The 52,564-nt window shown below is 63.8% G+C and carries 53 protein-coding genes; 14 read left to right on the top strand and 39 right to left on the bottom strand.

The features are described 5' to 3' along the window. The 14 genes from K344_RS0119250 to K344_RS0119190 all read right to left on the bottom strand — a co-directional run. Nucleotides 1-763, bottom strand: a 763-nt coding sequence (locus K344_RS0119250; RefSeq protein WP_028082046.1) for an acetaldehyde dehydrogenase (acetylating), incomplete at its 3' end; no start/stop codon positions are given. Nucleotides 764-781: 18 nt separating this feature from the next. Beyond that, on the bottom strand, nt 782-1,573 hold the full coding sequence (dmpH, locus tag K344_RS0119245; protein ID WP_028082045.1) for a 2-oxo-3-hexenedioate decarboxylase: 792 nt from the start codon (nt 1,571-1,573) through the stop codon (nt 782-784). An 11-nt stretch (nt 1,574-1,584) separates the two neighbouring features. Next, complete coding sequence (gene dmpE, locus K344_RS0119240) at nt 1,585-2,367, bottom strand: 2-oxopent-4-enoate hydratase (RefSeq protein WP_028082044.1); 783 nt, start codon at nt 2,365-2,367, stop codon at nt 1,585-1,587. Beyond that, nucleotides 2,364-3,233, bottom strand: a complete 870-nt coding sequence (locus tag K344_RS0119235) for an alpha/beta fold hydrolase (RefSeq protein WP_028082043.1) — start codon at nt 3,231-3,233, stop codon at nt 2,364-2,366. The genes dmpE and K344_RS0119235 overlap by 4 nt, the downstream gene beginning before the upstream one ends. Further along, nucleotides 3,211-4,731, bottom strand: coding sequence for a 2-hydroxymuconic semialdehyde dehydrogenase (locus tag K344_RS0119230; RefSeq protein ID WP_084197638.1), 1,521 nt, complete (start codon nt 4,729-4,731; stop codon nt 3,211-3,213). The genes K344_RS0119235 and K344_RS0119230 overlap by 23 nt, the downstream gene beginning before the upstream one ends. A gap of 5 nt (nt 4,732-4,736) precedes the next feature. Next, entirely contained in the window at nt 4,737-5,177 is a 441-nt protein-coding gene (locus K344_RS0119225; protein ID WP_028082041.1) for a GlcG/HbpS family heme-binding protein, read from the bottom strand. Beyond that, nucleotides 5,177-6,109, bottom strand: coding sequence for a catechol 2,3-dioxygenase (locus tag K344_RS0119220; protein ID WP_028082040.1), 933 nt, complete (start codon nt 6,107-6,109; stop codon nt 5,177-5,179). Before K344_RS0119220 ends, K344_RS0119225 begins: the two co-directional genes overlap by 1 nt. 9 nt (nt 6,110-6,118) lie before the next feature. Continuing rightward, nucleotides 6,119-6,529: a 2Fe-2S iron-sulfur cluster binding domain-containing protein gene (locus K344_RS23725; RefSeq protein WP_084197637.1), complete on the bottom strand. Its 411-nt coding sequence runs from the start codon at nt 6,527-6,529 to the stop codon at nt 6,119-6,121. A 35-nt stretch (nt 6,530-6,564) separates the two neighbouring features. Beyond that, nucleotides 6,565-7,626, bottom strand: a complete 1,062-nt coding sequence (locus tag K344_RS0119215; protein ID WP_028082039.1) for an NADH:ubiquinone reductase (Na(+)-transporting) subunit F — start codon at nt 7,624-7,626, stop codon at nt 6,565-6,567. Nucleotides 7,627-7,635: 9 nt separating this feature from the next. Beyond that, the gene (locus tag K344_RS0119210) at nt 7,636-7,998 is read right to left on the bottom strand and encodes a phenol hydroxylase subunit P4 (protein WP_028082038.1); all 363 of its coding nucleotides are present in this window, start codon (nt 7,996-7,998) and stop codon (nt 7,636-7,638) included. Nucleotides 7,999-8,024: 26 nt separating this feature from the next. After that, entirely contained in the window at nt 8,025-9,623 is a 1,599-nt protein-coding gene (locus K344_RS0119205) for an aromatic/alkene/methane monooxygenase hydroxylase/oxygenase subunit alpha (RefSeq protein ID WP_028082037.1), read from the bottom strand. Between the two features lie 14 nt (nt 9,624-9,637). After that, a complete protein-coding gene (locus tag K344_RS0119200) occupies nt 9,638-9,943 on the bottom strand; it encodes an MmoB/DmpM family protein (protein WP_051362434.1) in 306 nt (101 codons plus the stop codon). Further along, nucleotides 9,940-10,938 carry an aromatic/alkene monooxygenase hydroxylase subunit beta gene (locus K344_RS0119195; RefSeq protein WP_028082035.1) on the bottom strand — a complete coding sequence of 333 codons (999 nt, stop codon included), beginning with the start codon at nt 10,936-10,938 and terminating at the stop codon, nt 9,940-9,942. The genes K344_RS0119200 and K344_RS0119195 overlap by 4 nt, the downstream gene beginning before the upstream one ends. Nucleotides 10,939-10,959: 21 nt before the next feature. Beyond that, nucleotides 10,960-11,229: a phenol hydroxylase subunit gene (locus tag K344_RS0119190; RefSeq protein WP_084197636.1), complete on the bottom strand. Its 270-nt coding sequence runs from the start codon at nt 11,227-11,229 to the stop codon at nt 10,960-10,962. A gap of 628 nt (nt 11,230-11,857) precedes the next feature. On the opposite strand from K344_RS0119190, the gene K344_RS0119185 reads away from it, so the two are divergent. After that, entirely contained in the window at nt 11,858-13,669 is a 1,812-nt protein-coding gene (locus K344_RS0119185) for a sigma-54-dependent Fis family transcriptional regulator (protein ID WP_084197635.1), read from the top strand. A gap of 37 nt (nt 13,670-13,706) precedes the next feature. On the opposite strand, the gene K344_RS0119180 is transcribed toward K344_RS0119185, so the two are convergent. The 4 genes from K344_RS0119180 to styA all read right to left on the bottom strand — a co-directional run bounded on the left by K344_RS0119180 (nt 13,707) and on the right by styA (nt 17,341). Next, nucleotides 13,707-14,741 (bottom strand): helix-turn-helix domain-containing protein, encoded by a 1,035-nt coding sequence (locus tag K344_RS0119180; protein ID WP_084197634.1) that lies wholly within the window; start codon nt 14,739-14,741, stop codon nt 13,707-13,709. A gap of 129 nt (nt 14,742-14,870) precedes the next feature. Continuing rightward, nucleotides 14,871-15,386 (bottom strand): styrene-oxide isomerase StyC, encoded by a 516-nt coding sequence (gene styC, locus K344_RS0119170; protein WP_028082031.1) that lies wholly within the window; start codon nt 15,384-15,386, stop codon nt 14,871-14,873. A gap of 59 nt (nt 15,387-15,445) precedes the next feature. Continuing rightward, the gene (gene styB / locus K344_RS0119165) at nt 15,446-15,961 is read right to left on the bottom strand and encodes a styrene monooxygenase NADH-dependent flavin reductase subunit StyB (protein WP_051362433.1); all 516 of its coding nucleotides are present in this window, start codon (nt 15,959-15,961) and stop codon (nt 15,446-15,448) included. Nucleotides 15,962-16,036: 75 nt separating this feature from the next. Continuing rightward, entirely contained in the window at nt 16,037-17,341 is a 1,305-nt protein-coding gene (gene styA / locus K344_RS22620; protein WP_051362432.1) for a styrene monooxygenase subunit StyA, read from the bottom strand. A gap of 115 nt (nt 17,342-17,456) precedes the next feature. Here styA and K344_RS0119155 point away from each other — a divergent pair, with 115 nt between their 5' ends. After that, on the top strand, nt 17,457-18,344 hold the full coding sequence (locus tag K344_RS0119155; RefSeq protein WP_028082029.1) for a LysR family transcriptional regulator: 888 nt from the start codon (nt 17,457-17,459) through the stop codon (nt 18,342-18,344). An 8-nt stretch (nt 18,345-18,352) separates the two neighbouring features. Here K344_RS0119155 and K344_RS0119150 read toward each other — a convergent pair whose 3' ends face one another. The 14 genes from K344_RS0119150 to paaA form a co-directional block, all read right to left on the bottom strand. Next, nucleotides 18,353-19,840 carry an aldehyde dehydrogenase family protein gene (locus K344_RS0119150; protein WP_051362431.1) on the bottom strand — a complete coding sequence of 496 codons (1,488 nt, stop codon included), beginning with the start codon at nt 19,838-19,840 and terminating at the stop codon, nt 18,353-18,355. Nucleotides 19,841-19,947: 107 nt separating this feature from the next. Continuing rightward, a complete protein-coding gene (pcaF, locus tag K344_RS0119145; protein WP_028082027.1) occupies nt 19,948-21,156 on the bottom strand; it encodes a 3-oxoadipyl-CoA thiolase in 1,209 nt (402 codons plus the stop codon). 6 nt (nt 21,157-21,162) lie between these two features. Continuing rightward, a complete protein-coding gene (gene paaK / locus K344_RS0119140) occupies nt 21,163-22,509 on the bottom strand; it encodes a phenylacetate--CoA ligase PaaK (RefSeq protein WP_028082026.1) in 1,347 nt (448 codons plus the stop codon). Nucleotides 22,510-22,646: 137 nt separating this feature from the next. Continuing rightward, on the bottom strand, nt 22,647-23,090 hold the full coding sequence (gene paaI, locus K344_RS0119135) for a hydroxyphenylacetyl-CoA thioesterase PaaI (protein WP_028082025.1): 444 nt from the start codon (nt 23,088-23,090) through the stop codon (nt 22,647-22,649). Beyond that, complete coding sequence (locus K344_RS0119130; RefSeq protein WP_028082024.1) at nt 23,087-23,575, bottom strand: acyl-CoA thioesterase; 489 nt, start codon at nt 23,573-23,575, stop codon at nt 23,087-23,089. Before K344_RS0119130 ends, paaI begins: the two co-directional genes overlap by 4 nt. Beyond that, complete coding sequence (locus tag K344_RS0119125; protein ID WP_028082023.1) at nt 23,562-25,094, bottom strand: 3-hydroxyacyl-CoA dehydrogenase; 1,533 nt, start codon at nt 25,092-25,094, stop codon at nt 23,562-23,564. The genes K344_RS0119130 and K344_RS0119125 overlap by 14 nt, the downstream gene beginning before the upstream one ends. A 7-nt stretch (nt 25,095-25,101) precedes the next feature. After that, nucleotides 25,102-25,893 (bottom strand): 2-(1,2-epoxy-1,2-dihydrophenyl)acetyl-CoA isomerase PaaG, encoded by a 792-nt coding sequence (gene paaG, locus K344_RS0119120; RefSeq protein WP_028082022.1) that lies wholly within the window; start codon nt 25,891-25,893, stop codon nt 25,102-25,104. Continuing rightward, nucleotides 25,890-27,950, bottom strand: a complete 2,061-nt coding sequence (paaZ, locus tag K344_RS0119115; protein WP_028082021.1) for a phenylacetic acid degradation bifunctional protein PaaZ — start codon at nt 27,948-27,950, stop codon at nt 25,890-25,892. The genes paaG and paaZ overlap by 4 nt, the downstream gene beginning before the upstream one ends. A 26-nt stretch (nt 27,951-27,976) precedes the next feature. Continuing rightward, nucleotides 27,977-28,753, bottom strand: a complete 777-nt coding sequence (locus K344_RS0119110; protein ID WP_028082020.1) for an enoyl-CoA hydratase-related protein — start codon at nt 28,751-28,753, stop codon at nt 27,977-27,979. A 2-nt stretch (nt 28,754-28,755) separates the two neighbouring features. Continuing rightward, nucleotides 28,756-29,832, bottom strand: a complete 1,077-nt coding sequence (gene paaE, locus K344_RS0119105; protein WP_028082019.1) for a 1,2-phenylacetyl-CoA epoxidase subunit PaaE — start codon at nt 29,830-29,832, stop codon at nt 28,756-28,758. A 13-nt stretch (nt 29,833-29,845) separates the two neighbouring features. Beyond that, a complete protein-coding gene (paaD, locus tag K344_RS0119100) occupies nt 29,846-30,391 on the bottom strand; it encodes a 1,2-phenylacetyl-CoA epoxidase subunit PaaD (protein WP_028082018.1) in 546 nt (181 codons plus the stop codon). Between the two features lie 6 nt (nt 30,392-30,397). Beyond that, entirely contained in the window at nt 30,398-31,153 is a 756-nt protein-coding gene (gene paaC / locus K344_RS0119095; RefSeq protein WP_028082017.1) for a 1,2-phenylacetyl-CoA epoxidase subunit PaaC, read from the bottom strand. Nucleotides 31,154-31,183: 30 nt separating this feature from the next. Continuing rightward, entirely contained in the window at nt 31,184-31,468 is a 285-nt protein-coding gene (gene paaB / locus K344_RS0119090; RefSeq protein WP_028082016.1) for a 1,2-phenylacetyl-CoA epoxidase subunit PaaB, read from the bottom strand. Nucleotides 31,469-31,494: 26 nt separating this feature from the next. Continuing rightward, the gene (paaA, locus tag K344_RS0119085; RefSeq protein ID WP_028082015.1) at nt 31,495-32,490 is read right to left on the bottom strand and encodes a 1,2-phenylacetyl-CoA epoxidase subunit PaaA; all 996 of its coding nucleotides are present in this window, start codon (nt 32,488-32,490) and stop codon (nt 31,495-31,497) included. A 146-nt stretch (nt 32,491-32,636) separates the two neighbouring features. Between paaA and paaX the strand changes: the two genes are divergently transcribed. Further along, entirely contained in the window at nt 32,637-33,557 is a 921-nt protein-coding gene (gene paaX, locus K344_RS0119080; protein ID WP_028082014.1) for a phenylacetic acid degradation operon negative regulatory protein PaaX, read from the top strand. A gap of 88 nt (nt 33,558-33,645) precedes the next feature. Here paaX and K344_RS0119075 read toward each other — a convergent pair whose 3' ends face one another. Further along, entirely contained in the window at nt 33,646-36,447 is a 2,802-nt protein-coding gene (locus K344_RS0119075) for a winged helix-turn-helix domain-containing protein (protein ID WP_084197633.1), read from the bottom strand. A 423-nt stretch (nt 36,448-36,870) separates the two neighbouring features. Between K344_RS0119075 and K344_RS0119070 the strand changes: the two genes are divergently transcribed. The 5 genes from K344_RS0119070 (at nt 36,871) to mddA (ending at nt 41,518) form a co-directional block, all read left to right on the top strand. After that, entirely contained in the window at nt 36,871-38,046 is a 1,176-nt protein-coding gene (locus tag K344_RS0119070) for an alkane 1-monooxygenase (RefSeq protein WP_051362430.1), read from the top strand. A 26-nt stretch (nt 38,047-38,072) separates the two neighbouring features. After that, complete coding sequence (locus K344_RS23720; protein WP_084197632.1) at nt 38,073-38,258, top strand: rubredoxin; 186 nt, start codon at nt 38,073-38,075, stop codon at nt 38,256-38,258. Nucleotides 38,259-38,378: 120 nt separating this feature from the next. After that, the gene (locus K344_RS22615; RefSeq protein ID WP_043115012.1) at nt 38,379-40,538 is read left to right on the top strand and encodes a PQQ-dependent dehydrogenase, methanol/ethanol family; all 2,160 of its coding nucleotides are present in this window, start codon (nt 38,379-38,381) and stop codon (nt 40,536-40,538) included. Between the two features lie 34 nt (nt 40,539-40,572). Continuing rightward, entirely contained in the window at nt 40,573-40,746 is a 174-nt protein-coding gene (locus tag K344_RS24730; protein WP_028082011.1) for a rubredoxin, read from the top strand. Between the two features lie 49 nt (nt 40,747-40,795). Then, nucleotides 40,796-41,518, top strand: coding sequence for a methanethiol S-methyltransferase (gene mddA / locus K344_RS0119055; RefSeq protein WP_028082010.1), 723 nt, complete (start codon nt 40,796-40,798; stop codon nt 41,516-41,518). Between the two features lie 388 nt (nt 41,519-41,906). On the opposite strand, the gene K344_RS22610 is transcribed toward mddA, so the two are convergent. The 4 genes from K344_RS22610 to K344_RS0119035 all read right to left on the bottom strand — a co-directional run bounded on the left by K344_RS22610 (nt 41,907) and on the right by K344_RS0119035 (nt 45,937). Continuing rightward, nucleotides 41,907-43,439, bottom strand: coding sequence for an NAD(P)/FAD-dependent oxidoreductase (locus K344_RS22610; protein ID WP_157623140.1), 1,533 nt, complete (start codon nt 43,437-43,439; stop codon nt 41,907-41,909). Between the two features lie 248 nt (nt 43,440-43,687). After that, nucleotides 43,688-44,035, bottom strand: a complete 348-nt coding sequence (locus tag K344_RS0119045; protein ID WP_028082009.1) for a HopJ type III effector protein — start codon at nt 44,033-44,035, stop codon at nt 43,688-43,690. A gap of 121 nt (nt 44,036-44,156) precedes the next feature. Next, on the bottom strand, nt 44,157-45,425 hold the full coding sequence (locus K344_RS0119040; protein WP_084197630.1) for an MFS transporter: 1,269 nt from the start codon (nt 45,423-45,425) through the stop codon (nt 44,157-44,159). 14 nt (nt 45,426-45,439) lie between these two features. Continuing rightward, on the bottom strand, nt 45,440-45,937 hold the full coding sequence (locus tag K344_RS0119035) for a hypothetical protein (protein WP_157623138.1): 498 nt from the start codon (nt 45,935-45,937) through the stop codon (nt 45,440-45,442). On the opposite strand from K344_RS0119035, the gene K344_RS0119030 reads away from it, so the two are divergent. The 3 genes from K344_RS0119030 (at nt 45,924) to K344_RS0119020 (ending at nt 48,694) form a co-directional block, all read left to right on the top strand. Further along, nucleotides 45,924-46,127, top strand: coding sequence for an ATP-binding protein (locus K344_RS0119030; protein WP_157623136.1), 204 nt, complete (start codon nt 45,924-45,926; stop codon nt 46,125-46,127). The genes K344_RS0119035 and K344_RS0119030 overlap by 14 nt on opposite strands. A gap of 184 nt (nt 46,128-46,311) precedes the next feature. After that, entirely contained in the window at nt 46,312-46,770 is a 459-nt protein-coding gene (locus K344_RS0119025; RefSeq protein WP_028082005.1) for a response regulator, read from the top strand. Next, entirely contained in the window at nt 46,760-48,694 is a 1,935-nt protein-coding gene (locus tag K344_RS0119020) for a hybrid sensor histidine kinase/response regulator (protein WP_051362428.1), read from the top strand. Before K344_RS0119025 ends, K344_RS0119020 begins: the two co-directional genes overlap by 11 nt. Nucleotides 48,695-48,709: 15 nt before the next feature. Here the strand turns inward: K344_RS0119020 and K344_RS0119015 are convergent, their stop codons facing one another. Continuing rightward, nucleotides 48,710-49,273 carry a hypothetical protein gene (locus tag K344_RS0119015; protein WP_157623134.1) on the bottom strand — a complete coding sequence of 188 codons (564 nt, stop codon included), beginning with the start codon at nt 49,271-49,273 and terminating at the stop codon, nt 48,710-48,712. Between the two features lie 36 nt (nt 49,274-49,309). Further along, on the bottom strand, nt 49,310-49,642 hold the full coding sequence (locus K344_RS0119010; protein WP_028082002.1) for a DUF3617 family protein: 333 nt from the start codon (nt 49,640-49,642) through the stop codon (nt 49,310-49,312). 100 nt (nt 49,643-49,742) lie between these two features. Here K344_RS0119010 and K344_RS0119005 point away from each other — a divergent pair, with 100 nt between their 5' ends. The 3 genes from K344_RS0119005 to K344_RS0118995 all read left to right on the top strand — a co-directional run bounded on the left by K344_RS0119005 (nt 49,743) and on the right by K344_RS0118995 (nt 52,456). After that, a complete protein-coding gene (locus K344_RS0119005; protein ID WP_028082001.1) occupies nt 49,743-50,555 on the top strand; it encodes an alpha/beta fold hydrolase in 813 nt (270 codons plus the stop codon). 70 nt (nt 50,556-50,625) lie between these two features. Continuing rightward, the gene (locus K344_RS0119000; protein ID WP_028082000.1) at nt 50,626-51,771 is read left to right on the top strand and encodes a CaiB/BaiF CoA transferase family protein; all 1,146 of its coding nucleotides are present in this window, start codon (nt 50,626-50,628) and stop codon (nt 51,769-51,771) included. A gap of 196 nt (nt 51,772-51,967) precedes the next feature. Beyond that, the gene (locus K344_RS0118995; protein ID WP_028081999.1) at nt 51,968-52,456 is read left to right on the top strand and encodes a hypothetical protein; all 489 of its coding nucleotides are present in this window, start codon (nt 51,968-51,970) and stop codon (nt 52,454-52,456) included. Nucleotides 52,457-52,564 lie beyond the last annotated feature (108 nt).

Below are 52,564 nucleotides of genomic sequence, written 5' to 3'. Positions count from 1 at the left end.
TCGTCACGCGCTGGCCGTCGAACACCGGGCCGTTGACGAGGCGGTAGCCCGGCACGTATTTCTGCACCTCGGCGAGCATGTCGCGCACCGATTCCTCGATCTCCTTCTGCTTCGGCGCGTCGACCGTCAGGCAGTGGATGGTGTCGCGCATGATCAGCGGCGGCTCGGCCGGATTGATGACGATGATCGCCTTGCCCTCGTCGGCGCCGCCGATCTTCGCCACCGCGCCGGCGGTGGTGCGGGTGAACTCGTCGATGTTCTTGCGCGTGCCGGGCCCGACCGACTTGCTCGACACCGTGGCGACGATCTCGGCGTACTTCACCTTCTGCACGCGCGACACCGCGTAGACCATCGGGATCGTCGCCTGGCCGCCGCAGGTGACCATGTTGACGTTCATCTCGCGTTTTCCGGCGTGCTGCTTGAGGTTGATCGGCGGTACGCAGTACGGGCCGATCGCCGCCGGCGTCAGGTCGATCATCATCACGCCGAGCGCGTTGAGCTTGTCGGAGTTGTCCTTGTGCACGTAGGCGCTGGTCGCGTCGAAGGCGATCTGCACGCCGTCGGCCTTGACGTGCGCGAGCATGCCGTCGACGCCCTGGTCCGTCGTCTTCAGGCCGTGCTCGCGCGCCCGCGCCAGACCTTCCGACGTCGGATCGACGCCGACCATCCACACCGGCTCCAGCACCTTCGAGCGCCGCAGCTTGTAGAGCAGGTCGGTGCCGATGTTGCCGGGCCCGATGATGGCGCATTTGATCTTTGCCACGTGTATTCTCTCTGATCCTTAAATGAAGCGAATGGAAAGGTTTCCGAGTTCCTGGAAACGCACATTGATCGCGTCGCCGGCGGTAACGGGAATAGCTTCCGTGATGCCGCCCGTCATGATGAAGCTGCCTGCAGGAAGCTCTTCGCCGCGAAGCGACAGATGATTCGCGAGCATCGCGACAGCCGCCGCCGGATGGCCCAGAACGGCTGCACCCGCGGCCAGTGCAACAATCTCGCCGTTCTTTTCCAGGACGATGCCCAGCGTCCGCAAATCCAGACCGGCCAGTTCGGAGATGCGCCGTCCGCCGGCAACGAAGCGCGATGCCGAGGTGTTGTCGGCGATGACGCTCTGCAGGTCGAAGCGGAAATTCTGGTAGCGCGAGTCGATCACTTCGACTGCCGGCATCACGAAATCAGTCGCAGCCAGAACACTGCCGATATGGCAGCCGGGTCCGCGCAAAGCCCGCTTGAGAACGAACGCCACCTCGGCTTCAACCTTGGGATGGATGAGCGCCCCCGTATCGACGCTGTCCCCCGCCGGCACTTTCATGTAGTCGAAGAGCAGGCCAAACACCGGCGTGCTGACACCCATCTGCTGCATCTTGGCTCTGGAGGTCAATCCAGCCTTGTAGCCGATGACGCGCTGGCCCCGCGATTCCTTGCGCTGGCGAATCCCGGCCTGAATCGCATAGGCATCATCCCAATCCAGATCGGGATATGCGTCGGTGATCTTGGTGATCGCTTGCGCGCCGAGTTCGGCGGCTTCCAACTGCTCTGCCAGGCTTGCGATGCTCGCCGTATCGAGTCTCATGCGTGCACTCTTCACTTGAACCGTACCGAGCAGCTACCCAAACCGCCGACGCTGCATACCAGACTGTCGCCCGCCACGACGGGAACCAGCGGCGACTGCGAACCGGACAGGATGACTTCTCCCGCCTTCAACGGAATTCCGTAACGCCCCAATGTGTTCGCCAGCCAGGCAACCGCGTTGGCGGGAGAGCCCTGAACCGACGCCCCCGCCGACGTGGAAACGAGCTCGCCGTTCTTCTCGAGCACCATGCCGGCGAGCGCGAGATCGAGCTCGTGCGGGCGACGCGCCTGGCCGCCCAGCACAAAAACACCGCACGAAGCGTTGTCGGCGACGGTGTCCTGGATCTTGATCTTCCAGTCCTTGATGCGCGAATCGACGATCTCGAAACAGGGCAGCACGAAATCGGTCGCGCGCAGCACGTCATCGGCGGTGATACCAGGGCCGACGAGATCGCTGTGCAGGATGAAGGCGATTTCGGCTTCGGCGCGCGGCGCGATCAGGCGGTCCACCAGCACCGGTTCGCCCTCGTTGAACACCATCGCCGACAGCAGATGGCCGAAATCGGGCTGGAACACGCCCAGCATCTGTTGCACGGCCTTGCTCGTGACGCCGATCTTTTTGCCGACGACGGATTCACCTGCCTGCAGCCGTTGCTCAATCATGCGGAGCTGGATGCCGTAGGCATCGTCGATCGTCAGCTCCGGATGCGTATCGGTGAGCGGTGCGATAGGCGTGCGCGACTCCAGCGCCTGATGAAGGAGATCACCCAGATTGCGGATGAGATCGGGCATCATGGCTTTTCGTTCTCGTTGATGAAATCGCCGACCAGACGCGTAAAGCGTGCGGCGTGCTCGATCTGCGTCCAATGTCCGCAACGTCCGAAAACGTGCAGTTGCGAACGCTCGATCCAGCGGTGCAGCAACAGCGCATTGTCGAGCGGGATGACACGGTCGTCCCGGCCGTGCACGATCAGGGTTTCGTTCGGCAGCGCACGGATGGCGGACTCCGCACTGCACAGCGCATCCACCCAACGCTGGCGCGGCGCCGGAAACATGGCGCGGTACGCTTCCTGGACGCCAGGGCGCAGGCTCGCGCGGTAACGCAGCTCGGCGAGCTGGTCGTTGACCAGACCGCGATCGTAAGCGAACAGATCCAGCAAACTGCGCATCGCGGCCAGCGAAGGCTCGTAGCCCCACACGTCGTCCAGGCCCTCGGTGATCTCGAATGGCACGCCGACGCTGCCCATCAGCACCAGACGACGCACGCGCTGAGGCGCGTGGATGGCGAGCGAGAGCGCCAGCGCTCCGCCGAAGGAATTGCCCACCACGTCGCAGCGCTCCACGCCGAGCGCATCGAGCAGGCTGAGGACGTGGCGACGCCAGTTTTCGAGATTGAATTCGAAACCCGCCGGCCGCGGTGTCAGTCCGAAGCCGACGAGATCCGGCGCAACGACGCGCGCCCGCTCGGCAAGGCCCGGCATGACCAGACGCCAGTTGGCGTAGGCGCTCACGCCGGGTCCCGATCCATGCAGCAGCAGGACCGGCGCGCCGCGCCCGAGGTCGTGAACGTTGGTCGGGATCCCGCCCGCGTCCACCAACCGTCCCGCCTCCGGATCCGCCGGGGGCTGCGCGAGCCGCTTAGTAGAGCTTGACGCAGACATTGCGCAGGTCCGTGTAGAACTCAAGGGAATGCACGCCGCCTTCGCGGCCGATGCCGGACTGCTTGCTGCCGCCGAACGGCGTGCGCAGGTCGCGCAGGAACCAGCTGTTGATCCAGCACAGGCCGACTTCGATGCGCTTGGCCAGGCGATGCGCTCGCGACAGGTTCGTGGTCCATACCGTCGTGCACAGGCCGTACTGCGTGTCATTGGCGCGCGCCACCGCCTCGTCCTCGGTATCGAACGGCGCGATGTGGCAGCACGGCCCGAAAATCTCCTCCCGGATCACTGCAGAGGTTTCGGGCAGGCCCGTCCAGATGGTCGGCTGCACCCATGAACCATTGCTCAACGCCGCCGGCATCTCCGGCACGCCGCCGCCGGTGACCACGGTCGCGCCTTCCGCACGCGCCTTCTCGTAGTACGAGAGTACCTTGCTGCGGTGTTCTAGACTGATCAACGGACCGATGCCGGTCTCCTTGTCCTGCGGAATGCCGGGCTTCATCGCTTCGGCCTTCGCCTTGAGTGCGGTGACAAAGCGCTCGAAAATCGGGCGCTCGACATACACGCGCTCCGTGCCGAGACAGACCTGGCCGCAGTTCGAGAATGCGGCGCGCGCAATGCCGTCTACCGCGGCATCGAAATCGGCATCGGCGAATACGATGCCCGCGTTCTTGCCGCCGAGCTCGAACGAAACCGGCCGCAGGCCGTTCGAGGCCGCCTTCATGATCGCGCTACCCGTCCGCGTCTCGCCGGTGAAGGTGATGGCATTAATCCCGGGATGCGAAGTGAGGAACTCGCCGGCCGAGTCGGGCCCGAATCCGTGCACGACGTTGTAGACGCCGGGGGGAATGCCGACCTTGTTCATCACCTCGCCCAGCAGTGTCGCCGTGCCAGGCGTTTCCTCCGACGGCTTGACGATGACGGTGTTGCCGCAGGCAAGCGCCGGCCCGACCTTCCAGGTCATCAGCAGCAACGGGAGGTTCCAAGGAGAAACCACCGCGACGACACCGCGCGGGACGCGCAGCGCATAGTTCAAAGCGGTGCCGCCGTCGGGCGTATTCATTTCGAACGTCTCGGCCGGCACGTTCCTGATGATGTCAGCGAAGATCTTGAAATTGGCCGCGCCACGCGGAATGTCGAGATGCGAGGCGAGGCTCACCGGCTTGCCGGTATCCGCCACTTCAGCAGAGAGGAAGTCGTCGAAACGACGATTGATCTCGTCCGCGACGGCGTAGAGCAAATCCACGCGCTGCACGACGGTCAGCTTTCCCCAGGGCCCTTCGAGCGCCGCACGCGCGGCGGCGACCGCTGCGTCCACTTCAGGCTGGCCGCCTTCGGCCACCTTGCCGATCAGCGAACCATCGACCGGACTGCGATTCTCGAACGTCCTGCCGTCGCGCGAAGCGACGAAGAACCCGTTGATGAAGTGCGGGAACTGCACGGCGGCATCGCCACGTGCGGAGAAGGCTTGAGGCAGCCGAGTGGAAAGATCATTAGCCATTTTCTTCAACCATGTTCCGAGTCGGCGCCGACGGCCTCGCAGCCGGCCAGCGCGCAAAGCCCGTCCTGTTCTTCACTGGCACCGGAAACCCCGATGCCTCCTATCAATGCCCCCGAGAGTCGCAATGGAAAACCTCCGCCAAATCCGACGAAACGCGGACGACGCGACAGACCGTCGCGCACGGCCGCGGAGTGTTCTCGGAGCACGCCATCCCATGCGCTCGTCGGCAGGCCAAAGCCTGCGGCCGTGTATGCCTTGTCGATCGACACGTCGATGGAATGCAGGAATGCGCCGGGCATGCGCAGAAATCCCGAGAGGTTGCCGCTGCTATCGACCACCGCGACGTTCACGCGCACGCCCAACTCTTCGGCGCACCGCGCCGCCGCCACCACCGCGGCGGCGGCTGCCTCCCAGTGGATCACCTGCTGTTCGACCGCAATGCGCATCAGGTGTAAACCGTCAGGAACGCATCGTTGATCTTGCGATCATGGTAGAAAATCGCCGGTCCGAGATTGTCATCGGTCCAAGTGATCGTCGGCTTGTCCGGATAGTAGATGTAGCCACCGGAGAAAACTTCGTTGCGGTTCCCGGAAGGATCGAAAAAGTAAATGGTCGCGCCGCGCGTAATGCCGTGACGCGTGGGCCCGATGTCGATCGAGACTTTGTTCCTCGATAGGGTATCCGCCGCCCGGAGAATCTCGTGCTCGTTGTCGAGCTGGAACGAAGCATGGTGGAACTTGTTCTTGACCGGCTGACGGATGAAAGCCACGTCGTGCGCCTTGTTCGAGCAAGTCAGGAATGCACCGATCATCAGCTTGTCCGGACCGGCGAGCACCTGTTCGGCGAGAGAGAACCCAAGGACATCGATGAACAGCTTGACCGTACCGTCAAGATCGTCGCCGTAAAGCAGGCAGTGGTCGAAACGCGAGGGCGCCAGACCGTGCAGCCCATCCGGCAAGGGATCGGGATTGGTGTAGCCGGCGGAACAGCCGACGATATCCTTGTGCGCATACAGCTCCATCACATGCCCCGTGGGAATGGTGAAACGGAACCGCTCGCCCGTGGCCGGGTGCTCCCCGGCGGGAATCCACGCGAAATCCGTCGCCAGACCGGACTTCTCGACATCGGCCGCCAGGCGTTTCAGCTCCGCTTCCGAAGCGACGCGCCAGCCCATGTAATCCATACCGGCTTCATCGGCCTCGCGCAGCACCACGCTGTGGTGATCGGCCTCGTCCCAAGCCTTCAGGAATACGCGACCGCTCGCATCACGTGCGATTTCTGTCAAGCCGATCACGCCGACGTAATGCTTCAGCGCTGCTTCCAGGTCCAGTACACGTATGGCAACGTGCCCAGGCCGCAATACTCCAGTCAGTGCCATCTCTCTCTCCTATTTCGTATCCGTGTCCGTTCCTCGCGGAACGCTTCCATCGTTTGCTTGGCGTGTGACAGAGGTCACCGCGCGCAGCATCTTTCCAATCACCTGCAATTCGAGATCCGTCTGCGGATAAAGCCGGCAGGCCAGTACATAACCGTGCGTCTCCTCTTCGTGCGTGACGTGGGCCCTGCTCATGCGCCCGGTGCGGAAGTGGCCGTTCAGCACGCGGACCTTGCAGACGCCGCAACCGCCACCCCGACAGCCCACGGGAATACCCTTGCGCCCAAGCTGTTCCATTCCCGCAAGAACACTCTGTTCATCGGTACAGCGCACCGTCTCACCGGTATCACGAATCAGAACCCGGCAGACTTTCCCGGTCTCTGCCACCTCGATGGAATCGCCGCCAGAACTGCCGGACTCCATGCGATATAGAGGTTTCGGATCGACGCAGGGATCCATCACAGAGCCTTGAACAGTGGGCTGCGTGCAGTGGCGCCGGCGTCCGCGCTGGTCAGGAACTTCTCGGTGAAGATGTCGCGCTCGAACAGGCGGCCCTGCATCAGCGTGCGAATGCAGGCTTCGATCATGGGCGGCGGACCGCAGAGGTAAGCGCGCTGCCCGCGGAAATCATTGGCGAAGCGCTGCGCGGCGGCTTCATGGACGAAGCCGCGAAAACCGTCCCATCCGCAATTTTCGGTAGGTTCCGAAAGCGCAGGCAGATACTCGAACTGGGCATGCTTTGCGGCCAGTTCGCGGAACAGAGAATCGTAGTAAAGCTCGGCGCGATTGCGTGCGCCATAGATCAGCGTGATCGGACGAGTGTCCCCCTCCTCCAGCAAATCGAGAATCATGGACTTTGGACTCGACAGCCCGGAACCACCGGCCATGAACAGCAATGACCGGGGATCGGACTTGCGCACGAAGAATCGGCCGTAGGGCCCCGTGATACGCAGCGGTTCGCCGCAACGCAATTGCTCATGCAGGAACGCCGTGCCTTTCCCGCCCGGCACGCGACGCACGTTCAGTTCGATCTCGTTGCGATCATGCGGAGACTGCGCGAGCGAGAACGCGCGCGGACGCGACTCGCCCGGGATATGCACATTCACATACTGGCCGGCCTGAAAAGCCATGCCATCACCATCGAGAGCCAGATGGATGCCCTTGATCGTCGGGGTCAAATCGACGATACGCCGCACCACGCCCGAAAAATCGGCAATCGGGATGTGGCGCGCATCCGGATCCTCGTCAACCTCGGCCTCGATGACCACGTCCGACAGCGCCTGCGCGCAGCAGGCCAGGCACTTGCGTTCCTCGCGCTCGAAATCCATCAACGCGAAGGACGATACCTGACCGAGATCGACCTCGCCGTCCACGACCTGCACTTTGCAGGTGCCGCAGAGACCATGACCGCAGGCGTGCGGCAACCACACTCCGGCGCGCAGGCAGGCGTCGAGCAGGCTCTGCCCCTCACTCGCCTCGACGGTCTGCCCCAAAGGCTCAATTGTGATCTGATAGCTCACCGGCGTTTCTCAGCTGCAGCTGCCCTGGATTCCGGCAAGACCGGGCGTGCGGAAGCGCACGATCGCCTTGTGGCCGAGTCCGTTGTCGAGCACGCTCGCCGCGAAGTCCGGATCGAACGGCTGGCCGGAGCGGAACCACTGCACCTTGTCCCAGTCGATGAGGCCCACGTCCGGGTGCTCCGCATAAAGGTTCGGAATGATTTCCTTCGGCAGAGCGCCGAATGGGGTCTGGGGATCAACCGGAATGCACAGGGGAGCGCAATACATCAGATGGTCCTCCCACCCGATGTAGAGCAGCTGCTTGCCATGGAATTTTTCCTGGCGGTCAAGCATTTCCCCGCGATAGTCGGGAACGGCGGCGATGACGGACATGAACGGTTTTCCAGTGCGTGATCGGTTCAGGCGGCCTTGCCGACCTCTTCTTCCTCGACCGGAGCGCCGGGACGCCCGGTCCACTGCTCCCAATTGCGGCGGTCCGGCGAATCCGCGTAATCACCGTTGTCGTGGCCGACATTCAGGTTGTAGTAGCGCAGCACTTCGGCGAGCGGGTTGAAGCCCGGCGCGGTCGGATCGGCGTCCGGCAGGAAACAGTTGCCCTGATAGATCTGGTGCACCGGCAGCCAGGCCTGCACGTACTTTTCCGGCTCGTCGCAGAAGATGTCCTTGCAGCCGTCCGAGCAGAAATGGAATTTCTCGCCCCGGTATTCGGTTTCCCGGTAACAGATCTTGGTCGGGTCGTCGGGCTCGGTGAAGATCATTGGAATCTGGCAGGTCTGGCACAGCATGGGCAGCGTCGGGTTGTAGAAGCGCTTGCCCTGCTGCTGCCGTTCGCGCCAGAACTCGAAGCGCGGACGGTAATAGCGATCGAAAGTTTCCGGATATTTCTCCGACAACCAGTTCATCTCCTGGCTTGACGGCACCCAGGTGTGGAAGTCGGTGGCGGCGGTGTAGTTGTAGAAGGTAGCCCAGGCTTCGTGCGACAGACGGTTCTTTTCTTTGGTCGCAACCTCGTGGTACTTCGGCATGCGGATGCCGTAGCGCTCCAGGTCTCTGAACAGAGATCCGCCGTTTTGCTCGAAATAGATTTCCCAGGCTTCGGCCCATGACATCACGCGCTTGGGCAGCATGTAATCCATCATCATCGCCACCAGCGTCAGCAGGCGATAGCCGCGCCAGAACCACTTGTCGAGCCACTTCTGCACGATCGGCACATTGTCCGGATCCTGCTCGAGGATAAACTTGACCACCTCCAGGCCCAGCGTCATGTGGCGCGACTCGTCCGACTGCGCGGAGAATCCGAAAGTCACCGTGGCCATGTCGCCGTTGAACGCTGCGCCGGACATGAACGGCATGAATAGAAGATTGGTCAGCACGTACTCGAACGAGAACGAGATGGCGGTGATGAACTCGAACGGACCGGCGCTCATTGCATCGTCGAAGTACGACTTCGGCACGGACAGGTACCAGACCCGATCGTGCATGTGTTTGAAGTCGTGCAGGCCGTTGAAGAACTTGTTGTAGTGGCTGATCGTATGAATTTGCGTCTGCACGTGGCGCAGCTCATCGATCGCCTGCATCTGGCAGGCGACGCGCGGCCCGACGCCACGGAAAGCACGGCCGGCGATCGCGAATCCGCGATGTGCCGCGTACTCGAGCGGGCTCACGCCCGTCAGGAACAGTTTGAGCGTGTTGATGTAGCGCGCGTCGGTGACGTTGAACTGCCCGTTGTTTTGCTGGAAGGCGTCGATGATCGCGTAGAGCTTCCGCTCCTTTTCTCCCTGGTATTTCCAGTACGCGTCCATCGTGAGGCGGAACGGATCTTCCCAACCTTCCCAGTTGTGAATCTTGATTCCCTCGAAATGGTCGTGAGGAAAAATCTTGTCCACCGACTGATAGCTCGGCTGCCAACCGAGGTCGCGCGTCATCAACGCGTAGTTCTCTTTCAGGCTCAGCTTGCGCGGCGCCTTGGCGATGTTGCTGCTCTTGTTCGTGGTCATGGGTATCCGACGGCTTATGCCGTCCTCCAGTGCAGTACGAATTCGTCGTCCGATTCGTCGATGTTTCCGCTGAGAGAAATCAGGTGCAGTTGCAGTTCGCGAAGATCGAAGGCCCGGCCCAATCTTTCCTCGATCGACTCGCGACGCACGACGATGCGTCCCGGTGCGTCGATCTTGACCATTGCCGGAAAGGCGTTGACTTTCGCATGCGGGTTATCGGCCTCGATGGCGTCGATGATCCGGCGTGATTCGTCGTTGGTTTGCAGCGCGATGAAGACAATCGGCGTCTGCGCATAACCTTCGGCCTGGCTGGCGCTCATGCGCGTACTCCGATTTTCTCGGAGCGGACCCGCAGTTCCGCCACGAGCGTTTCAAGAATGGCGGCTCCATCGCCGCCGAGGATGCGTGGCGCCAGCGGCTTCAGCGCTTCGACAGCGGCCTGCGTCCAGCGCGCAACCCATTCGCCAAGCAGGGCGGCGTTGTGCTCGGATTCGGCTGCAGCGACCTTGAGCGTCGCATCGACCCAGCGGCGGGTTTCGTCGAACCAGCTGCTCATGAAGTTCGTGAGCATCGACAAGGTTGGCCCGTATTCGGCTCCGAAGCGTGCGTCGAAATGCTGGTACGCGAGCGGGTACAGCAGGCCGTCGAGCACGAAGTTCTGCGCGACGAACAACTCGAACCAGTCTTCGATCACCAGCGAGTTCTCGACGTAACGGCGCAATTCCTGCCAGTCCGCCTCCTCCATCCAGACACGCTTTGCCCCCGCCAAGGAGTCGCCTGAATTGCCGTCGAGCAGCAGGCCAATGCGGCTGAGGTATTGCGCGATGCCGAGACGGTCCATCGTGTGGTACATCGTCGCCTGCGTGATCGCCGTACCCCAGCCCAGCGCGGTGATCTGGCAGTTGTTCATGTTCGCCGCCCATTCCACATGGCGCAGCGGCAGCAACCGTTCCGTCAGGCTCGCGTGCGCTTCCGCAGGAAGGGTACGCAACAGACCGCGCGTTTCCACGAACGCGGTATTTTTTTCCATCGTCTCCTGCTGCCGGCTGCGCGCGATCGTGTAAGTGCCGTAGTAGTACTGCCGCGGATCGGTGAACGCATACCAATCTCGCATGACGATGCGCGTGCGATTCTTGTCGTACAGCTCATGGCGCGGATCCCACAATGGCCGATAGTGGAAATTAACCTCCGGCTGCAAATCGAACGTTGCTTCCTGGTAACGCGATGCCGGCCTGTCGCCGCCCAACCTGCGTGCCACGTTCGAGAACGTGTGGCGCAGTTGCGTAACGGAAGTGGTCTTGATGTCAACTTGCACGCACTTTCTCCTCTCGCTTTTTCATTCTTTCAATCCGGGCGCTCCGAAGCGCCATTTGGATTTGTCGTTATCGATCGTCGCGCCTTGGTCACGCGTCAGATAGATCACCTTCTGGGAACGGCAGAATTCTTTGTATTGCTCAAGCGGCATCGACAGCTCGACACCCAGTTCTGGATCGCCGATCGAAAAGGTGAAGTCGACATAACCATCGGCCCGAAGCTCGCGGAAGCGCACGTAGCGTCGGTTGACGTCAAATGCCGGCTTTGGCATCGGCAGCTGGTGAAGCGACACACTTTCTCCTCGTGATTCTTGAATGCGCGGTTTGCAAACCGCCGCCGCTCGACGAACCCATTGATCGCTGCGGTCTGTGCCCGCCTAGTTGCAGCAGCCGTGCCAACGTAGCCGTTTCACACCTGTTGTCGCGCCGCACAAAAGTCTTTTTTATGAATAAAAATAATTAGTTAAATAATTTATATGGCATGTCGAACCTCGTTTCCCGTCGACGAAAGTCACCCAGAAAACTTCACGAGGTGATGAAAATTGGACGTATTGGAGAAACGGTTTTGATGATTTGCGAAGGCTCACCACGAGCCTGCGGTGACGCCCATCCAGCATGGAACCGTCCGATCAAAGGCATCGCCCCGGTTCGAATTCCTGTCGGCACATCAAGTCGCCCTCGGGGTCCAGGAAACCTCTATGGTTTTCTCATTTGATAAATTCCATTCGCATTTTTTTTATGATCTAATCAATTCAGCGGGTCAGTTCTTATTCATCGTTTCCCCAACTTGTTGGTTTTCTTCAAGTACGCACGAGCTAGTGGCGACAATGGCATAGGTTCTGCTTTGCGGTAATAAAACGCGGAGGCATCCAGAGATTCCTCCCGAAAAACCAGAGCGAATGCTCGGAGGAGAAGCAACCGATGACGCCTACCATAGCCGTGGACGGTACAGCCGTGCCGCAAGGCTTGCATCCCAACGTTACGGTGGACCGTGTGCGCTATCCGGATATCGCCGATCTGATCTCGCGCCTGCATTTCTCGCCCGAAGACGGTCATATCTGGCTGCACGACCAGCGCATGCTGCTGCTGCACGCCAGCGCCATGGGTGTATTGCGACGGGAATTGATAGAGAGCTTGGGTCTGGATAGCGCGCGCGGACTGCTCACGCGCATCGGTTACAACTCCGGGGCACACGATGCCGAGCTCGCGCGCCGGGTGCGTCCTACCGCAAAACTCACCGACATGTTCGTGGTCGGCCCACAATTGCATATGCTGGAAGGCATGGTCGCCGTGGAGCCGGTGCGCCTCGAAATGGACGTCGAGCGGGGCCATTACTACGGCGAGTTCCTATGGACGAACTCCTCGGAGGACGAGGAGCATGTTCGTATCTATGGCATTGGGGCCGAGGCAGCATGCTGGATGCAGATCGGCTACGCATCCGGATATACGAGCGTTTTCATGGGACGCCCGGTCCTTTATCGCGAAGTCGAATGCCGGGCATTGGGCGACAATCGTTGCCGCATCATCGGAAAGCCGGCAGATGCCTGGGGAGAGGAGGCTGACGACGACCATCGCTTCTTTCAGGCCCAAGCCTTCACCCAGGGCATCTTCGGTGCGGGGCGCAGCCGCCTTGGAGAAACCGCGGATGCACGCTCTGCGTCCCCCTTCAAAGACGACAAGGTCGTCGGCGTATCAGCCGGTTTCAATGCGGTATGCCATATGGTCAAGCGGGTCGCGCCAACGCAGGCGACCGTCCTGTTCCTCGGCGAAAGCGGCGTCGGAAAAGAGGTCTTTGCGCAGACTCTGCACCGCATCAGCGCGAGAGCGAACGGCCCCTTCATTGCCGTAAATTGCGCGGCCATTCCGGAGTCGCTCGTGGAAGCCGAGTTGTTTGGCGTGGAGCGCGGCGCTTACACCGGCGCCAATCAGACCCGACCGGGCCGCTTCGAACGCGCCGACGGCGGCACCTTGTTCCTCGATGAAATCGGCATCCTCAGCAGCACCGCGCAGGGCAAGCTATTGCGCGCCCTGCAGGAAGGTGAAATCGAACGCGTCGGCGGCACACAGGCGCGCCACGTCGATGTCAGGGTGGTCGCCGCCACCAATCTGGATCTTCGGGAGGAATCCCGTGCGGGCCGGTTCCGTGAAGACCTTTTCTATCGGCTCAATGTTTTTCCCGTGACGATTCCCCCTCTGCGCGAACGGCGTGAGGACATACCGGTACTGATGAACCATTTCCTCCATAGATTCTCTTCGCGCCACGGTCGGCGGGTCACCGGATTCACCGAACGTGCGATCAGCGCCATGCTCAGCTACAGCTGGCCTGGCAACATCCGCGAAATGCAGAACATGATCGAGCGGGCGGTGATTCTTGCACCGGAAGATGGGGCCGTGGACATCGGGCATATTTTCTCGAACACCGAGAAAACAAAAGCCAATATCTTTGGATTGGGAAGCAGCGGCATGCTGGCGTCCTCCGAAAGCCTCGACCGCTTACAAACGCTCGATGGCGAAGACTGCATTCGCGAACGAGTGTCCCGAAAGATCAGCGCACTGTTGGGCGGCAACTGCGACGACAACGATCCGACATCGCTCGATGAAATAGAAACTGCGCTGATCACAAGTGCGGTGACTCGCGCAGGCGGCAATCTATCGGCAGCCGCCCGGATGCTTGGCATTACGCGGCCCCAACTCGCTTATCGCCTCAAGAGCAGAGGATTGCGTGAACAATAATTGGAACTCCAGTAAAGAAATCTAAAGCGCGAACAAGTCACGAAGACCATCCAGCTTGCGGCGGACGCCGTCCTACTGCCTGCGTTCGCGACTTCATGCGGTACTCGCTCGGCGTTACGCCGTACTGCGCCTTGAACAATCGGCTGAAGGTCGCGTAATCGCCGAAGCCGTGGTCGAAGGCGATGTCCGTGATCTTGCGGTTTTTCTGCGCAGGATCGCTCAGCGTGTCCATGCAGCGCTGCAGCCGTATGTCATGGATCATCTTGCCCGGCGTGAGTTTGTATTCCTTGAACAGCATGTAGAGCGAACGCCGCGACATGCACAGCGCCTCGGCCAGGCCGTCGGCATCGAGATTCGGATCGCCGATATGCTCGAGAATGTGCTGCTGCGCCTTGTTCAGACGGGGGTGCAATGAACCCGAGCCCCCGGCCGCCATGGCAGAGCGGTGCATCGACGACGTCAGCATGAGCTGGATCGCCTGCGAAACGGTGGCGCCCGCATCCGCCACGAAGGTCTGCGGAACCCCCGTCAGTGCCAGAAGCGCACCGAGCGCCGCCCGCATGGCGCCCGTTTCCGCGAGTTGGGAACCGCACAGGCGCTGACTGATCGTTTCCCAGCCGGGGAGCGCCACGTAGGGCAGCATCAGCACCGCGAAGTGGGCCTTGTCGGACAGCTGTATGCGATAAGGTCGCGCGGTGTCGCAGACCGTGGCCTGTCCTGGCAGCACGAGCACTTGGCGCTGATCCTGCTCGAGGTGCATCTGGCCGGCCATCTGCCACATCACCTTGATGAAGCCCTCTTCTGATCTCTCGGCGAGGCGCTTGGTGCGGATGACTTCGCACGAGCCGGCGCTGATCGTGGTCAACATCCCGTTGCCAAGACGGAACGCACTCACCTCGGCGGAAAACTCGCTGCTCGAGTGATTGCGATGCTCGAGCCACGGATAGTTGTCATGGACAAAATCCTTCCATTTTCCGAAGCCGCGTACGTGCTCCGAATCCGTCGGTCCGATCGTCAAGGGAAACGTTTCCGTGGCGGCTGCTGCCACCGTCGATGAACTGCTCATGGCCATCTTCTCCTCCTCAGCGCACACGCATCTCTTCTTTGCGTGCTTGGCGCTGGGCTATGGGGACGCCGCATTGGGCGTCCCCCTTTTTATTGCCCGCTCCGCTAGCTAGCGTGGGGACCGGCTCGGTTGCTGCTACGCGGAAAATGCGGCCTTGCTGTCGCCCTTTGCCTCGACCGCACGCCTCTTGAGCGCCTGACGACCGATGACGAACAGCGCGACGAGTGCAAGGACACCGAAGAGATAGGCGGGTCCCAGCGCAAGCACGCTGAAGATATTGTTGTCACCCAGCTGGTTCGGGCCGAAGCTCAGCCCGCGGTTTGCCGTGAAGTTGGAGAAGAAATAGAAGCAGACATTCGACCAGCCGTCGGCCACGATGATGAACGCCAGGCGGTTGGCCGTCCTTTGCGTGAAGTCCAGCATGGGCAGCACGAAAGCCACCGCGATGACCATCATGCCGTTGAGCGCCGGCCCGACATGGGCGCGCGCCCATCCCTCCGGCGTTCCCGGAATCTGGAAGTGAATGATGTAGCCGGGAATGAGTTCGAAACCACCAATCAAGTTCATCCACAAGAACACGCCGAATAGAAGCGTGCTGAAGATCATCAGGATTCCGTGGCCCGACATGCGCCGCTGCAAGTTGTTTTCCATCTTCAATTCCTCCTCAAGAACTCGATCTCTTTGATCAGCTAGCCAACATCAACCGAACACTACCCATACCGCCGCTCTGCAACGCTAATCCGGCGGTGATAGCGGTCGGCGTAGAACATCAAAGGGCGCCCTTCCAGTACGTCGCACTGCGTGACCTTGGCCACGAACAACGTCTGGTCATGAATCTGGATGCGCTCGACGATTTCGCATTCGAACCACGCCAGACACTGACGTAGCGTCAGCGTCCGGGACCTCACGATGAAGTCAGGAACGAACGACTCCTGCGGCGTTCCGCTGAAATGCGCCAAATAGCCCTGCTGGCTCTCATTGAGAATGCTCGCACCGAACCTGCCGCTGCGGGTGATCGCCCGATGTGCCTTGCCTGGTCTCATCGAAATCAGGACCGTTGGCGGATCGAGGTTGATGGACGTGAAGCTTTTGGCGACCATGCCATGGACCCGGCCGTCTTCATCCTCGCAAGCGATGATCGCGATGCCCGTCGCGAAACGCGAAACCGTCTTGCGGAAATGCAAGGGGTCCACGCTGCCTGCCATCGGGTTCTCAAGATCGTCCATGTCGCCCCCGCTCTCCTGTGGCGCGCACCGCAATGAATGCATGGCGTATGTCTCGCCGGCGGAACTCAGCGCCCATCACGCTGCCACCCTGGGTTCCTTGCGTGGCTCGTATGGACGGGCCGTCGCAGGGTTGGTGGGTTCATCTGCATGCTTGGCGATCCAGGCTTCCATGCGGGCCGGACTCGCGAAACAATCCCATTGCCGCTCAGGATAGTTGAAGCCATCCGTGAAGGCATCCGCTAAAACGCGGTTCTGGCTGACGGCGAGAACATACTGCTGCAGCTCCGGCGGCATCGCGGCCAGATTGGTCATCATGTAATTGGTCCAACGCATCGCGCCCAGGATGCGATCATTGCGGCGGTTGTCGACATGCTCGACGAAACGTTCGTCGTAGACGTCTTGCTTGACGATCTCTTCGCCGAGGATCACTGCCGCGTGCGAAGCCAGATTCGCGCCTTGACCGAGCACGGGATCCACAAGCGCGTGCACATCACCGAGCGCGACGGCGAGCTTGCCGCCTTCCAGAACCTTGTGCGTCTTGCGCATGGTGGGCGTCACACCACCTTGCATGAGATCGAGAGGACCGTTGGCGAGGTCAAACTCCTTCTCATCGATGCGTTCGGCACAGTCCGGGTAGTGCCTGCGCAGCTTCTGCAACAGCAGATCGAGGAACGCACGCGGGTTCTCTTCGTACTTGGCCTTGGCGAGAATCTCGAGATCACTTCCGACGATGTTCTCGATCACCAGGGCAGTCGCCAGACCATTGAAGGTCCACGTCGGAATTTCGATCATTTCTCCGGCACCCGGAGAGAAGTTCATCGTCACCGCGCGAATCGGGCGCTCCTTGATGCCCTTGAACAAGCCGACGCAGAGCGCGCGCTGCGGACGATCGAAAGGCGAATTCCGCTTGTCATGCTCGAACATCTGGCCGAACGGACCCTTGCCGGTGCAGACCACGACCAGGTCGAATTCAGCGCTGATCTTCGCGACGTCGTTGCCGCGGATTTCGCGGTACTCGATCCTGCCGCCGCGGTTCTCGAAGTCCTCCATCAGTCGCGGCTGGTAGATGCGGTAGTCGACGGCGCGGCTGGGCGCGCGCAGATCGCCAAAGAAGCGCAGCGGATTTCCAGGAATGCCGATGTAGTAGTAGTGGCCGAAATACCCGTATTGCTCTTCGGGCCAGTGGTTGGCTCCCAAGGCCGTTTCGCGCGCATTGGTTACGGCATGATGAGCCACGGTATTGAGCAGGCGCATGCCCGAGTACTCGGCGGGCTTCTTGTCGGTGAAGATCGTGACCTTCACATCGTGCTGCAGCAGATAGAGCCCCAAGTGGAGTCCGGCGGTACCGGCGCCGATGATGCCGATCCTTTTGCTGCTCACCGTCTTCCTCCCTTATTGAGTCAGTACCGCTTTATTGTGGGTCGATTCTGGCCAAGCCCTATTCAATCCGAAACGGCTCATATAGATTAAGAATTATTCAAAAATGGAATGAATCATGGACGCGATCCAGACGTATGCGGCTTTCGTCCGTGCCTGCGAATCCGGCAGCTTTTCGGCGGTGGCCCAGGAGCTCGGCATCTCGCAATCGTCCATCAGCAAGCAGATCGCGAATCTGGAGAGCACACTCGGGGTACAGTTGTTTGCCCGGACGACGCGACGGCTGACGCCGACCACCGAGGCACTGCGCCTGTACGAACACGCTCGCCAGTTGCTGGATGCCGTGGAGGAAATCCGCTTCTCCAAGGATCGGCCGGCCGCGGCTGTCGGTATGCTGCGTGTGACGATGCCGCATTCGTTCGGGAGGCGCCGGATCGTTCCTCTGCTCGGCCGCTTCCTCGAGCGGCATCCCCAGGTGCAGCTGGATATCGTGCTCGACGACAATCCGCTCGATCTCGTCGAGGAAGGGATCGAACTGGGCATCCGCCTCGGGCCGCTTGCATCGAGCACGCTGGTCGCTCGTCCTATTGGCATCGCCGAGCAGTATCTGGTGGCTTCATTGGCATACATCGCGCGAGCCGGCACGCCGGAAACGCCCCAGGACCTGGCAAACCACCGTTGCCTACTGAACACTGCCACAAGGCGCTCCAATCGATGGGAATTCGAATCGGAGCACGGCCGATCTGCGGTCGAGATCGCGGGCCAAGCCCAGGCGAATGATCCGGAGGCGCTGTACGACATGGTCCTCGCTGGCTTGGGCATCGCGCTGATTCCTGATTGGCTGCTGGATCGGGATATCGAGGAAGGGCGCGTGCTTTGGCTGCTTCGGGACTACTACCCGACACCGCAGCCCGTGAACATCGTCTATTCCCAAACCCGATTCCCCTCTCAGCGCGCCCGCAGCTTCATCGAGTTCCTTCTCGAGGAGCTGCGCGGCACGCGCTGAGCTGGCTTCTACGGCGCCAGCAGCACCGTGATAACCTTTTCCTCGGTATAGGCCAGCACGCCGGCCAGTCCGCATTCGCGGCCGACGCCGCTGGTCTTCATGCCACCCCAAGGCAGGCGCGCGTCGATCGGCGCCCAACAGTTCACGCCCACCGCACCTGCCTTGACGCCTTTGGCGACGCGGTGTGCACGCGCAACGTTAGACGTCCACACCGTCGCGGCAAGGCCGTAGCGCGAATCATTGGCAATGCGGACGGCGTTTTCCTCGGTATCGAACGGGATCACGGTCGCCACCGGGCCGAAGATTTCGTCACGAGCGATCGACATATCGTTGCTCGCATCGACGAATACGGTGGGCCGCACAAACCATCCACGCGTGTGCTCGGTCGTGCCGCCGGCGAGCAGCTTGGCGCCCTCTTCGACACCTTGCCGGATGTAGCGGTTGACGCGCTCGAACTGTCCCTTCTTGGCGACCGGCCCCATCTGGACACCCTCATCGCCCGGCTGGCCCGTCTTGATGCTCTGCGCGGCGCCGGCGAGCATCGCGGCAAACTTCTCGGCGATCGGGCGCTGCACCAGCACGCGCGTGCCCGCGGCGCAGACCTGGCCCTGATTGAAAAACACGCCCATCGCACAGCCCTGCACCGCAGCTTCGAGGTTGGCATCCTCGAAGACGATCTGCGGGCTCTTGCCACCGAGCTCGAGCGAGATGCGCTTGAACAGCGGACCGGCCGTGCGCTGGATCTCGGCGCCAACTTCCGGGCTGCCGGTGAAGGTGATCTTGTCGACTTGCGGATGAACGCAGAGCGCCTTGCCGACAACGTTGCCGTAGCCGGTCACCACGTTGACGACACCATCCGGAATGCCGGCTTCCTTGCAGAGCCGGGCCAAGTGAAGCGCGGAGTTCGGCGTTTCCTCGGACGGCTTGATGACCACCGTGCAGCCGGCCGCCAGCAACGGACCCACCTTCCACGCCGTGATCATGAATGGCGTGTTCCACGGCGTGATCGCGCCGACCACACCGACCGGCTCGCGCTGGGTGTAAGAGAGCGTCTGCATGCCCATGTAACCGGGCGTGGGGATGGTGCGCCCTTCGATCTTGTCCGCCCAGCCCGCCGATGTGCGGTAGGTCTCGATGGCGTTCGGCAGATCCAGAAGGCGCGGCTCGATCGGCATGCGGCCGATGCAGCCCGCATCCATATCGGCAATCAGCTCCGCATCGCGGGCAATCAGGTCCGCAAGCCGGTTCAGCAGAACGCCGCGCTGCGAACCGCTCAGGCGGCTCCATTCGCCACCGTCTAGCTGGGCACGTGAGACCTTCACCGCAGTATCGACATCCTCGGCCGTACCGCGTGCAGCGACCCCGGTCAATTCTTCGGTCACCGGGCTGAAAAGCTCCATCGTAGCACCGTCCGAGGCATCCACCGCCTTGCCGGCGATAAAGTGCTTCAGATGCACGGCTTGAGGGGCGACTTCATGCGACGCATCGGGGGACATGGCTGGCTCCGTGGGCTGGGAATTTCGATGTTCTCAATCGATTATGAGAAGGGAGCCACTTGGCGCTTTGCAGCCAGTGCAGAGAGTCTGGCCCTGAGTGCAAGCGATCAGATGCGCTCGATGAGCAGCGCCAGCCCCTGTCCGACGCCGATGCACATCGTGCACAGGCCGTAACGGCCGCCGATGCGTTCGAGCTGGGTAACCGCCGCTCCGACGAGACGCGCACCCGATGCCCCCAGTGGATGGCCGATGGCAATGGCGCCACCGTTGGGGTTCACCTGCGGAGCATCGTCGGGCAGGCCGAGCGCGCGCGTCACCGCCAAGCCCTGCGCGGCAAACGCCTCGTTCAGCTCGATGACGTCCATGTCGGCGATCTTCAGGCGTGCTTTCTGCAAAACCCTTTGCGTAGCCGGTGCCGGCGCGAAACCCATGATGCGCGGTTCGATACCGACCGCGGCGCTCGCCACGACGCGCGCACGAGGTCTCAGTCCGTGCTGCTTCACGGCGTCCTCGGAAGCCAGCAGTACGGCACTCGCGCCGTCGTTGACGGGAGAGGCGTTGCCCGCCGTGACCGTACCATCCGGCCGCACGACGCCCTTCAGTCGAGCCAGTGCCTCCAGCGTGGTATCGGGTCGCGGTGGCTCATCGCGCTCCACCTTGCGCGGCTCACCTTTCTTCTGCGCAATCGTGACCGGCGTCAGCTGCCCATCGTAGAAGCCTTCGTCGAAAGCTTTCTTCCAACGTTGCTGGCTGCGCCAGGCGAAGGCGTCCTGCGCCGCCCTTTCGATGTTGAACTGCGCCGCCACGTTTTCGGCCGTTTCGGGCATTGAATCGATGCCGAAGCGCGCCTTGATGAGCGGATTGATGAAGCGCCAGCCAATAGTGGTGTCCTCGATGCGCGCCACGCGCGAGAAGGCCGACTCGGCCTTGCCCATGACGAACGGCGCACGGCTCATGCTCTCGACGCCGCCGGCGATCAGCAGATCAACATCGCCGGCCTTGATGCCTCGCGCGGCCATGATGACCGCGTCCAGACTCGACCCGCAAAGCCGGTTGATCGTGGTGCCCGGCACTTCCTGCGGCAGCCCCGACAGCAGCACGGCCATGCGTGCGACATTGCGGTTGTCCTCGCCGGCCTGATTGGCGCAACCGTAGATCACGTCATCCAGCTGCGCCCAGTCGAGCTGCGGATGGCGATCCATCAGGGCGCGGATCGGCACCGCCGCCAGATCGTCGGTCCGCACCTCGGCCAGTGCCCCGCCGTAGCGTCCGAACGGCGTACGGATGGCATCGCAGATGAAAGCGTCTCGGCTCATGATGCCTCAGGAAAGCGGAACTGGAGTAACGGCCGGGGCCGTGGATTTCGGACGCGAATCGACGACGCGCTTCGCCTTGCCGGCGGAACGCTCGATCGTCTGCGGGGGATGCACCGTCACGGCGACGCTGATGCCGACGTAGGTCTTGACCAGGTGCTTGAGCTTGCCGGAGACATCCTTGGCCCGATCCTGACCGACGGTTCCGGCCGCATCGGACAGTTCGACGGATACCGCCATTTCGTCGAGGTGGCCGGAACGTGTGACTTCGATCAGGTAGTGCGGCGCCAGTTCGGGACACTGGAGGATCAATTCCTCGATCTGCGTCGGGAACACATTGACGCCGCGGATGATGAGCATGTCGTCCGAGCGTCCGGTGATCCTGTCGATGCGGCGCATCGAACGCGCGGTCGGCGGCAGAAGGCGCGTCAGGTCGCGCGTGCGATAGCGGATGACAGGCAACGCTTCCTTGGTCAGGGAAGTGAAGACGAGCTCGCCTTCGGCGCCGTCGGGCAGCACTTCCCCGGTCATCGGATCGATGATCTCCGGATAGAAGTGATCTTCCCAGATCACCGGGCCATCCTTGGTTTCGATGCACTCGCTGGCGACACCCGGCCCCATGACCTCGGAAAGACCGTAGATATCGACGGCGTCGATGCCCGCGCGCGTCTCGATTTCTCGCCGCATCGCATTGGTCCAGGGCTCGGCGCCGAAGATGCCAACACGCAGGCTGCACTCCGCGGGATTCTTCCCTTGACGCCCGAACTCCTCGATGATGTTGAGCATGTAGGACGGCGTGACCATGATGATGTCCGGCTTGAAGTCGCAGATCAGCTGGACCTGCTTCTCGGTCTGCCCGCCCGACATCGGCACCACCGTACAACCTGCGCGTTCCGCACCGTAATGCGCCCCGAGGCCGCCGGTGAAAAGCCCGTAACCGTAGGCAATGTGCACGATATCGCCCGGACCACCGCCGGCGGCACGAATGCTGCGCGCGACGACGTCGGCCCAGTGGTCGATGTCGTTCTTCGTATAGCCGACGACCGTGGGCTTGCCAGTGGTTCCGCTGGACGCGTGAATCCGGATGATCTGCTCGCGCGGCACGGCGAACAGGCCGAAGGGATAGTTGTCGCGCAAATCCTTCTTGGTCAGAAAGGGAAACTGCGCGAGGTCCGCGAGACTCTTCAGATCTTCGGGATGCACGCCGGCCGCGTCGAAACTGCGGCGATAATGCGGCACGTTTTCGTAAGCATGGCGCAGCGACCATTGAAGGCGCTGAAGCTGAAGGGCCTGAATCTCATCGCGGCTGGCTTTTTCGATCGGGTCCGACACTCCCGATTTTTTTGCTGCGGACATGAACGGTTCTCCGATCCGTTGGAACCACGGCCAGACGTGAATGTCGCCGAGCCGCCGCAGCCCCGCATGACGGTGGGTGCAGCCCCGTTCGTAATCTGTGCAATCAACCGCAACGAGCACCTCCGCACCCGGAATCGTCAAGCTTGCCCGTCGGACACAACCTGACCGCCGATGCGGTGCGACTTCCCCCGGAACAGCGCGATCAGTTCGCCTTTCTCATCCGTGACCGAAACGTCGTACACGCCGGTACGCCCCGGCAGCGCCCGCTCCGCCGCGGTGGCGGTCAGCACTTGGCCGACGCGCGCCGGCCTCAGATATTCGATGCTGCAGCCGGCGGCGACCGTCGCGTCGTTGCGGCTGTTGCAGGCGAATGCGAAGCTGCTGTCGGCCAGCGTGAAGATGAATCCACCGTGGCAAGTATGGTGACCATTCAGCATTTCCTGGCGCACCGTCATGCTGACCACAGCCATTCCCGGCCCCACCTCGAGCACCTTCATGCCCAGGAAATTGGAGGCCTGGTCGCGCTCAAACATGGCCGTGATGACTCTGCGCGCCAAATCGGTGTCGATGGACTCCGTCATGCTGCCTCCTTCGTTGCGCGAATCCCGCCGTCGCCGGCGGATATTTTTCGTTGCTGCCGACGCGCTTCGGCTTCGCGGTAGCGGCGACGCTCGTCCTCGGTTTCGATCAACAGGGCGGGCACTTCCGCCGGCTTCTTCCGGTCGTCCATGGCGATCATCGTGAAGTAGCAGGTGTTGGTATGCCGGGAGATACCCGTGAGGATGTGTTCGGCCTCCACGCGAATGCCGACCTCCATCGAGGTCCGTCCGGTGTAGTTGATCGATGCCTTGAAGGTCACCAGATCTCCGACATGGATCGGCTCCTTGAAGAACATCTGATCGACCGACAGGGTCACCACGTACCGTCGGCTGTAGCGGGTGGCGCAGGCATATGCCACGTTGTCCAGCAGTGACAGGATCCTTCCGCCGTGGACATTGCCGCTGAAATTGGCCATATCGGAGGTCATGAGCACCGTCATGATCAGAGACTTCTCAGGCTGGTTCATGGAGCCCTTTGCCTGACTGGCTGCTCTGCCGCAGGCGAGGCGACGCACGGTAGCGTGGCTCGCCGTAGTGCTTCGCCAAATTGTCGAGAATTGCCAGCACCGTGCTGGCCCCCAGACGATCTGCCCACTCCAGTGGCCCTGCGGGATAAGCGACGCCGGCGCGCATCGCCAAGTCCACGTCGGCCGGCGAGCAGACTTGCTGGTGAACTGCGTCGCACGCTTCGTTGGCCAGCATGGCGACGGTCCTCATCACGGCGAGGCCTGGAGAATCTCTCAGGCGGGATACCGACAGGCCGCTGGCCTGGAGCAGGCCTACTGCGTCCCGCCACGCAGCATCGCTGCATTGCTCCGCGGGAGCCGCCGCAATGCGCGTGGCCGTCGCGGGATCGAACACCAGATCGACGACGACGACGTTGGGATTCCCCGTGGCGGCCGCGCGGGCGGTCGCCGTCCGCCCATCGCTCAGATAAATGGTCGTTTCACCAATCGCGGCGACGACACCGTCCTCTGCACCGCGACGCTCGATCGAGGTCAGACCGCGCGCGTGCAGCCGGCCCGCCAGCGCCGCACCCAGCACCGTGCCGCTCCAGATCGCCGGAGCGATCGACAATGCCACCGGCGCTTCCGTGCGCGCGCGTGGCGGCACCGCGTTGGCTCCATAGTCGTAGAAACCGCGACCGGACTTGCGCCCGAGAAACCCTGCCTGGACCCGCTCGAGCTGCAGCAGCGATGGCGAAAATCGCGGATCTCCGTAGTAGCCGTCGAACACCGAACGCGTGACGGCGTAGTTGACGTCGTGACCGATCATGTCCATCAGCTCGAACGGCCCCATGCGAAAACCTCCTGCCTCGCGCATGAGCGCGTCGATCGTGGCGCAATCCGCAACGCCCTCCTGCAGTAGCCTCAAGCCTTCCGCATAGAACGGCCGCGCAACGCGGTTCACGATGAACCCCGGGGTCGAGCGCGTGTGTACCGGTTTCTTGCCCCAGGCTCTGGCGGTGTCGTAGATCCGCTCCGCAATCGCCATTTCGGTGGCCACGCCACTGACGACTTCCACCAACTGCATGACGGGGGCGGGATTAAAGAAATGCATGCCCACGAGCCGTCCGGCATGCTTCAGCGCGGAGCCGATTGCCGTCACCGAAATTGAGGAGGTATTCGTGGCCAGGATGGCGTCGTTGGCGACGATGGACTCCAGATCGGAGAACAGGCGCTTCTTGACGTCGAGGTCTTCGACGACAGCCTCGATCACCAGCGCGCTGGCCTTGAAGGAAGACAAGTCGGTGACCGCCTTCATGGAGGACGCCGCAGCTTCGTATGCCGCTGCCGTCATCCGCCCCTTCTCGACCTGTTTGGCGAGGTTCGCACGAATGGTTTCGATCGCCTTGTCGGCGGCCAGCGGTCGGGTGTCGTGGATCAGGACCGGATGCCCGGCTGCCGCGGCCACTTGTGCGATACCTGCGCCCATGGCGCCGGCTCCGACGACTCCGATCAGGTCGGACGAAGAGAGGGCACTCATTGAGACACTATCCCCCGATGAATTTCGGCGTGCGCTTCTCCATGAAGGCGCTGACGCCTTCGGCGTAGTCGCGGCTGTAGCCCAGCTCGCGCATGGCGTCGCGCTCCAGCATCAGCTCCTCGTCGAAGCTGTGCTCGAAGCTGTCGTTGATCAGTCGTTTCATCCGCGCCAGGCCTTTCGTCGGCGCGATCGCGAAACCGCGAACCATCGCCTCGACTTCGTCTTTCAGCTTGTCGTCGTCGACAACCTTCCAGATCAGACCCCAGGCCTGCGCCTGCTCGGCGCTGAGCTTTTCACCGAGCATGGCGAGCCCCATGGCGCGCGCAGTCCCGACCAGGCGAGGCAGGGCATAGGTTCCGCCGGTATCCGGAATGAGGCCCAATTTGCAGAACGGCTGGATGAAACTCGCCGACCGCGCCGCGACGACGATGTCACAAGCGAGAGCCAGGTTCGCACCGGCGCCGGCGGCAACGCCGTTCACGGCGCAGACCACCGGGAGTGGTAGCGCCTTCAGCGTCCTTACCAGAGGTGCGTACCAGTCTTCGACCGAGGCGCCGAGATCCACGCGCTCGTCGCCCGGAGCCACTGCGCGATCACCGAGGTCCTGGCCTGCGCAGAAACCACGGCCGGCGCCGGTGAGCAGCAGAACACGGACACTCGGGTCGGTCTCGATCAGCGTCAGCGCTTCGCGCACTTCACGATGCATCGCGACGGTGAAGCTGTTGAGCTTGTCCGGCCGGTTCAGCGTCAGGCGCGCTATGCCGTCGGCGATCTGGAACTGGATGTTCTCGTAGCTCACGCGGCCTCCTTCGCCACATCCGTGGCTGCACCTGAACCGAGCTTCCGCACCATGGTCAGCACGTCGTACTGGGCCACGACCTTGCCGTCCTGGTTCGTTATCACCGTGTCCCAACGCACTTCGCCGTAAGGCTCCGTGATGCGCGGATTCTTTTCCTTGCAAGTCAGAACGACCTGAATAACGTCACCCGGGTGTACCGGAGTCAGGAAGCGCAGGTTGTCCACGCCGTAATTCGCGAGCACCGGACCGGGCGACGGATCGACGAAGAGGCCGGCCGCGGCGGACACCAGGTAGTAGCCATGGGCCACGCGGCCACCGAAGAACGGATTCTCTTTGGCCGCCTTCTCGTCCATGTGGGCATAGAAGGTGTCGCCGGTGAAGTGGGCGAAGTGTTCGATGTCCTCGAGAGTGACCGTGCGCGTGCCCGTGACGACGCTGTCGCCCAGCTGCAGTTCTTCCAGGTGTTTGCGGAACGGGTGGATGCCCTCCTGGCGGGGACTTCCGCTGGTCCAGCGACCGGTGATCGCCGTGATCGTGGCAGGGGAACCCTGCAGAGCGGTGCGCTGCAGATAGTGCATCACGCCACGAATGCCACCCATTTCTTCGCCGCCGCCGGCGCGGCCCGGGCCGCCGTGAACGAGGCCCGGCATGGGCGAACCATGGCCGGTGGATTCCTTGGCGCAGTCGCGGTTGACGATGAGCAGGCGCCCATGGAAAGCCGCAGCACCGAGCACCAGCTCCCGAGCGAAGTCGTTGTCATAGGTGAACACCGAGCCGACCAGGCTGCCGCCGCCGCGGCGCACCAGCTGGATTGCTTCTTCGACACTGTCATAAGGCATCAACGTGGAGACGGGGCCAAAAGCTTCGACCTCATGCACGACGCTGGCGCCTTGGGGATTGCCGCAGCTCAGCAGGATCGGCGGCAGGAAGGCGCCAGCTGCAGCATCCGCGCCGACAACGCTGAAGTCATCCAGAGAACCGTAGACCAGATCTGCTTCCGTCATCAGGTCACGGACGCGGGCCTTGACCTCGTCGCGCTGCGCAAGGCTGGCGAGAGCGCCCATCGTCACACCTTCAGCCGAAGGATCGCCAACCACGACCTTCGACAGGCGCTTCTTCAGAGCTTCGGTCACGGCCGCCAGCTGCGCACGCGGCACGAAGGCGCGACGGATCGCCGTGCACTTCTGGCCCGCCTTGGTCGTCATCTCCCGGGCGACCTCCTTGACGAACAACTCGAACTCCGGCTGGTCCGGAGCAGCGTCGGGTCCGAGCACACAGGAGTTCAGCGAGTCGGCCTCCATGGTGAAGCGAACCGAGTTGCGCTGGACTACGGGGTGCTGGCGCAGGCGCTGGCCGGTGGACGCGGAGCCCGTGAAGCTCACAACGTCCTGGCACTCCAGGTGCTCGAACAGATCGCCGACGCTGCCGCAGATCAGCTGCAGGGAACCCTCGGGGAAAATTCCGGACGCGATCATGTCGCGGAACATGCGCTCGGTCAGATACGCCGTCTGGCTCGCCGGCTTGACGATCGCCGGCACACCGGCCAGCAGGTTCACCGACAGCTTCTCGAGCATGCCCCAGCAGGGGAAATTGAAGGCGTTGATATGTACCGCAACTCCTTGCAGCGGCACGCGGATATGCTGGCCGACGAAGCTGCCGCTCTTCGACAAACCTTCGACGGCGCCGTCGATGATGAACGAGGCGTTGGGCAATTCGCGACGGCCCTTGCTGGCATAGGCGAACAGCGTGCCGATGCCGCCTTCGATGTCGACCCAGGAATCCGAGCGCGTCGCGCCCGTCGCCTTGGAGAGCTCGTAGTAGGCTTCCTTGCGCTCCATCAGGTACTGTGCGAGGGCTTTCAGCTTCAGCGCGCGATCGTGGAAGTTCATCTTGCGCAGCGCCGGTCCGCCGACCTCGCGCCCGTAACGCAGCATCTCTGCGAAATCGAGTCCCCTGCTGGATACTACGGCCACCGGCTCGCCAGTAATGGCATTCAGCATCGTCTCGCCGCCGTCACCACTGACCCACTTGCCGGCGGCATAGCTCTGAATCTTCATGTTCTCTCCTGAAACGGTTGCGGGCCCTATCGGCTCCGGAATGCGGGTTTGCGTTTTTCGAGAAATGCGCTCATGCCCTCGCGACGGTCTTCAAGCGCAAAGGTTTCCTCGAAAAGACGCCGCTCGTAGCGCAGACCTTCGGCCAGCGTGCTCTCGAGGGCATGATTAACGGCCTGCCGCGCGAGCTGGACGACGGGCGCCGAAAGATCTGCGATCTCCGACGCGGCTTTCACGGCCTCGTCCATCAGCGCAGCGAGCGGAACGACGCGCGCAACGAGACCACAGCGTTCTGCCTCGATGGCATCGATCAGACGCCCGGTCAGGACCATGTCCATGGCCTTGGCGCGGCCGACGAGACGGGTCAGACGCTGCGTGCCACCGGACCCCGGAATGGTCCCGAGCTTGATTTCGGGCTGCCCGAAGCGGGCGTTGTCGGCGGCGATGATGAAATCGCACATCATGGCCAGTTCGCATCCGGCGCCCAGCGCAAAACCGGCGACAGCGGCGATGACCGGCGTGCGCCCGCTGCACAGCTGCTCCCAGGCGCCACGCAGGTCAGGATTCGTTGCAGCGTCCTCTCGATTCCAGTCACGCATGGTGCGAACGTCGGCACCCGCAGCAAAAGCTTTCTCGTCGCCCGTGATGATGGCGGCGCCGATCGACTCGTCCGCGTCGATCTCGGCGAGCGCGCGGCGCAACGCCTCGCGCAGCGGCAGCGACAGGGCGTTGAGGGCGTCTGGGCGATGCAGCCGGATGATGGCAACCCGGCCGTTGCGCTCGAGGCGAAGCAGTTCCTCTCTCATGCTCAGCTTTCCTGATCGAAGTCGAGCAGCAGTTCGTCAGCGACGGGATAGCTCTGGCAGGTCAGGATGAAGCCGCGCGCCACTTCGTAATCCTCGAGCGCGAAGTTGACGTCCATGTCCACTTCGCCACGGATCATCTTGCAGCGGCATGTGGAACACACGCCGCCCTTGCAGGCATACGGTAGCTCGATGCCCTGCTCCAGCGCAGCATCGAGGATGCTGTCCTTGTTCTTCTCGACGAAGAACTCACGGGTTCGACCGTCCTGTATCAGCGTGACCTTGCAGTCCTTCGTGCCCTTGATCGGCGTCTTCGAAGGCTTGCGCGGCGCACGCGGCATGCCGCTCGCGAACAGCTCCATCTTGATGCGGGTCTTGTCGACACCATGCTGCATCAAGCTCGCGGACACCTCCTCCATCATGCTCTGCGGTCCGCAGATGTAGGCCACGTCGATGTCGGAAGGATCGATCCAGCGTTGCAACAGCTGATCGCACTTGGCGCGATCGATCCGCCCGTTGAACAATTCGATGTCCTGCTGTTCGCGGCTGAGGATGAACACCAGGTTGAATCGGGTGAGATAGCGATCCTTCAGGTTCTCCAGCTCTTCCTTGAAGATCACGCCGGACGAGGCACGGTTGCCGTAAAACAATGTGAAGCGGCTATCCGGCTCCGCCTTCAACGTTGCCTTGATGATCGAAAGGACCGGGGTGATGCCGCTTCCTGCGGCGAAGGCGACATGGTGGCGCGAAGCCTGCGGCTCCAGCGGGACATTGAAATGACCAGCCGGCTCCATGCATTCGATCAGATGTCCCGGCTTCAGTTCCTGATTCGCCCAGGTGGAGAACAGGCCGTCCGGAACACGCTTGATCGCCACCTGTAGCACGCCTTCGTCCGGAGCGGCGCAGATGGAATAGGAGCGACGGATCTCCTCGCCTTCGAAGATCGAGCGCAGCGTCAGATGCTGGCCTTGGGTGAAGCGGAAGGCTTCGCGCTGCTCTTCCGGGACTTCGAATGTCACCACGATCGCGTCGCGGGTCTCTGGCCTGCAGCTGGCGACACGGAGGGCGTGGAACTTGCTCATTGCCTTGCAGGCCTCAATGGCACTTGAAGTAGTCGAAAGGTTCCTTGCAGGCGTGGCAGCGATACAGCGCCTTGCAAGGCGTGGAGCCGAATGCGCTGACGCACTCGGTATGCGTGGAGCCGCAGTGCGGACAGACGATCGGCGTCGGCAATCCGCCTTGGCGGCGAATCCTGCTCAGATCGACGACATGCTCCGCGGCGGCGGCCTGACCGACCGGCGGGGCAATGCCGTAGCGACGGAGCTTTTCGCGGGCCTCCGGGGTCAGCCAGTCTGTGGTCCAGGCCGGCGCAAGACGCGTCTCGACACGGACCTGTGGAATGCCGCGTTCCTTCAACGTCTCGGCGATGGTGCGCGCGATGACTTCGGTCGCAGGGCATCCGGAGTACGTGGGCGTCACCGCCACCAGGCACTCCTGCGACGGATCGCCGCTCCAGCTCACTTCGCGCACGATGCCCAAATCGACCACCGACACAGCGGGTATTTCCGGATCCGGCACCTCAGCCAACCAGTCCCAGACCTGGCGGACCGGCGTTGTTACTGCATCGGACCGGACAAGCATGACGCCCTACCACTGCGCGCCGGGATATGCGCGCTGCAGGTACTGCATCTCGCCGAGCAGATAGCTGAGCGCTTCGGTGTGACGACCCTGCTTTCCGCCCTTCTGCATGAAGGCGTCGGCGGGCGGAATGCGCAGTGTCGCCTCGCTCAGGACTTCGCGGACGTAGCTCAGCCACGGCTCACGCAGCGCGACGGGATCGAAGCCAATGCCGGCGACGACTGCCTGCTCATCCACACCATCGGATTCGAACATTTCGCCGGTGTAGGTCCAGAGTTCGTCGACCGCGCGCTGCATCATCTTCTGGCTTTGCGCAGTCCCGTCACCGAGGCGCACGACCAGATCGCTGCTGCGGCGAAGGTGATACTCGACCTCCTTGATCGCCTTGGCCGCGATGCCGGCGATCCGCTCGTCCGCGGAACGACACAAACCCTGCAGTGCAAGGTGGTGCCAAGCATCAAAGAAGAACTGCCGCACCATGGTGTCGGCATAGCTGCCGTTCGGACGCTCGACCAGGAGCAGATTGCAGAATTGCCGGTCGTTCCGCCTGTAAGCGAGCGCGTCCTCGTCCCGGCCGGCGTCCTCGAGTTCCCCGGCGTAGCTGAGCCAGAGGCGCGCCTGTCCGAGCAGATCCAGGGCGGTATTGGCGAGCGCCATGTCCTCTTCGAGCGCGGGGCCCTTCCCGCACCACTCGGACAGCCGATGGCTCAGGATGAGCGCGTTGTCGCCAAGGCGCAGCAGATATTGAACGGTATCGTTCGACATTGAATCTCTTCAAGGCTCCCGTATGGGGCCTTAGATGTGCTTGATCTCTTCCGGCATCGGAAAGAACGTCGGGTGCCGGTAAACCTTGCTATTGGCCGGCTCGAACAACGGCGCTTTTTCGTCCGGGCTGCTGGCGACGACATCGGCGGAGCGCACCACCCAGATACTCACGCCCTCGTTACGGCGGGTGTAGACGTCGCGGGCATGGTTGATCGCCATCTCCGCATCGCTCGCGTGCAGGCTGCCCACGTGCTTGTGCGCGAGACCATGCTGGCTGCGGATGAAGACCTCCCACAGCGGCCATTCCTTTTTCACGCTTTGCCTCCTGGATCGTTTGGGGATCAGGCAGCAGCAGCCGTCGACCGCTGCGCCTGCTTGTCGGCGTAAGCCAGCAGCGCATCACGGAACCAAGCACCGTTCTCGTGAGCGTCGACGCGAGCCTTGAGGCGGTCGCGATTGCAGGGGCCGTTGCCCTTGACCACGTTGTAGAACTCCGCCCACTCAATGGCGCCGTAGTCGTAGTGCCCCTTCTCTTCGTTCCACTTCAGGTCGGGGTCGGGGATGGTCAAGCCGAGGTACTCGGCTTGCGGAACGGTCTGGTCCACCATCTTCTGGCGGAGTTCGTCGTTGCTGAACAGCTTGATGCCCCACTGTGCGGACTGCGCACTGTTGACGGATTCGGCATCGCTGGGACCGAACATCATCAGGCAGGGCCACCACCAGCGATTCAGCGCGTCCTGCGCCATCGCCTTCTGCTCCGGCGTGCCGCGGCAGAGGGCCATCATGATGTCGAAGCCCTGCCGCTGGTGGAACGACTCCTCCTTGCAGACGCGCACCATGGCGCGCGCATAGGGTCCGTAAGAACAGCGACAGAGCGGAATCTGATTCACGATCGCCGAGCCATCCACCAGCCAGCCGATCGCGCCGATGTCGGCCCAGCTCAGGGTCGGATAATTGAAGATGCTGGAATACTTGGCCTTGCCGGAATGCAGGTCGTCGATCATCTGGTCGCGCGACACGCCGAGCGTCTCGGCGGCGCTGTACAGATAGAGGCCATGCCCCGCTTCATCCTGAACCTTGGCCAGCAGGATGGCCTTGCGCTTCAGTGTCGGCGCGCGCGTGATCCAGTTGCCCTCCGGCAGCTGGCCCACGATTTCCGAATGAGCGTGTTGGCTGATCTGGCGGATCAGCGTTTTCCGATACCCCTCGGGCATCCAGTCCTTCGGCTCGATCTTGATGCCGGCGTCGATGCGCTCCTGGAAGCGCCGCTCGTCACCGGAAAGCTCGTCGAGCTTCCTGAGTCTTGTCGAACCGGTTTCCACAAGTTGCGCGTACATCTTGCCGTCTCCTTGAAGCCTGGCTCGAACATTATGATACGTTTTTTATTTAGTCAACAATGTTTCTGTAACACATTTTTCATCCGTATCATGTTGCAATGCAGGAAGCAGTAACATAGGTCCTTCTTCCGTCTTCCAGAAAAGGCATGGCCAGCAAACCACGTTCGGTCAACGAGTGGATCAAGCGTTACCTGAAAGAGGAGAAACCCCGCTCCAAATCACTGATCGTGACGATCTTTGGCGATGCCCTCGTCCCGAACGTCAGCGGCGTGTGGCTCAGCGAGCTGATCGAGCTGCTGCAACCCTTCGCGGTGAACGAACGCCTGGCCCGCACCAGTTGCTTCCGTCTGATCGAGGAGGGCTGGCTCGAATCTGCCCGTGATGGCCGACGCAGCCGATATGCGTTGACGCCATCCGGTATCCGGCGCTTCGAGCACGCGTACCGGCGTATCTACAACCCGCCGCAAAGCGGCTGGAACCGGAAGTGGACACTCGTGGTGTTTCCGCGATCCGGAAGCGCCCTGGACAGAAACGGGTTGCGCAACGAACTGGCATGGGAGGGATTCGCCTCGCTGGCTCCAGGGGTTTTCGTGCACCCCAGCGCAGACACGCAGTCGCTCGCCGAGATCCTGGAGCAGCTGGAACCGCAGCAGCGCCCGATCGTCCTTGATGCGGCGGATGCGCCAGACCTGGGGGCACGCGCTGTTTCCGAATTGACAGGTGAGTGCTGGAATCTTTCGGAGATCAGCGACACGTACCGCGGCTTCATCGATTTTTTCGAGCCGGCCGTCAGCTTGGCCTCTGAAGGCATGTCACCAGAAAATGCGTTCGTGCTGCAAACTCTGTTGATGCATTCGTTCCGGCGCGCGTCACTCCATGATCCACGCCTTCCTGGGGACCTCTTGGGCGCCGATTGGCCAGGCCATGCCGCCTATGATCTATGCCGAAGGCTATACCGTTTGACCTATCGCGATACGCACCGCTTTCTGAAGGCCAAGCTTTCCGAACCCATAGGGCAGGGCGTTCCCGATTCGGTGCTCCAGCGTTTCGACGGACTCAGCAGCTGAGCGCTGATGTCAGCGGCGCGCGAACGCTCCTTCGGCACTGCCATCTGTCGAACGCACTGCGCGACAAAGCTCGCCAACGTCGCGTGACTCAGATCAAACTCAGTTTCATGGCTCGTGCCACGGCCTCGCCTCGGCTTTTGACGGACAACTTGCTGTAAACATTGTGCAGATGCCATTTCACCGTGGACTCCGAGAGCAACAATGCATCAGCGAGCCGCCGATTATCCAGACCGGACTGAAGCAATTTCAGCAGCTTGAGTTCGCGCGCAGTGAGCGGTTCGCCCGTCGACGCGGTCATCGCAGGCTCGGCGCTCCCTTCGGCTCTGGGCCTATCTGAACTGCGCTCGCCGCTCAGCCACTTCGCCAACCAGTCCCGCAGCGCATTGCGCTGATACAGATCCGCGGGGGCTTCTGCGGATTCCACACGGCGCTTTCCGATCGCGTCGAGGACCGGCATCAAGCTATGGCCCACCGATATCAAAGGCCAGACGTGAAACTCGGCAGTGGCGCCCTCCAGCGCCACATCGAGCTGTCGCGCCGCTTCACGGAACTTTCCCTGGCCCCAAAGCGCCAGCGCGCGATTCACCGTCACCGACAAGAAGAAGCCGCCACGCGACTCGGCATCCCTCCCCTGCTGCAATAAGGTCAATGCGCGAAGGGCCGCGTCGTATTTTTCTTCCGCGATGCAGAAGCGGGCGTCGAGCAGGCGCAAGGCGTCGCGCTGTGCTTTGGTCAGTCCCGGTCGAGACGGAATCTCCATCGCCGCGGTGCGCAACTGCCATTTGCGGGCCGTTTCAGACGCGCCGGCGACATCGCCGAGACTCAGCTGCAGCGAGGCCTCCTCGATCGTCAGCGCGAAGTGCAGACGCAGATGTTGTTCGCGCAGCGCGGCATCCTGGCCCTCCTGGAGAACGATGCGCGCTTCATCGAGATGTGCGCAATAAGCGAGCAGCCGGGCTTCGTTCCGAATCGCGACCAGCTGAGGTTCGGCCGGCCCGAAAATTTCCTTGAAGGCGCGGCCGACCTCGATCGATTCTCGCGCCCGATTGAAGTCGCAATGCTGGATGGCGATCTCGGCATCGAGCAAAGCGGACAGCCCGGCGACATAGCTCTTCTGTCCAAGGCCGAGACCCTGTGAATCATTGCGCACTCCGCGCCCGAAGAGCGCCGCTTCCTTCAGCTGCCCCAGCTCCACGTCCGCCAGCCCATGGAGAAAATCACCCCAGGCGGACAGGTAGGCCGCACCGGCGCGATGCCCGTACTCGTGCGCCCGCACGGCGGCGGCCTGGCAACGGGCGAAATCGCGCCGGATGAAGTAGCCGTATCCGAGGCAGTTGGACAGCGTGGCGATGATGAACGGCTGGTCCGGCGACACCTTACGCTGCAGCTCGGTGGCACGCGCGAGGCAGTCCTCGATGACGTCGGCGCAGGCCTGGGTAGCGGCCTGCACGTTCAGGGTCAACAGCTCGCAGCGGTCCCGCTGCTCGGCATCCAAGTTCCAGTGTCCGGCTTGGAGCAGTTCAAGCGCGCGCTGCGAGATCGTCATCGCCTTGGCGGTCTCGCGCGAGAACGCGCAGGACCAGGCCTGCGCGAGCAGAATCTCCGGATGCCGGCCGTGATACTCGACAGGCAGCCGGCGCAACCAGTTCAGCACCGTGTAGTGATCGCCACGGTACATCGAAGCGTGCGGCGCATGGCGGGCGATCATGTCCGCGGCTTCGACGTAGTGCTCGGCTTCCAGGACATAGCGAACGGCTTCGGCCGGCTGACCATGGGCCTCATACCACTTCGCGGCGCGAGCGCAGACGTTCCGGTATTCGTCGGGCTCAGTACGGCGGAATTCCGCCTGCAGAAAATCCGCGAATAGATGATGGTAGCGGAACCAGATGCCATCCCTGTCGAGCGGGATCAGGAACAGGTTGGCCTTGCCAATGTAGTCCAGCAGTGCTTCGGCGTCGGGCTCGTCGGTCGCGGCGCGGCACAGGTCGGCGCACATGGTTCGTAGCGGGGAGCTGCGCAGCAGGAACCGGCGGACCGAATCAGGCTGGGTGCGCAGCACGCTCTCCGCCAGATAGTGCGTCAAATCGCGATTGCGGCCGGAGAAAGTCTTGATCAGGTCCGCCGCGGGACCCTTGTGGCGGCGCAAGGCGAGCGCGGCAAGCTGCACGCCAGTCGGCCAGCCCTCCGTCGAGGAGAGCAAGGCTTCGAGATCGCGCGGCAACAGCTCCAGTTCGTGATAAGCCTTCAGGAACTGGCCGGCTTGCGCCTGATCGAAATTTAATTCTTCGCGATCGATCTCCGTCAGGCGGCCGGCGACCCTGAGACGCGCGAGCTGCAAGGGCAGGATGGAGCGACTGGCAATGACCAGATGCAGCCTGTGCGGCAGGTGCGCGAGCAGCTTGTCGAGAAAGCGCAGGATTGTCTTGCTGCGGATGTACTGCAGGTCGTCCAGGAAAATGGCACGCGGTGCTTCGACACAAGCCAGACGGCTGATCAGGCGATCGAACAGGGGTTCGAAATCCCGAACGGGATTGGCTTCCAGTGCGATCAACTCGTCCTGTCCGAAGTCCGGCTCCTGGCTGCCGACCGCCGAGATGAAGTAAATCGCGAACGTCGCCGGGTCATCGTCGTCGGCATCCAGACTGAGCCACGACGCCGAGCCTCCGCGCGCCACGAAGGCGTTATGCATCTGGACCATCAGGGTGGATTTTCCCGATCCGGCGGGCGCCACGATGGCCGTCACCGGACGCCATTCGGAGCCGACGACTCCCGGCAGGTTGTGCCTGACGATGGCGCGCGGGTCTGCGGCGGGCGGCGCCAGCTTGGTCGACACCAGGCTGGCGAAGCGCTCCCGGCTTCTCGCCGCTGGATTCTTTGGAGCTTGCTTCATGGTGCTCTACGGCTGCTCAAGGCGTGCCCTATTCAACGTGCTCCAAGGCCGGCCGGACCCGATCTTTCGATCGGTTTTTCACGAAAGGACCGCCTCTATCTTAGCGTCAAACGATTCCGGGCCACGCAGCCGCCGCCGCACGATCGGCTGCAGTCGCGATGAGGCAAGCACCGTGCACTGCGCTTGCCTCGCCCGGGCCGACAACACGAAGGAGGAGAGTTTATGGCAGTCGTGAACCAGGTCGAGATAGGGATGTTCGAGGTGCACTTCGGAGTGAGGCCGAGCGTACCGCGAAGGGACGGCGCCATGGCTATTGCGCGTCCGCCATATCGATCGGTCGGAGGCGTGCCGGTCGACTCGAACGTCACGCCGGCCGCTGAACTGGCCATTCAACGCTAACGTGCATTTTTACCGGAGGAAAAGATGAGCAGCACAATGCCCACGACGTCGGCATCGGAGCCGACCACGTATCGAGACAGCAAGCGCTACTGGTGGTGGCTGCCGCTGTTCGTCGCTGTATCGCCTACCATCGGCATCTGGCTGGCAAAGACCACAGGACAGATAGGATGGACTTGGTTCACGCCGTTCCTGTGGTATGTCTTTTTGCCGATCGCGGATGCGCTGGTCGGCCGTGACGAGAGCAATCCTCCTGACGCCGCAGTGCCCGGCCTGGAAGCCGACGGTTACTACAAGGCACTGGCCTATCTCTCCGTTCCGCTGTTCTACGTCAGCTGGATCGTGGGCGCCTGGGCCGTCTCCACGCAGCACTATGGCTGGATCGGATATCTGGGTGTGTCGCTCGGGGTCTCGCTGACCAATGGTCTCGCGCTCGTGGTCGGGCACGAGATCGGCCACAAGAACACCCGCTTCGAAAAGCGGCTCGCGCAGATCGTACTCGCCGTTCCGGCCTACGGCCATTTCTCGGCCGAGCACAATCGCGGCCATCACAAGGACGTCGCTACGCCGGATGACCCCGCCACATCGCGCTTCGGCGAAACGCTTTACGAATTCGTCCAGCGCGAGATCCCCGGCGCGATGAAGCGAGCCTGGCACGACGAGAAGGTACGGCTCGCCAGGCAGGGCCGCAGCGTGTTCAGTTTCAAGAACGAGTTGCTGCAATCGTTCGCCATCACGCTGGTCCTCTATGGCGCCGCCCTTGCGTTCTTCGGACCGATCGTAATCCCGTTCATCGTCATTTCGACGTTCTGGGGATGGCAGTTCCTTTCGACCTCGAACTACATAGAGCACTACGGCCTGCTGCGCCAGAAGCTGCCCGACGGCCGCTACGAGCGGTGCCGGCCGGAGCATTCCTGGAATGCGAACCATCTGATTTCGAATTTGATGCTGTATCACCTGCAGCGTCATTCCGATCATCACGCACGCCCGACGCGCTGCTATCAGGCGCTGCGCACCGACCGCGCTCCTGAGCTTCCCGGCGGTTACCCGCTCTGCTTCACGCTGGCCTACTTCCCGCCTCTGTGGCGCGCGCTCATGGACCCTCGCGTGCTGGCGGTCTATGGCGGCGACATCACGAAGGTGAACATCCAGCCATCGAAGCGGCAAAAGATTCTCGCGCGCTACGGCAAGGCAGGAGCCTGAGAGCCCGCCGACAGGAGGAGAAGACCATGGCACGTTATCAATGTCCGGGATGCGGATATGTCTACGACGAAAGCGCCGGCGACGAGCACGAGGGTTTTCCACCGGGAACGCTATGGTCGAAAGTTCCCGACGACTGGGCCTGCGCGGATTGCGCGGTCAGAGACAAGGTGGACTTCGTGAAGCTGGAGCCGCCGCCGGCGGAGAGCCGCTAGGCAAGGCCCCTTGCAGATTCGAGTCCGGCACGATGGCATCGGGCTTCGGATGTGCTTTCCCTGGTCTTCATGCGCCCGTGCCCGCGGCACGGCCAGCACCGCTCGCTTGGAAATACCCTCATGAAAAGCATTCCCCGATTCACATTGGTGCTGGCTGTTGCGCTTCTAGCCGCATGCCAGCGATCCCGCGATCCCGATGCCGATGCGGCGGTGACCGCGGCCGCCAGCAACGATGCGCGCCGCATCGCTTCGGCGGCTTCGGATGCGGACAATTGGCTCAGTCATGGGCGCGGCTATGACGAGACTCGGCACAGTCCGCTGAAGCAGATCGACGCGGGCAACGTCGGCAAGCTGGGCCTCGCCTGGTCCTACGATCTCGACACGCGGCGCGGACAGGAGGCAACGCCCCTGGTCGTGGACGGCACGCTCTATACGACGAGCGCCTGGTCCAAGGTGTTCGCCTTCGATGCCGTGTCCGGAAGACTGCTCTGGTCTTACGATCCGCAAGTTCCCGGCGAGACCGCCGTAAAGGCATGCTGCGACGTCGTCAATCGCGGCGTGGCCTACTGGGGCGGCAAGGTCTTCGTCGGCACGCTCGACGGCCGCCTGATCGGGCTCGATGCCCGAAGCGGCAAGATGCTGTGGTCGACCGTCACGGTCGATCGGTCGAGGAACTACACCATCACCGGCGCGCCGCGCGTCGTCAAAGGCCGCGTGCTGATAGGCAACGGCGGCGCGGAATTCGGCGTGCGCGGCTATTTGTCGGCCTACGATGCCGACACCGGCAAGCTGGTCTGGCGCTTCTACACGGTGCCGGGCGAGCCGGGCGTGAAGGACGGTGCCGCATCCGACGAAATCCTCGCCAAGGTGTCCGACACCTGGAGCGGCGAATGGTGGAAGAACGGCGGCGGCGGCGGCACGGTCTGGGACTCCATGGCCTACGATCCCGAACTCGATCTGCTCTACATCGGCGTGGGCAACGGATCGTACTGGCGGCGCACCCTGCGCAGCGCCGGCGGCGGCGACAACCTGTTCCTGGCTTCCATCGTCGCCCTGCGTCCCGAAACGGGCCAATACGTCTGGCATTACCAGGAGACACCCGGCGATCAATGGGATTACGTGGCGACCAGCCACATGATCCTCGCGGACCTGAAGATCGAGGGGCAGATGCGCAAGGTGCTGATGCAGGCGCCGAAGAACGGCTTCTTCTACGTGCTCGATCGCGTCACCGGCAAGCTCATCTCGGCGGCGCCCTACGTGCCAGTGAACTGGGCCAAGGGCATCGACAAGGCGACCGGCCGCCCCATCTTCAATCCGGACGCGGACTACGCCAAGACCGGCAAGCCTTGGCTGGCGATGCCCGGCGCGCTGGGCGCGCACGACTGGATGCCAATGGCCTACAACCCGGACACGGGCTACGTCTACATCCCCGCCTACGAGCTGGGCTTCCCGTATGTCGTCGATCCGACGTTCGCGCCCAAGCCCAAGGGCGTGAACCTCGGCGTCGATCTCGGCGCACTCAACCTGCCGGACGATCCGCAGGTCAAGGCGGCCGTGCGCAAGTCGGTGAAGGGCTATCTGATCGCCTGGGACCCGAAGTCGCAAAAGGAAGTATGGCGGGTGCCGCAGCCGAGCGCCTGGAACGGCGGACTGCTGTCGACCTCGGGCAACCTGGTCTTCGAGGGCGACGGCGGCTGCATGTTCAATGCCTACGACGCAAGGACCGGCGAGAAGCTGTGGTCCTACGACGTGCAGACCGGCGTCATCGCGCCGCCGATCACCTGGGCGAAAGACGGCAAGCAATACGTGACGCTGGTGGCGGGCTGGGGCGGCGCGTTCCCCCTGCTCGTGGGTGGCTTGTCGTGGGGCGAAAAAGGACCAGTGCCCAATCGCAGCCGCGTCCTGACTTTCTCCCTAGGAGGCGACAAGCGGCTGCCCGCTCCCGCGCCGGAAACGCCCAAACCGCTGCAGACGCCACCGCAAATCGGCGACGCTGCGACCATCGCACTGGGCCGGAAGGCATACGATCGCACCTGCGTGGTATGTCATGGCAGCGGTGCCGTCAGCGGCGGCATCGCGCCCGACCTGCGCTACTCCGTCGCCATCGCGAACAAGGCCTATTGGGACGGCATCGTGTCCGACGGCGTTCTGTCGGCCCGGGGCATGGTCGGCTTCAAGGAAAACTTCACGCCGGAAGAGATCGAGGCGATCCGTGCCTATGTCATCAGCCGCGCGCATATCCAGGCCGCAGAAAACGCCGGCGCCGCTTCGAGAAAGTGAAGCCGTGAAACATTCGGAACGACAAGGAACCGCTTTGTTCAGGAAATGGCAGTGCGTGGTCTGTGAGTTCATCTACGATGAAGAGCTCGGCCTACCGGACGAGGACATTCCTCCGGGTACACGCTGGGAGGACATTCCCGATTCGTGGACCTGCCGCGACTGCGGCGCGCCCAAGTCGGACTTCCTCATGGTCGAAATCTTCGGCTGAGGACGATGGGCAAGCGCAGCAACATCCGGATATACGAAAGGAACGAACAATGAAGCGCCTGCTGGTCCTGCTGTACGGCGTCGCCTGCTATGCGGTGTTCGCCCAGGTGCTTCTGTACTTCATCGGCTTCCTGGAAGGATTCCTCGTCGAAAAAACGGTGAACTCCGGCGCTCCGCCTCCCCTCGCCCGCGCCGTGCTGATCGACTCGGCCCTGATCGGCTTGTTCGGCGTCCAGCACAGCGTCATGGCACGGCGGCGATTCAAGGCGTGGTGGAGCCTGCTCGTGCCGGCGTGCATCGAACGCAGCACCTACGTGCTGGCAACGAGCCTCGCGTTCGTGGCCCTGATTCACGGATGGCAGCCGATCCCCGGCACGATCTGGCAAATCGACCAGCCCTTGGCGAAGACAGCGATGTACGCCATCAGCGCGGGCGGCTGGCTACTGGTGTTGCTCGCCACGTTCATGACGAACCACTTCGATCTTTTCGGGCTCCGGCAGGTTTATCTGTACAGCGTGCGACGCCGCTACATGCCCGTGCCATTCGAGGAGAAGTGGCTATATCGCTGGATTCGGCATCCCATGATGTCGGGCGTTCTGATCGCGGTCTGGGCGACGCCAGCCATGACCGCCGGCCATCTGCTGCTCGCGCTCGGCTTCACCGTCTACATCCTCGTCGGTGTTCACTTCGAGGAAAAGGACCTGAGTGGAGATCTCGGTGAGGCCTATCTCCGCTACACGAGGAGAACCGCACGCTTCCTTCCTTTCAGGTAGGCACCTCGCCACAGGCGCAAGGAGCTCGCCGTCGCAGCTTGTATTGCACCAGCCGCCAGGTTGCCCGCATCCAGCGTCATGTGCCGTAGCTCTTGTTTCTTAAAATCTGCTCGCAAAGGCCCTCAAGGGCTCAGGCGCTTCTGGGGAGACCCCGGTTTCGAGTGACCGGCGTCTCGCCGATAAGCGGCACCCGCGTGCGTAGCGGCCGCGGTCGGTGAGGCGCCGGCATGCTCGAGTGTCGCGCATTTGCTCCGATCGAAGAGCGCGACGGCAAATTCTGCCGATTTTCAGAAAAACGAGCACACGCCGAGCAAGCTGCGCGTGCTCATATTGCTCGCCATGACAGCGCGACGCTGCTCCCGAGGACTTCGCCGGTCTGAGGCGCCGATTATGCGTCGGCCAGCTCCGCCGCTGCTGATTCTCTGCGGCTTTCCAGCAAAGCCTGCATCTTCGGCACGGCCTTCTGGATGAGATCGCCCATTGCCCGGATATTGGCGATTCCCTCGGGAGAATCGAAGTCAAGATACGGGCTGAACAGGTCGATACGCGATTCGTTAATCCATTTGACGACCGCCGGTTCGGTCAGCCAGATGGCCATATTCAGGCTGTTCTGGATCGCGCAACGCAGATAGTCAGCGTCCGTATACGGAAGCGGGACCGGCTGCGTAAGCTCGTTCTTGCGAGCTTCGCTCGCATGAACATTGCATTCGACATTGCCGATAAAGCCGGCGCTGTATACCTGCTGGCACATGCGTACAGTCTGCAGGGTTATGCGATGTCCGTTGAACACCTTGACCATCGGCACCTTAGGCAGCCCATCGGCTGCGCAATCGACGAACACCGCGCCCGCGGGTGTCGGGTGCGTGCCGTTCGACATTTTCATCACGGTGGAAGATGCGGCCTCGAGATAGCCCTTACGGACGATATTCTTGACCCGGCGCAGCTGTTCGAGCTCCATCGGCGTGAACGTCGCACAGCGCCAGCGCTTCGGCTTGACCGCTGGGTCGAGCTGCATTACCAAGTTTCGCTCGACCAAGCGCGCGAAGTAGTCATCGTAATCTTTTGCATCCAGCGCGCACTGCAGCACGCCGATCGCGTACTGCGTGATCGGATCGCTGAACTTGCGTCCGGGGTTGACGTCGAAGCGGCTGAACATCCAGGCGTCCGAGGGCATGACCCACGTGATGCGTTCCGGATCGACTCTGTTCGTGAGCAGGAACAGGACGGCATCCATACCCGTCTTGCCGGAGCCGACGATAACGAAATTTCGATGCTCCGTAATAACCTTCGGAAGTTCATTGACCGCCACCGCGCGGACACCGTCCTTGACTTCGAAATCAGGATCCCGCTGAGACGGGACCGTGACATTCAGGTACGTGGCATCGACGAACTTCTTCCTGGCACGGAATTCGTATTTCTCGCCGCAGGTGAGAGACACCGCGGTATCGTCCGACTTGTTGTACTCGCACAGCGGGAAGTACTGGACGCGACCGGACGGCAGGAAGCGTTTTCGCATCACTGTGTCGAAATAGGCAACGACTTCGCTGCCGCTTGCCAGCTCGTAGCACCCCTTGTTCAGCCCGACCTGATCAATGCCATGACCACCCATGTCAGTCGAATTCACGCCGTAACAGGTGGACGTCTGATGCAGGCGCACGAAGGGATACGCGTCGTTCCAGTGTCCGCCTGGCCGGTGCTTCCGGTCGATGATCGCCACGCTCGCATCACTGTGGGTGATGATTTCATCCACAAAGGCCATCCCGACGCCGCCCGCGCCAGCGACCACGTAGTCGGCTTCAATTATTTTCGTCATCTCCTGCTCTCCGGATGCACTGATCCCGACGCAGTCTGTTTCGAATCCGGTATCGCTGCATGTCCGCCAGTGCATAGTGCTTTGCGCTGCGTGCAGACGCTTGGACAAGTCCGCATCCCCGGACAGCGAACGATCCCGATGACGCCTGGAGCACATTGAATGGAAAGGAATACTTGCTTGAGTCGAAGTTCGGGGCAGGCGGGCCCGCGTCGGGCGACATTAGTCTCGCGCGCGTTCCTGCGCGCGACTGCTACGAAGAACCATTTCTGAGAACCGCTCCCGCCTGCGACGCCCGATCGCTGGATGCCCGCTTTCGCGGGCATGACGGGCATCAAGCCGCGAGCGTGCGACGCAGCTCAGCGCCGAGCTTTGAGCGCTTGCCCTTCGAATAGCACCCCGCCCCACCCAGTCCGCATGAAATTGCGAATGTTCTGGTGGTCGGTGCCATGCGGATTCTTCAGCACGTCTTCGCGGTAGAACCTGCCGAAGCAGGCCAGCGTTTCGGTTTCGCTCAGTCCGTGCAGCTTGGCGAACGACAGCAGCTTGCAGGAGCCGGCATTCTGGCCGGCTTCGTTGTGGACGTCGCCGTTGCGGAAAGCCGTGGGGGTGTCGTCGTAGGCGGCGTCGATCACCGCGATGGTGTCGGCGAATTCGATTTCGTTCGGCGTTTCGCGCAGGCGTTTGAGGAAGGCTTCGACGGACATTGCGGGTTCCTGGGAAAGGGCGCGCAGTTTAGCCGGCACTGCGCCGCCCTCTCCCCGGCCCTCTCCCGCTGGCGGGAGAGGGGACGCGATTTGAAGGATTTGGGGCACGATTGCGCGAGCTTCAGGCGGCAGTTGCCGCCCGCGCCGGCTTGTGACGTAGCGGCGGCAGCAGCAGCGCGATGACGACGGCGGCGATGCCGATCGCGGCGGAGCCGGCATACAGGCCTTCGTAGCGGTGGTAGTGGTCGAAGATCCAGCCGCCGACTGCGGGTCCGAGCGCCATGCCGAGGCTGGAAACCATGCTGGCGGCGCCGAGCAGGGCGCCCATCATGCGTGCGCCGAAGTAATCGCGGATCAGCAGCGCGTAGAGCGGCATGGTGCCGCCGTAGGCGGCGCCGAAGATGGTGGCGATCAGATAGAAGCTGCCGAGATCGCGCGCCAGCATGTAGGTGCCGGCGGCGACGGCCTGCACGGCGAGGCCGGTGATCAGCGCGGGCTTGGCGCCGATGCGGTCGGCGAGCATGCCGAACAGCACGCGGCCGCCGAGGCCGGCGAGGCCTTCGACGCTGTAGACGGTCACCGCCGCCATGGTCGGCAGGCCGCAGCCGATGGCATAGCTCACGGTGTGGAAGATCGGCCCGGCGTGCGCGGCGCAGCAGCAGAAGAACATGGTGGCGAGCACGACGAAGTGCGGTGTGCGCAGCGCGCGCCCGACGCTGGTGGCCCCGGAACTGCCCGTGGCGGCGGCGTCCTGCGCGCTGCCCGGCGTGGATGCCGCGAGCACGGGCCGCGTGCGGACCAGCAAGGCTGCCGGCAGCAGGAGCAGCGTCGCCAGCGCGGCGATGATCTGCTGCGCGTGGCGCCAGTCCGTGTGCGTGATCAGCCAGGCGGCGAACGGCGACATCGTCAGCGGCGCGACGCCGACGCCGGCGGAGACGAGCGCCACGGCAAGGCCGCGGTTCGCCTCGAACCACGAGGACACGGTCGCCATCAGCGGCGCGAAGAAACTGCCGGCGGCGACGCCGACGAGCACGCCGTGGCAGAGCTGGAATTCGAGCAGGCTCTGCGCGCGGCTGGCCAGCGCCAGGCCCACGCCGAGCAGGGCGGTGCCGCACAGGACGATGACGCGCGCGCCGAAGCGGTCGCTGAGCCCGCCCCAGAAAAAGCCGGCGACGCCCATGGCAAGGAAATCCATCGTCATCGCGCCGGAAATGCCGGCGCGCGACCAGCCGGTGGTCTCGGCCACCGGCTGCAGGAAGACGGCGAGCGAGAACATCGCGCCGAATGCGACGCAGGTGATGAGGGCGCCGGCGGCGACGATCACCCAGCCGTAGCGTGCCGTCGTCATGCGCGCGCCGGCCGGCCTCGCCACTTCGATCGCGTCCTTCATGTCCCGCTCCTCCCTCATGGCACGCCGCTGTCCGGCGCCTGTTCGACGTCGAACGGCGCCAGGCGAAATCGACAAAGCCGTGCTGCGAGCCGCCGCCGCGCGCCAACCATATCGCGGCTGAACGGCGGCAGTACGGCGCTGTTCATGAAATATGCCGTCTGGTTCCGGGACAATCGTTTTTCTTGCATGCACATGGAGGGCGTCGAGGCATGGACCGCCAACCCGAACCGCGAGACGAATCCACGCTGGCCGCCCTGCGCGGGCACATCAACCGCGAGCTCGAGGCGTTCTCGTACACCGTCTCGCACGATCTGCGCGCGCCGTCGCGCCCCATCGCCGGCTTCCCCGGTCGGGTGCCCGAGGCCGACGGCGACGCGCTCGGCGAGCGCTCGCGCCGGCATCTGCATCAGGTGAAGGCTGCACAAGGTCGAGATCGGCACGCAGGAGATGATCGAGGAGCCGATCGCCGAGCTGCAGTCGCTCGCCGGTGCATGCCGGGTGAACTGGCACATTGCGGAGCCGCTGCCGCCGCTGTGGGGCGACGCCTTCCTGCTGCAGGCGGCGACGCGCAATCTGCTGTCGAACGCCATGAAGTACAGCCGCACGCGCGGCGCGCCGCAGGTGCGCATCACGGCGGTGGTGCGCCCCGGCGCCGTCGGCCTGCAGATCAGCGACAACGGCGCCGGCTTCGAGCAGAAGTAGATGGACAAGCTGTCCGCTGTTTTCCAGCGCCTGCATCAGGCCGAGGAATTCGAAGGCACCGGCATCGGGCTCGCCAAGGTGTGGCGCATCGTCGACCGCCACGGCGGCTCGGTGTGGGCGGAGGGCATCAAGGATCGGGGGCAACGTCTGGCTTCGCGGTGCCGCAACGCGGCAAGGATGTGCAATGTTGAAACCGATACTGCTGGTCGAAGACGATGCGCGCGATCTCGAGCCGACCCTGCTCGCGCTGGAACGCAGCCAGCCCGGCAACGACCCCGTCACCGTGCGCGACGCCGCGCAGGCGCTCGACTCTCTGCGTCGCGAGGGTCCGTGCGCCGGCCGACTCGAAGGCCATCCGGCGGTGATCCTGCTCGATCTCAAGCTGCCGAAGGTCAACGGTCTCGAAGTGCCGGAAGCGGTGCGCGGCCATCCGCAGCTGCGCGCGGTGCCGGTGGTGATGCTGACCAGCTCGGAGGCGGAGTCGGACGTGCTGCGCAGCTATTCGCTCGGCGTCAACGCCTACGTGGTCAAGCCGGTCGAGCTCAAGCAGTTCATCACCGCGATCGCGGACCTCGGCGTGTTCTGGGCCGTGCTCAACGAGCCGCCGCCCGGCAGCGTCAAGGGCCGCCGCCATGTCGGCTGATTCGCCGCGTGCCGGTGACGACGGCGCGCTGCGCGTGCTGCTGCTGGAGGATTCCGGCTTCGACGCCGAGCTGCTGCAGATGGCGCTGCGCCGCTCGCATCCGCGCGCCAGCCTCGCCTGCGTGTCGGGCGAGGCCGCTTTCACGGCGTGCCTGCGCACGCAGCGCGTCGATCTCATTCTCTCCGACTACGAGCTGCCGGGCTTCACCGGCAGCGAGGCGCTGAAGATCGCCCGCGCGCTGGCGCCCGAGGTGCCGTTCATCTTCGTCTCCGGCGTCATCGGCGAGGACAATGCCGTCGAGCTGCTGCGCCGCGGCGCCACCGACTACGTGAGCAAGGGCCGCCTCGAACGCCTGGCGCTGGTCATCGACCGCGCGCTCGCCGAGGCGCGCGAGCGCCGTGCCCGCCAGGACGCCGAACGGCAGGCGCGCGAGGCGGACGCGGTGTTCGCGCGCGTGGTCGACGCGCTGCAGGACTATGCGGTGATCCTGCTCGACGCGCAGGGCACGATCCTGAGCTGGAACCGCGCGGCGCGGCTGATCTTCGGCCATGCCGCCGACGCCGTCCTCGGGCGCCGCGCCGAGCTGCTGTTCACCGCCGAGGATCGCGCCGCCGACGTGTTCGGCGCCGAGCTGCGCATGGCGGCCGAACGCGGTCGCGCCGGGGACTCGCGCTGGATGCTGCGCGCCGACGGCACGCGCTTCCGGGCGCAGGGCACCGTGGTGCCGCTGCCGGACGACGACGGCGTCCTCGGCGGCTTCTGCAAGGTGGTGCACGACAGCACCGCCATGCACGACGCCGCCCAGCAGCTGCGCGTCGCCAAGGAGGAAGCGGAGCGCGCCAACCACGCCAAGGACCGCTTCATCGCCGTGCTCTCGCACGAGCTGCGCACGCCGCTGGCGCCGATCTCGGCGGCGATCCCGGTGCTGCAGCGCGCGGCGACCGTGCCCGAGCGCTATGCGCACCTGCTGCCGATGATCGCGCGCAACGTCGAGCTGGAGGCGCGCCTGATCGAGGACCTGCTCGACCTGACGACGCTGGCGGCCGGCAAGCTCGTGCTGCGCAAGGAGCCGGTCGTCGTGCACCGCCTGCTGCACGAGGTCGTGCAGATGCTCGGCGCCGAGCTCGACGAGAAGATGCTCGAACTGGTCGTCGCGCTCGACGAACGCGAAGCGACGGTGTGGGCCGACTCGGCGCGCCTGCAGCAGGTGATCTGGAACCTGCTGCGCAACGCCGTGAAGTTCACGCCGGTGCGCGGACGCATCGAGATACGCACGGCGATCGTCGCATCGGCCTTCGAGCTGCGCTGCATCGACACCGGCATCGGCATCGACGCGAGCGCGTTGCCGCGCATCTTCGAGCCCTTCGAGCAGGTCGACAGCGAAGTCTCGCGGCGCTTCGGCGGACTCGGGCTCGGCCTGTCGATCGCGCGCGGCATCGTCGACCAGCACGGCGGCAGCCTGAGCGCGGCCAGCGACGGCATCGGCCGCGGCGCCACCTTCACGCTGCGCCTGCCGCTGATGGCGGCCGCCGCGCCGGCGCCGGTCGCCGCCTCGCCCGCGCCGCGCACGCAGGCGCGCCTGCTGCTGGTCGAGGACAACGAGGACGCCGGCGAGGCACTGAAGGTGGCGCTGGAGTTCGACGGCCACAGCGTGGTGCGCGCCGGATCGTGCGCCGAGGCGCGCGCGGCGGCGCGCGCGCAGCGCTTCGATCTGATGATCGCCGACATCGACCTGCCCGATGGCAGCGGCCTGTCACTGCCGCGCGAGCTGGACCTGCCCTGCATCGCGCTCAGCGGCTTCGGCGCCGTTCAGGACCGCGAGGCCTCGGCCGCCGTCGGCTGCGTCGCCCACCTCGTCAAGCCGGTCGATCTCGACACCCTGCAGCTGACCATCGCCGACGTGCTCGGCTCGCCGGTCGCCTGAAGCTGGCCGCGCCGCTCAGCGCGGCCAGAGCAGCGCGAAGGCCACGCCGGTGACCGCGGCGTAGATGAAGGCGTCGAGCAGATCCTTGGCGACGGCCTTCCACGGCCGGCCCATCCAGATGCCGTCGCTGACGGCACCGCAGCCATAGGCGGCGAAGGCGAGCAGGAAGGTGACATCGAACACCGGCTCCTTGACCGCGCCGATCGGCAGCGCGACGCCGGCGGCGAGCGCGGCGAGCAGGGACACGAACAGCGTCAGCGCGAACCACAGGCCGAGATGCTTGCCCATGTTCGGCAGGCCGTTCGGACGCAGGGTGATGAAGCCGACCGGGCCTTCGACGAACTTCTTCTGCATCTCCGGCGACTGCATGTCCTTCATTTCCACGCAGTGCGGCACGGTGTACTGGCCCGGCGGCAGGGCCTGCCTGCGCAGCGCGGCGGCGACCTCGTCCTCGTTCGGCAGCTTGCGGTAGTCCGCGTTGTGCCACTTGAAAACCATGTGCACGAGACTGCTGGCGATGAACACGCCGACGGCGGACACGAGTATCGGCAACCACAGCGATGCGAGCGACGTCATCATGACCATTCCCCTTCCCCGAGTGACTGTCCGAGTGTGTCACGGCCGCCGCCGGCGTCCAAGCCGGGGGACGATCTCCTCGCCCGGCCACGCCCGCGTCGCGTCTCCGTCGACGGGCTTCACGTCACCGCAACCGTCGCTGACCCAGTGCGCATCGATCTTGCCGCTGACCTGCATCGGCGCCGCGCCCTTGTCGCTGGCGGCGCCGCCGGTGCCGGCGCTCACGGTGTAGGCCTGGGCGCTGGCGATGGTCAGCAGGCCGACCATGTGGCCGTTGAAGTGGCCGTCGCCGCTGCAGGTGCCGGAGAACTCGATGCTGTCGCCGCCGCGCGGATCGCCGCAGATGCAGCCGTCGCCGATCTCCTGAATCATCCGGTCGCGCCGTGCGCGGCTTTCGTGCCACGGCCGTGCGCCGCACAGACCATGCCGGACCCCGCGCCGCGGGTCGCGGCGATCGCGGCACAATAGGCGCATGCCTTCCCTGCGCATCAACGACTACGATCTCGCCTACGCCGAGGCCGGCAGCGGCACGCCGCTGCTGATGATCCACGGCTCGCTCTGCGACTACCGCTACTGGCACCCGCAGATGGCGCCGTTCGCGGCGCGCCGACGGGCCATCGCCGTCAGCCTGCGCCACTGCTGGCCGGAAGCCTGGGACGGCGGCGGCGAGGGCTACAGCATCGAGCAGCACGTGCAGGACACGATCGCCTTCATCGACGCGCTCGACGCCGGCCCGGTCGATCTGCTCGGCCACTCGCGCGGCGGCTACATCGCCTTCCTCGTCGCCCTGCGCGCGCCCGGCCGCGTGCGCCGCCTGATTCTCGCCGAGCCGGGCGGCACGCCGGACCCGACGCTCGCACCGGAGTGCGCCGGCCTCGCGCCGGTCTCGTCGTCGCGGCTCGCCGAAGCGGCGCAGCGCATCGCGGCCGGCGACATCGACGGCGGCCTGGCGCTGTTCATCGACGGCGTCAGCGGCGCGCCGCTGTGGCAGCACATGGTCGGCAGCTTCAAGCGCATGGCGCGCGACAACGCGCGCACCCTGCTCGGCCAGGTGCGCGAACAGCGCATGGGTTTCTCGCGCGCGCAGCTGCGGGCCCTGAAAACGCCGACGCTGCTCATCGGCGGCGCCCTGTCGCCGCCGCCGTTCCCGCAGCTGCTCGACCTTCTGCACCAGCACATCGACGGCAGCCGCCGCGTGACGATCGCCGGCGCGCGCCACGCGATGAACCTCGCCGCGCCGATCCCGTTCAATGCGGCGGTGCTGGATTTTCTGGCCTCGCCATGACCATGGCCCGGCCGCGCCGCGCCGGCGCAAGCACCATCCGTCACCCACGTCTTTCGTCGTCACACGCACCATGACCAACCCCCTCCTCGCCGGCCTCAAAGTCATCGACGTCTCGCGCCTCCTGCCCGGCCCGTTCTGCACGCTGTATCTCGCGCAGCTCGGCGCCGAGGTGATCAAGATCGAGGAGCCGAACGGCGGCGACTACACGCGCGCGCTGTCGGCCGAACTGTTCGCGCTGGTCAACCGCAACAAGCGCTCGCTGACGCTCGATCTGCGCCGGCCGCAGGGCGTGGCGCTGTTGCATCGCCTCGTCGCCGATGCGGACGTGATCATCGAATCGTTCCGGCCGGGCGTGATGGATCGCCTCGGCTGCGGCTACGAAACCCTGAAGGCGATCAACCCGCGCCTCGTCTACGCGGCGCTCACCGGCTACGGGCAGAGCGGCCCGTACCGCGACCGCGCCGGGCACGACATGAACTACTGCGCCTACGCCGGCGCGCTCGAGCAGAACGGCAACGCGCACGGACCGGCGCTCGCCAACACGCAGCTCGCCGATCTGGCCGGCGGCGCGCTGACCTGCGCGATCGGCATCCTCGCCGCCGTGCACGGCGCGCGCGCCTCGGGCCACGGCTGCTTCGTCGACAGCGCCATGCTCGACGGCACGCTGGCGCTGCAGGTCGCCGCGCTCGCCACCCTGCGCAGCACCGGCCGCACGCAGCCGCCGGGACACGACATGCTGACCGGCGCGCTGCCGAACTACAGCCTCTACGAATGCGCCGACGGCAAGTGGTTCGCGCTCGGCGCGCTCGAGCCGAAGTTCTGGGCGGCGTTCTGCGCCGCCGCCGGCCAGCCGGAGCTCGGCGGGCGCCTGCCGGCACCGGGCGCGGAAACGGCGGCGGCGCGCGCCGCGACCGCGGCCCTGTTCAGGACGCGCACGCGCGACGCCTGGGAACGGCTGCTCGCACCGGCCGACGCCTGCGCGAGCGGCCTGTACACGCTCGAAGAGGCGCTCGCCAACGAACAGGTGCGCGCGCGCGGACTGGTCGAAGAGATCGACGGCAAGCCGGCGATCACGCAGCCGCTGCGCTTCCGCGATGCGCAGCCGGCCAGCAGCGTGCCTTCGCCATCGCTCGGCGCCGACACGCGCGCGCTGCTCGCCGCGCTCGGCATCGACGACGACGGCCATGCCGCGCTGAAGGCCGCGGGCATCTGCTAGCGAGCGTTGCCGCGCCTCGCGTCATCGCGGCGTCACGACGCCTGCGCGAGGCGCTGTAAACCGATTCCGCTTCCCGTGCATCTGACCCTGGCAAGGCCAAGCACCTTGCCGGAAGCCCGCTCGACGCTCGACGTGCTCCGCCCCCCGGGCGACGCGCGGCGGACGCTGGCTCAAGCCCATCACGAGGAGAAGCATCATGCGTCACATCGACCCGAATCGTCTGTCATACGCCGCCCTCGCATCGCTGCTGCTGTACGGCGTCGCGCAGGCCGCGCCGCCGGCCACGGCCGCATCGGCCGACAGCGCACCGCGCCTCGTCACGCTCGGCGCCAGCCATTGCATCAGCCTCGGCGTGCGGCAGCGCGGCGCACTGGTGACGTCGATGGTGGCGACGCCTGCCCTGAGCAATCGGTGCGACTATCCCGTCGTCGTCTCGTACTGCATCGCCGACGGCGGACGCGATCCGCACGCCTGCGGCGCGGTCGGCGAAAAGCCCGCGGCGACGCGCCGCCTCGAAGCGCATGAAACCGTGACGCTCGACGATCGCGGCACGGTCGCACTCGACAACGAAATCAACTGGGCGGCCTGCCGCGCCCTGCCCGGCGTCGCCAGCGGCCTCGGCGACGGCGGCAGCAGCGGCTACTGCCGCGCCCCGTCCTCGCTGCTCGCCCGACAGACGCCGTAGGCGCGCCGCTCTTTCACCCAATCCCCTCCGCCCGCTCGCGGGGGGAGGGGTCAGGGGAGGTGGGCGCCTGCATCGCGCACCGCACCCGCAGCGCGCGCCGCAGCACCC

It is taken from the genome of Solimonas soli DSM 21787 (assembly GCF_000474945.1).
GTDB classification, from domain to species: Bacteria; Pseudomonadota; Gammaproteobacteria; order Nevskiales; family Nevskiaceae; genus Solimonas; species Solimonas soli.
The sequence above is the reverse complement of the archived record's forward strand: the minus strand, read 5'-3'. Positions and strand labels throughout refer to the sequence as shown.

Bases quoted from the DNA above. Each gene is read 5' to 3' on its own strand.
- paaA (WP_028082015.1), bottom strand. From the start codon at position 32,490: ATGTACGCGCAACTTGTGGAAACCGGTTCGACAAGACTCAGGAAGCTC.
- K344_RS0119125 (WP_028082023.1), bottom strand. From the start codon at position 25,094: ATGAGTGCCCTCTCTTCGTCCGACCTGATCGGAGTCGTCGGAGCCGGC.
- K344_RS0119205 (WP_028082037.1), bottom strand. From the start codon at position 9,623: ATGACCACGAACAAGAGCAGCAACATCGCCAAGGCGCCGCGCAAGCTG.
- K344_RS0119150 (WP_051362431.1), bottom strand. From the start codon at position 19,840: ATGTCCCCCGATGCGTCGCATGAAGTCGCCCCTCAAGCCGTGCATCTG.
- K344_RS0119035 (WP_157623138.1), bottom strand. From the start codon at position 45,937: ATGTGCCAGTTCACCCGGCATGCACCGGCGAGCGACTGCAGCTCGGCG.
- K344_RS0119110 (WP_028082020.1), bottom strand. From the start codon at position 28,753: ATGAGAGAGGAACTGCTTCGCCTCGAGCGCAACGGCCGGGTTGCCATC.
- K344_RS0119025 (WP_028082005.1), top strand. From the start codon at position 46,312: ATGTTGAAACCGATACTGCTGGTCGAAGACGATGCGCGCGATCTCGAG.
- K344_RS23725 (WP_084197637.1), bottom strand. From the start codon at position 6,529: ATGGAGTCCGGCAGTTCTGGCGGCGATTCCATCGAGGTGGCAGAGACC.
- K344_RS0119010 (WP_028082002.1), bottom strand. From the start codon at position 49,642: ATGATTCAGGAGATCGGCGACGGCTGCATCTGCGGCGATCCGCGCGGC.
- paaC (WP_028082017.1), bottom strand. From the start codon at position 31,153: ATGTCGAACGATACCGTTCAATATCTGCTGCGCCTTGGCGACAACGCG.
- K344_RS23720 (WP_084197632.1), top strand. From the start codon at position 38,073: ATGGCACGTTATCAATGTCCGGGATGCGGATATGTCTACGACGAAAGC.
- pcaF (WP_028082027.1), bottom strand. From the start codon at position 21,156: ATGAGCCGAGACGCTTTCATCTGCGATGCCATCCGTACGCCGTTCGGA.
- K344_RS0119075 (WP_084197633.1), bottom strand. From the start codon at position 36,447: ATGAAGCAAGCTCCAAAGAATCCAGCGGCGAGAAGCCGGGAGCGCTTC.
- paaE (WP_028082019.1), bottom strand. From the start codon at position 29,832: ATGAGCAAGTTCCACGCCCTCCGTGTCGCCAGCTGCAGGCCAGAGACC.
- K344_RS0119155 (WP_028082029.1), top strand. From the start codon at position 17,457: ATGGACGCGATCCAGACGTATGCGGCTTTCGTCCGTGCCTGCGAATCC.
- paaX (WP_028082014.1), top strand. From the start codon at position 32,637: ATGGCCAGCAAACCACGTTCGGTCAACGAGTGGATCAAGCGTTACCTG.
- dmpH (WP_028082045.1), bottom strand. From the start codon at position 1,573: ATGAGACTCGATACGGCGAGCATCGCAAGCCTGGCAGAGCAGTTGGAA.
- K344_RS0119180 (WP_084197634.1), bottom strand. From the start codon at position 14,741: ATGGCCATGAGCAGTTCATCGACGGTGGCAGCAGCCGCCACGGAAACG.
- paaZ (WP_028082021.1), bottom strand. From the start codon at position 27,950: ATGAAGATTCAGAGCTATGCCGCCGGCAAGTGGGTCAGTGGTGACGGC.
- K344_RS0119000 (WP_028082000.1), top strand. From the start codon at position 50,626: ATGACCAACCCCCTCCTCGCCGGCCTCAAAGTCATCGACGTCTCGCGC.
- styC (WP_028082031.1), bottom strand. From the start codon at position 15,386: ATGGAAAACAACTTGCAGCGGCGCATGTCGGGCCACGGAATCCTGATG.
- K344_RS0119220 (WP_028082040.1), bottom strand. From the start codon at position 6,109: ATGGCACTGACTGGAGTATTGCGGCCTGGGCACGTTGCCATACGTGTA.
- K344_RS0119210 (WP_028082038.1), bottom strand. From the start codon at position 7,998: ATGTCCGTCATCGCCGCCGTTCCCGACTATCGCGGGGAAATGCTTGAC.
- K344_RS0119130 (WP_028082024.1), bottom strand. From the start codon at position 23,575: ATGAACCAGCCTGAGAAGTCTCTGATCATGACGGTGCTCATGACCTCC.
- K344_RS0119070 (WP_051362430.1), top strand. From the start codon at position 36,871: ATGAGCAGCACAATGCCCACGACGTCGGCATCGGAGCCGACCACGTAT.
- K344_RS22615 (WP_043115012.1), top strand. From the start codon at position 38,379: ATGAAAAGCATTCCCCGATTCACATTGGTGCTGGCTGTTGCGCTTCTA.
- K344_RS0119020 (WP_051362428.1), top strand. From the start codon at position 46,760: ATGTCGGCTGATTCGCCGCGTGCCGGTGACGACGGCGCGCTGCGCGTG.
- K344_RS0119225 (WP_028082041.1), bottom strand. From the start codon at position 5,177: ATGCGCATTGCGGTCGAACAGCAGGTGATCCACTGGGAGGCAGCCGCC.
- K344_RS0119005 (WP_028082001.1), top strand. From the start codon at position 49,743: ATGCCTTCCCTGCGCATCAACGACTACGATCTCGCCTACGCCGAGGCC.
- K344_RS0118995 (WP_028081999.1), top strand. From the start codon at position 51,968: ATGCGTCACATCGACCCGAATCGTCTGTCATACGCCGCCCTCGCATCG.
- K344_RS0119230 (WP_084197638.1), bottom strand. From the start codon at position 4,731: ATGGCTAATGATCTTTCCACTCGGCTGCCTCAAGCCTTCTCCGCACGT.
- paaI (WP_028082025.1), bottom strand. From the start codon at position 23,090: ATGACGGAGTCCATCGACACCGATTTGGCGCGCAGAGTCATCACGGCC.
- K344_RS0119200 (WP_051362434.1), bottom strand. From the start codon at position 9,943: ATGAGCGCCAGCCAGGCCGAAGGTTATGCGCAGACGCCGATTGTCTTC.
- K344_RS0119235 (WP_028082043.1), bottom strand. From the start codon at position 3,233: ATGTCTGCGTCAAGCTCTACTAAGCGGCTCGCGCAGCCCCCGGCGGAT.
- paaD (WP_028082018.1), bottom strand. From the start codon at position 30,391: ATGCTTGTCCGGTCCGATGCAGTAACAACGCCGGTCCGCCAGGTCTGG.
- styB (WP_051362433.1), bottom strand. From the start codon at position 15,961: ATGGACGATCTTGAGAACCCGATGGCAGGCAGCGTGGACCCCTTGCAT.
- mddA (WP_028082010.1), top strand. From the start codon at position 40,796: ATGAAGCGCCTGCTGGTCCTGCTGTACGGCGTCGCCTGCTATGCGGTG.
- K344_RS0119045 (WP_028082009.1), bottom strand. From the start codon at position 44,035: ATGTCCGTCGAAGCCTTCCTCAAACGCCTGCGCGAAACGCCGAACGAA.
- dmpE (WP_028082044.1), bottom strand. From the start codon at position 2,367: ATGATGCCCGATCTCATCCGCAATCTGGGTGATCTCCTTCATCAGGCG.
- K344_RS0119040 (WP_084197630.1), bottom strand. From the start codon at position 45,425: ATGAAGGACGCGATCGAAGTGGCGAGGCCGGCCGGCGCGCGCATGACG.
- paaK (WP_028082026.1), bottom strand. From the start codon at position 22,509: ATGTCCGCAGCAAAAAAATCGGGAGTGTCGGACCCGATCGAAAAAGCC.
- K344_RS0119015 (WP_157623134.1), bottom strand. From the start codon at position 49,273: ATGATGACGTCGCTCGCATCGCTGTGGTTGCCGATACTCGTGTCCGCC.
- K344_RS0119185 (WP_084197635.1), top strand. From the start codon at position 11,858: ATGACGCCTACCATAGCCGTGGACGGTACAGCCGTGCCGCAAGGCTTG.